At 63.1% G+C, this 55,309-nt stretch carries 57 protein-coding genes and 2 pseudogenes (2 of these 59 cut by a window edge); 34 read left to right on the top strand and 25 right to left on the bottom strand.

From position 1 onward, the window contains the following. Both AB7245_RS19950 and AB7245_RS19945 read right to left on the bottom strand, forming a co-directional pair. Positions 1-90 carry the 5' portion of a PadR family transcriptional regulator gene (locus tag AB7245_RS19950; RefSeq protein ID WP_354179890.1) on the bottom strand. Its footprint begins 537 nt before the window's first position, so only the first 90 of its 627 coding nucleotides appear in the window; its start codon is at positions 88-90; the stop codon falls past the left edge of the window. Positions 91-218: 128 nt separating this feature from the next. Next, entirely contained in the window at positions 219-770 is a 552-nt protein-coding gene (locus AB7245_RS19945; RefSeq protein WP_166095692.1) for a carboxymuconolactone decarboxylase family protein, read from the bottom strand. Between the two features lie 69 nt (positions 771-839). Here AB7245_RS19945 and AB7245_RS19940 point away from each other — a divergent pair, with 69 nt between their 5' ends. Both AB7245_RS19940 and AB7245_RS19935 read left to right on the top strand, forming a co-directional pair. Then, complete coding sequence (locus AB7245_RS19940; RefSeq protein ID WP_439034742.1) at positions 840-1,193, top strand: MmcQ/YjbR family DNA-binding protein; 354 nt, start codon at positions 840-842, stop codon at positions 1,191-1,193. A gap of 100 nt (positions 1,194-1,293) precedes the next feature. Beyond that, on the top strand, positions 1,294-1,449 hold the full coding sequence (locus tag AB7245_RS19935; protein WP_094184234.1) for a hypothetical protein: 156 nt from the start codon (positions 1,294-1,296) through the stop codon (positions 1,447-1,449). 77 nt (positions 1,450-1,526) lie between these two features. Here the strand turns inward: AB7245_RS19935 and AB7245_RS19930 are convergent, their stop codons facing one another. Continuing rightward, positions 1,527-1,997, bottom strand: a complete 471-nt coding sequence (locus tag AB7245_RS19930; RefSeq protein ID WP_166095682.1) for a MarR family winged helix-turn-helix transcriptional regulator — start codon at positions 1,995-1,997, stop codon at positions 1,527-1,529. A gap of 148 nt (positions 1,998-2,145) precedes the next feature. On the opposite strand from AB7245_RS19930, the gene AB7245_RS19925 reads away from it, so the two are divergent. Genes AB7245_RS19925 through AB7245_RS19915 form a run of 3 tightly spaced genes read left to right on the top strand, consistent with a single transcriptional unit; the run spans position 2,146 to position 3,924 of the window. Beyond that, complete coding sequence (locus tag AB7245_RS19925; RefSeq protein ID WP_028149769.1) at positions 2,146-2,547, top strand: Ohr family peroxiredoxin; 402 nt, start codon at positions 2,146-2,148, stop codon at positions 2,545-2,547. A gap of 32 nt (positions 2,548-2,579) precedes the next feature. Next, the gene (locus tag AB7245_RS19920) at positions 2,580-2,993 is read left to right on the top strand and encodes a cupin domain-containing protein (protein WP_439034741.1); all 414 of its coding nucleotides are present in this window, start codon (positions 2,580-2,582) and stop codon (positions 2,991-2,993) included. A 52-nt stretch (positions 2,994-3,045) separates the two neighbouring features. Continuing rightward, positions 3,046-3,924, top strand: a complete 879-nt coding sequence (locus tag AB7245_RS19915; protein ID WP_439034740.1) for a bifunctional helix-turn-helix transcriptional regulator/GNAT family N-acetyltransferase — start codon at positions 3,046-3,048, stop codon at positions 3,922-3,924. A gap of 6 nt (positions 3,925-3,930) precedes the next feature. Here the strand turns inward: AB7245_RS19915 and AB7245_RS19910 are convergent, their stop codons facing one another. After that, entirely contained in the window at positions 3,931-5,151 is a 1,221-nt protein-coding gene (locus AB7245_RS19910; RefSeq protein ID WP_439034739.1) for an MFS transporter, read from the bottom strand. Positions 5,152-5,473: 322 nt separating this feature from the next. On the opposite strand from AB7245_RS19910, the pseudogene AB7245_RS19905 reads away from it, so the two are divergent. Then, positions 5,474-5,936: pseudogene (locus tag AB7245_RS19905) on the top strand (cupin domain-containing protein). Positions 5,937-5,953: 17 nt separating this feature from the next. On the opposite strand, the gene AB7245_RS19900 reads toward AB7245_RS19905, so the two are convergent. Both AB7245_RS19900 and AB7245_RS19895 read right to left on the bottom strand, forming a co-directional pair. Continuing rightward, positions 5,954-6,532 (bottom strand): DUF308 domain-containing protein, encoded by a 579-nt coding sequence (locus AB7245_RS19900; protein WP_439034738.1) that lies wholly within the window; start codon positions 6,530-6,532, stop codon positions 5,954-5,956. 103 nt (positions 6,533-6,635) lie between these two features. Then, a complete protein-coding gene (locus AB7245_RS19895) occupies positions 6,636-7,220 on the bottom strand; it encodes a TetR/AcrR family transcriptional regulator (RefSeq protein WP_439034737.1) in 585 nt (194 codons plus the stop codon). Positions 7,221-7,298: 78 nt separating this feature from the next. On the opposite strand from AB7245_RS19895, the gene AB7245_RS19890 reads away from it, so the two are divergent. From AB7245_RS19890 to AB7245_RS19855, 8 genes are all read left to right on the top strand, one after another. Beyond that, complete coding sequence (locus tag AB7245_RS19890) at positions 7,299-7,796, top strand: peptide deformylase (protein WP_135215227.1); 498 nt, start codon at positions 7,299-7,301, stop codon at positions 7,794-7,796. Between the two features lie 443 nt (positions 7,797-8,239). Continuing rightward, positions 8,240-9,982 carry a tetratricopeptide repeat protein gene (locus tag AB7245_RS19885; protein ID WP_439034736.1) on the top strand — a complete coding sequence of 581 codons (1,743 nt, stop codon included), beginning with the start codon at positions 8,240-8,242 and terminating at the stop codon, positions 9,980-9,982. Between the two features lie 608 nt (positions 9,983-10,590). After that, positions 10,591-11,685, top strand: a complete 1,095-nt coding sequence (locus tag AB7245_RS19880; protein ID WP_439034735.1) for a transglycosylase SLT domain-containing protein — start codon at positions 10,591-10,593, stop codon at positions 11,683-11,685. 397 nt (positions 11,686-12,082) lie between these two features. Then, complete coding sequence (locus AB7245_RS19875) at positions 12,083-13,084, top strand: ABC transporter substrate-binding protein (RefSeq protein WP_439034734.1); 1,002 nt, start codon at positions 12,083-12,085, stop codon at positions 13,082-13,084. Between the two features lie 296 nt (positions 13,085-13,380). Beyond that, entirely contained in the window at positions 13,381-15,054 is a 1,674-nt protein-coding gene (locus AB7245_RS19870; protein ID WP_071914791.1) for an arylsulfatase, read from the top strand. A gap of 360 nt (positions 15,055-15,414) precedes the next feature. After that, complete coding sequence (locus AB7245_RS19865; RefSeq protein WP_028157629.1) at positions 15,415-15,678, top strand: hypothetical protein; 264 nt, start codon at positions 15,415-15,417, stop codon at positions 15,676-15,678. 253 nt (positions 15,679-15,931) lie between these two features. Continuing rightward, positions 15,932-17,260, top strand: a complete 1,329-nt coding sequence (gene clcA, locus AB7245_RS19860) for a H(+)/Cl(-) exchange transporter ClcA (protein WP_439034733.1) — start codon at positions 15,932-15,934, stop codon at positions 17,258-17,260. Between the two features lie 360 nt (positions 17,261-17,620). Continuing rightward, positions 17,621-18,007 carry a hypothetical protein gene (locus AB7245_RS19855; RefSeq protein WP_085402293.1) on the top strand — a complete coding sequence of 129 codons (387 nt, stop codon included), beginning with the start codon at positions 17,621-17,623 and terminating at the stop codon, positions 18,005-18,007. A gap of 147 nt (positions 18,008-18,154) precedes the next feature. On the opposite strand, the gene AB7245_RS19850 is transcribed toward AB7245_RS19855, so the two are convergent. Continuing rightward, the gene (locus AB7245_RS19850; protein ID WP_439034732.1) at positions 18,155-18,673 is read right to left on the bottom strand and encodes a hypothetical protein; all 519 of its coding nucleotides are present in this window, start codon (positions 18,671-18,673) and stop codon (positions 18,155-18,157) included. Between the two features lie 162 nt (positions 18,674-18,835). Then, the gene (locus tag AB7245_RS19845) at positions 18,836-19,261 is read right to left on the bottom strand and encodes a hypothetical protein (protein WP_439034731.1); all 426 of its coding nucleotides are present in this window, start codon (positions 19,259-19,261) and stop codon (positions 18,836-18,838) included. A 150-nt stretch (positions 19,262-19,411) separates the two neighbouring features. Here AB7245_RS19845 and AB7245_RS19840 point away from each other — a divergent pair, with 150 nt between their 5' ends. After that, entirely contained in the window at positions 19,412-20,383 is a 972-nt protein-coding gene (locus AB7245_RS19840; RefSeq protein WP_439034730.1) for a LysR family transcriptional regulator, read from the top strand. A gap of 81 nt (positions 20,384-20,464) precedes the next feature. On the opposite strand, the gene AB7245_RS19835 is transcribed toward AB7245_RS19840, so the two are convergent. The 9 genes from AB7245_RS19835 to AB7245_RS19795 form a co-directional block, all read right to left on the bottom strand. After that, a complete protein-coding gene (locus AB7245_RS19835; RefSeq protein WP_071914801.1) occupies positions 20,465-20,827 on the bottom strand; it encodes an ArsR/SmtB family transcription factor in 363 nt (120 codons plus the stop codon). Beyond that, entirely contained in the window at positions 20,827-21,489 is a 663-nt protein-coding gene (locus AB7245_RS19830) for an SRPBCC family protein (RefSeq protein WP_028150924.1), read from the bottom strand. The genes AB7245_RS19835 and AB7245_RS19830 overlap by 1 nt, the downstream gene beginning before the upstream one ends. Before the next feature lie 157 nt (positions 21,490-21,646). Continuing rightward, positions 21,647-22,525, bottom strand: coding sequence for an AraC family transcriptional regulator (locus tag AB7245_RS19825; protein WP_439034729.1), 879 nt, complete (start codon positions 22,523-22,525; stop codon positions 21,647-21,649). Between the two features lie 205 nt (positions 22,526-22,730). Continuing rightward, positions 22,731-23,990, bottom strand: a complete 1,260-nt coding sequence (locus AB7245_RS19820) for a serine hydrolase domain-containing protein (RefSeq protein ID WP_439034728.1) — start codon at positions 23,988-23,990, stop codon at positions 22,731-22,733. Between the two features lie 103 nt (positions 23,991-24,093). After that, the gene (locus tag AB7245_RS19815; RefSeq protein ID WP_439034727.1) at positions 24,094-26,001 is read right to left on the bottom strand and encodes a Vps62-related protein; all 1,908 of its coding nucleotides are present in this window, start codon (positions 25,999-26,001) and stop codon (positions 24,094-24,096) included. Positions 26,002-26,257: 256 nt separating this feature from the next. Continuing rightward, on the bottom strand, positions 26,258-27,094 hold the full coding sequence (locus AB7245_RS19810; protein ID WP_439035746.1) for an APH(6)-I family aminoglycoside O-phosphotransferase: 837 nt from the start codon (positions 27,092-27,094) through the stop codon (positions 26,258-26,260). Positions 27,095-27,335: 241 nt separating this feature from the next. Next, positions 27,336-29,621 (bottom strand): hypothetical protein, encoded by a 2,286-nt coding sequence (locus tag AB7245_RS19805; protein WP_439034726.1) that lies wholly within the window; start codon positions 29,619-29,621, stop codon positions 27,336-27,338. Between the two features lie 101 nt (positions 29,622-29,722). Further along, positions 29,723-30,019, bottom strand: a complete 297-nt coding sequence (locus AB7245_RS19800) for a hypothetical protein (RefSeq protein ID WP_439034725.1) — start codon at positions 30,017-30,019, stop codon at positions 29,723-29,725. Positions 30,020-30,415: 396 nt separating this feature from the next. After that, a complete protein-coding gene (locus AB7245_RS19795; RefSeq protein ID WP_439035745.1) occupies positions 30,416-31,378 on the bottom strand; it encodes a cupin domain-containing protein in 963 nt (320 codons plus the stop codon). Positions 31,379-31,595: 217 nt separating this feature from the next. Here AB7245_RS19795 and AB7245_RS19790 point away from each other — a divergent pair, with 217 nt between their 5' ends. The 3 genes from AB7245_RS19790 (at position 31,596) to AB7245_RS19780 (ending at position 33,975) form a co-directional block, all read left to right on the top strand. Continuing rightward, positions 31,596-32,366 (top strand): alpha/beta hydrolase, encoded by a 771-nt coding sequence (locus AB7245_RS19790; RefSeq protein ID WP_439034724.1) that lies wholly within the window; start codon positions 31,596-31,598, stop codon positions 32,364-32,366. Positions 32,367-32,541: 175 nt separating this feature from the next. Continuing rightward, complete coding sequence (locus AB7245_RS19785) at positions 32,542-33,417, top strand: alpha/beta fold hydrolase (RefSeq protein ID WP_439034723.1); 876 nt, start codon at positions 32,542-32,544, stop codon at positions 33,415-33,417. A gap of 63 nt (positions 33,418-33,480) precedes the next feature. Continuing rightward, positions 33,481-33,975 (top strand): DUF302 domain-containing protein, encoded by a 495-nt coding sequence (locus AB7245_RS19780; RefSeq protein ID WP_439034722.1) that lies wholly within the window; start codon positions 33,481-33,483, stop codon positions 33,973-33,975. Positions 33,976-34,026: 51 nt separating this feature from the next. On the opposite strand, the pseudogene AB7245_RS19775 reads toward AB7245_RS19780, so the two are convergent. Beyond that, a pseudogene (locus AB7245_RS19775) lies at positions 34,027-34,293 on the bottom strand (MFS transporter); the annotation flags it as partial. Between the two features lie 372 nt (positions 34,294-34,665). Between AB7245_RS19775 and AB7245_RS19770 the strand changes: the two are divergent. After that, positions 34,666-35,736 (top strand): phosphatase PAP2 family protein, encoded by a 1,071-nt coding sequence (locus AB7245_RS19770; RefSeq protein ID WP_439034721.1) that lies wholly within the window; start codon positions 34,666-34,668, stop codon positions 35,734-35,736. Between the two features lie 254 nt (positions 35,737-35,990). Here AB7245_RS19770 and AB7245_RS19765 read toward each other — a convergent pair whose 3' ends face one another. Beyond that, a complete protein-coding gene (locus AB7245_RS19765; RefSeq protein ID WP_439034720.1) occupies positions 35,991-36,887 on the bottom strand; it encodes a LysR family transcriptional regulator in 897 nt (298 codons plus the stop codon). 288 nt (positions 36,888-37,175) lie between these two features. On the opposite strand from AB7245_RS19765, the gene AB7245_RS19760 reads away from it, so the two are divergent. After that, complete coding sequence (locus AB7245_RS19760; RefSeq protein WP_439034719.1) at positions 37,176-37,910, top strand: SDR family NAD(P)-dependent oxidoreductase; 735 nt, start codon at positions 37,176-37,178, stop codon at positions 37,908-37,910. Between the two features lie 16 nt (positions 37,911-37,926). Continuing rightward, a complete protein-coding gene (locus tag AB7245_RS19755) occupies positions 37,927-38,526 on the top strand; it encodes an NADPH-dependent F420 reductase (RefSeq protein WP_439035744.1) in 600 nt (199 codons plus the stop codon). 245 nt (positions 38,527-38,771) lie between these two features. On the opposite strand, the gene AB7245_RS19750 is transcribed toward AB7245_RS19755, so the two are convergent. From AB7245_RS19750 to guaA, 3 genes are all read right to left on the bottom strand, one after another. Continuing rightward, positions 38,772-39,569 carry a hypothetical protein gene (locus AB7245_RS19750; RefSeq protein WP_439034718.1) on the bottom strand — a complete coding sequence of 266 codons (798 nt, stop codon included), beginning with the start codon at positions 39,567-39,569 and terminating at the stop codon, positions 38,772-38,774. 8 nt (positions 39,570-39,577) lie between these two features. Then, positions 39,578-41,194, bottom strand: a complete 1,617-nt coding sequence (locus tag AB7245_RS19745) for a DUF262 domain-containing protein (RefSeq protein ID WP_439034717.1) — start codon at positions 41,192-41,194, stop codon at positions 39,578-39,580. A 173-nt stretch (positions 41,195-41,367) separates the two neighbouring features. Continuing rightward, the gene (guaA, locus tag AB7245_RS19740) at positions 41,368-42,966 is read right to left on the bottom strand and encodes a glutamine-hydrolyzing GMP synthase (RefSeq protein ID WP_028150935.1); all 1,599 of its coding nucleotides are present in this window, start codon (positions 42,964-42,966) and stop codon (positions 41,368-41,370) included. A gap of 148 nt (positions 42,967-43,114) precedes the next feature. Here guaA and AB7245_RS19735 point away from each other — a divergent pair, with 148 nt between their 5' ends. The 3 genes from AB7245_RS19735 to AB7245_RS19725 all read left to right on the top strand — a co-directional run bounded on the left by AB7245_RS19735 (position 43,115) and on the right by AB7245_RS19725 (position 44,544). Continuing rightward, on the top strand, positions 43,115-43,483 hold the full coding sequence (locus AB7245_RS19735) for a nuclear transport factor 2 family protein (protein WP_439034716.1): 369 nt from the start codon (positions 43,115-43,117) through the stop codon (positions 43,481-43,483). A gap of 253 nt (positions 43,484-43,736) precedes the next feature. Continuing rightward, the gene (locus AB7245_RS19730) at positions 43,737-44,069 is read left to right on the top strand and encodes a DHCW motif cupin fold protein (protein WP_439034715.1); all 333 of its coding nucleotides are present in this window, start codon (positions 43,737-43,739) and stop codon (positions 44,067-44,069) included. Between the two features lie 265 nt (positions 44,070-44,334). Beyond that, entirely contained in the window at positions 44,335-44,544 is a 210-nt protein-coding gene (locus AB7245_RS19725; protein ID WP_008141931.1) for a cold-shock protein, read from the top strand. Between the two features lie 226 nt (positions 44,545-44,770). Here the strand turns inward: AB7245_RS19725 and AB7245_RS19720 are convergent, their stop codons facing one another. Next, positions 44,771-46,069 carry an RsmB/NOP family class I SAM-dependent RNA methyltransferase gene (locus AB7245_RS19720; protein ID WP_439034714.1) on the bottom strand — a complete coding sequence of 433 codons (1,299 nt, stop codon included), beginning with the start codon at positions 46,067-46,069 and terminating at the stop codon, positions 44,771-44,773. Between the two features lie 109 nt (positions 46,070-46,178). Next, complete coding sequence (locus tag AB7245_RS19715; protein WP_063986431.1) at positions 46,179-46,553, bottom strand: MAPEG family protein; 375 nt, start codon at positions 46,551-46,553, stop codon at positions 46,179-46,181. A gap of 168 nt (positions 46,554-46,721) precedes the next feature. On the opposite strand from AB7245_RS19715, the gene AB7245_RS19710 reads away from it, so the two are divergent. The 10 genes from AB7245_RS19710 (at position 46,722) to AB7245_RS19665 (ending at position 55,161) form a co-directional block, all read left to right on the top strand. Further along, positions 46,722-47,336 (top strand): acriflavin resistance protein, encoded by a 615-nt coding sequence (locus AB7245_RS19710; protein ID WP_439034713.1) that lies wholly within the window; start codon positions 46,722-46,724, stop codon positions 47,334-47,336. A 70-nt stretch (positions 47,337-47,406) separates the two neighbouring features. After that, on the top strand, positions 47,407-48,249 hold the full coding sequence (locus AB7245_RS19705; protein ID WP_439034712.1) for a metallophosphoesterase family protein: 843 nt from the start codon (positions 47,407-47,409) through the stop codon (positions 48,247-48,249). Positions 48,250-48,390: 141 nt separating this feature from the next. Continuing rightward, positions 48,391-49,686, top strand: coding sequence for an amino acid deaminase (locus AB7245_RS19700; protein ID WP_439034711.1), 1,296 nt, complete (start codon positions 48,391-48,393; stop codon positions 49,684-49,686). Between the two features lie 13 nt (positions 49,687-49,699). Beyond that, entirely contained in the window at positions 49,700-50,359 is a 660-nt protein-coding gene (locus AB7245_RS19695; RefSeq protein ID WP_439034710.1) for an amino acid ABC transporter permease, read from the top strand. A 10-nt stretch (positions 50,360-50,369) separates the two neighbouring features. Then, the gene (locus AB7245_RS19690; protein WP_071914840.1) at positions 50,370-51,020 is read left to right on the top strand and encodes an amino acid ABC transporter permease; all 651 of its coding nucleotides are present in this window, start codon (positions 50,370-50,372) and stop codon (positions 51,018-51,020) included. Beyond that, a complete protein-coding gene (locus tag AB7245_RS19685; protein ID WP_439034709.1) occupies positions 51,007-51,735 on the top strand; it encodes an amino acid ABC transporter ATP-binding protein in 729 nt (242 codons plus the stop codon). The genes AB7245_RS19690 and AB7245_RS19685 overlap by 14 nt, the downstream gene beginning before the upstream one ends. A 31-nt stretch (positions 51,736-51,766) precedes the next feature. Then, positions 51,767-52,564: a transporter substrate-binding domain-containing protein gene (locus AB7245_RS19680; protein ID WP_439034708.1), complete on the top strand. Its 798-nt coding sequence runs from the start codon at positions 51,767-51,769 to the stop codon at positions 52,562-52,564. Between the two features lie 56 nt (positions 52,565-52,620). Then, positions 52,621-52,965 (top strand): RidA family protein, encoded by a 345-nt coding sequence (locus AB7245_RS19675; protein ID WP_018645782.1) that lies wholly within the window; start codon positions 52,621-52,623, stop codon positions 52,963-52,965. 61 nt (positions 52,966-53,026) lie between these two features. Further along, positions 53,027-54,055, top strand: a complete 1,029-nt coding sequence (locus AB7245_RS19670; RefSeq protein WP_439034707.1) for a succinylglutamate desuccinylase/aspartoacylase family protein — start codon at positions 53,027-53,029, stop codon at positions 54,053-54,055. Positions 54,056-54,096: 41 nt separating this feature from the next. Next, on the top strand, positions 54,097-55,161 hold the full coding sequence (locus tag AB7245_RS19665; RefSeq protein ID WP_439034706.1) for a LacI family DNA-binding transcriptional regulator: 1,065 nt from the start codon (positions 54,097-54,099) through the stop codon (positions 55,159-55,161). A gap of 9 nt (positions 55,162-55,170) precedes the next feature. Here AB7245_RS19665 and AB7245_RS19660 read toward each other — a convergent pair whose 3' ends face one another. After that, a protein-coding gene (locus AB7245_RS19660) for a hypothetical protein (RefSeq protein ID WP_085402226.1) crosses the window boundary here: on the bottom strand, positions 55,171-55,309 show its final stretch. It continues 158 nt past the right edge of the window; only the last 139 of its 297 coding nucleotides appear in the window; its start codon lies off the right edge, out of view; its stop codon occupies positions 55,171-55,173.

Genomic DNA, 55,309 nt, shown 5'->3' with positions numbered 1-55,309 from the left:
GCCGAAGCGTCGACCGCCGCCGTGCCGGCCCATGACGAAATGGGCGAAATGCCCGAAGTGGAAGTCTCTTTGGTCTCGTCCGTGGTGCATATCGTACGTCCTTTTGTAAAACATATCTTACGATATAGCTTGCGATAGACAGTCCACAACCCACAAATCTGTGATCGGGCGCCTTGGCGCCGGTCCCGGCTCGGGGGACCAGCACAGCCGGGGGCCGATTACTCCGCGGCTTCGCTGTGGGGAACGCCCTGCTCGACCTCGAGCTGAAGGATGTCGTTGAAGCGGTTGAAGGCACCGCAGAGCGCGATGCGCCAGGTCAGCTCGACGATCTGGGCTTCCGAGAAATGCGCGCGCAGGCGAGCGAAGATCTCGTCGCGGGTCTTGTTCCAGTTGTTGGTGACGGCGATGGAATATTCGACGACGAGCTTGTCGAGCTCATCGAGCTCGGGATGGTCCTTGTAATCGACGAGGCGCGCGGCGCCGTCCTCCGACACGCCCTGCACCGCCAACTTTGGTGCGTGGTGCGAGACACAATAGTCGCATTTGTTGAGCAGCGAGACCGTGACCAGCGCGAGCTCCAGATGGCGCTTCGAGACATTGCCTTCTTCAGCAAGATCGACCAGCAACGACCACATATGCTTGAAGATCGGCAGGCGGTGCGCCATGACACCGGCCTGGTTCTCGAACGCGCCGTAGGTCGTCATCTTGTCCCACAACGGCCTCAGCGCCTCCGGCAAATCGTCCCTGGTCTTGATCGAAACGCGCGACATGGCCATTCATCCCTGGTTGGAAGACGCATGTTGCCATAACGGCGGGCCTTTCGTCTCAAGTGCGAGCGCATGACACCCAAGACATTCGAAGCCCGCTGTTTGCGCCTGCCCGCGGCCACCAAGGTCGTGCAGTGGGAAGGCACCTCCGTGTTCAAGGTCGGCGGCAAGATGTTCGCGCTCGGCGGCGGCTTTGCCGCGGGCTCCGGCGGCTACATGTTCAAGGTCTCGGACATGGCCTATGCGATGCTGATCGAGCATGGCGTGGCACGACCGGCGCCCTATCTGGCGCGCGCCAAATGGGTGCAGCTCACCAGCAACAACGCACTTCCCGATGCGGAACTCGCCGCCTATCTGGCGCAGGCCCATGCCCTGATCGTCGCAAAGCTCGCGCGCAAATCGCGCAAGGCGCTCGGGCTGGACTAAGCACTCTCCACAACGTGATGCGCTGATCAACGTACTCCCATTGGACTTTTGCTGCACCGCACCTAGCTCGAAGCAAAGCCCATTCGAGATGGAGTGCTCCATGAGCAAGCCCAACACCACTGCAGCCAACACTTATCGCTATGAACTCGTGCATGATGATGATGACGCCGACTTCGTCGCTTACCAGCGCCGTCGCGAAGACGGGTTCTGGCAGACTTTTGCGACTTGGATGATTCCGCGCACGGTCTGCAACTAGAGCCGCGCGCTTTTCCTCGTACTTGTATCGGAGGCGGAAGCCGCCTCCGACTTTCCCAGCGGGAAGGCGCTGCCCGCTCAGCGTTTCTTCTCTCCGGCCGCCTGGGTCGCGCGCAACAGGTTGTCGCGCAGCCGGCTCACCGTCTTCTGCACCACCGGAAAATCGTCGCCGAGACCGGTCGCCTCGATCACGGACTCGCCGAGATCCTGTTCGATCAGTTTTCGGCCGCCCGGCGTCAGGCTTACCCGCACCTGCCGCTCGTCGGCGGGATCGCGGTGGCGTTTGATGTAACCGATCTGCTCGAGCTTCTTCAGGATCGGCGTCAGCGTGTTGGATTCCAGAAACAGTTTGTCGCCGAGCGCGCTGACGGTCTGCTCGTCCTCGTCCGACAGCGCCACCATGGCGATGTACTGGGTGTACGTCAGCCCCACCTTGTCGAGCAGGGGCTTGTAAGCGCGGCCGAAGGCCAGATTGGCCGAATAGACGGCAAAGCACAGGAAATTCGACAGTTTTCGGCCTTTGCCGGCGGCTTTGGCGGGACGGGACACGTGAACCTCCGCAATTTGTGATCTCCGGGTCAATATAAATCGCATCCGATTAAATCGGAAGAGCTTGACCGGACAGAGCGGCGGGTTTATTTCAAACCGCATCCGATTAGATCGGATGCGATTTAACTCGAGCCCGAAAGGATCCGCCATGACCACCGCTGCAAAGCTTCTCTTCACCGGCAAGACCCACGTCACCTCCGGCCCCGACGGCGCCGCGCACGCGAACGACGGCTCTCTCGATATCAAGCTGGCCCAGCCGCACCCGGCCGCCGAGAACCTGTTCGCCGCCGCCTGGTCGGCCTGCTACCTCGGCGCGCTCGGCCTCGCCGCCGCCCAGCGCAAGGTCAAGCTGCCGAGCGAACCGTCGGTCGACACCACGATCGACCTGAGCAACGCCAATGGCGCCTTCTTCCTGCGGGCCCGTCTCGACGTCAGCGTTCCCGGCGTCGATCGCACGATCGCCCAGGAGTTGATCGAGGCGGCGCACGGCATCTGCCCCTACTCCAAGGCCGTCCACGGCAACATCGAGGTGACCACCACCCTCGTCTGATCCGCCATCAAACGAATAATCAGGAGCCGACCATGAGCCCCTATCCATTACGAACCCTGCGCATCCTTGCGAGCGCTGCCGTGCTCGCCACCAACCTTCTCACCTTGCCGGCAGCAGCCCAGCCGGCCGGCGTCACGCGCACCGACCTCCAGCGCCATGATCTCAGCGCGCCTGGCCGCGAGGCGGTCCAGGTCCGCGTCGACCTCGCGCCCGGAGTTGCGTTCGGCCGGCACACGCATCCAGGCGAGGAGATTATCTATGTGCTGACAGGCGCCATCGAATACGACGTCGAAGGCAAGCCCCCGGTGACGCTTAGGGCAGGCGACGTGCTGTTCATTCCAGCGGGAGCGGTTCATGCGGCGAAGAACGTCGGCCCGGACACCGCAAGCGAGCTTGCAACCTATATCGTCGCCAAGGACAAGCCGCTGCTGACGCTGGTGAAGTGAGACCGGTCGTCTCGATTGACCCGCACACAATATCTGACTAAAGTCAGGTATCATGCTCGATCCCGTCTCCCGCGTCCGCCGCTTCAATCGCGCCGTGACCTCCGCCGTCGGTGCGCTCGACACCTCGTTCCTCGGGCGCGGCCGGCCGCTCGGGGCGGCGCGCGTGCTCAATGCGATCGGACATGGGCGCTCGGACGTGGCGGAGATTCGCGACTATCTCGGGCTCGATTCCGGATTGATGAGCCGGCTGCTCCGCAGCCTCGAGGACGAAGGGCTGGTCGAGACCACGACGCATGAGGACGATGCGCGCCGCCGTGTCGCGACGTTGACGCGTGCGGGACGGCGCGAGTTCGCAGCCTACGAGGCGCTGTCCAATACGCAGGCCGAAGGCTTCCTGGTGCAACATTCGCAGCGCGAGGCACTGCTGGCGGCGATGGACCTGATCGCCTCCGCATTGACGCGCGAGCGCGTCGCGCTGGAGGAGATGGATCCGCGGAGCGAAGAAGCACGTTATTGCCTGCGCGAGTACTATTCCGAGCTCGGCCGCCGCTTCAAGCAGGGTTTTGACGTCTCGCTGTCGCGCGATCCTGACGCCAAGGACATGCGCCGGCCGCGCGGCACCTTCATCGTGGCGATGTCCGACACGCTCCCGATCGGCTGCGTCGGACTGAAGGGAACGGATCACGGCTATGCCGAGATCAAGCGTCTCTGGGTTGCCCCTGCAGCGCGCGGACTGCGGCTCGGCCGGCGCCTGATGGACGCGGCCGAGAATGCCGCACGCGACCTCGGCGTCACGCTGCTGCGGCTCGACACCAACAGCGCGCTCGCCGAAGCCGGCCAGCTCTACCGCACCACGGGCTGGCGCGAGATCCCCCGCTTCAACGATGATCCCTACCCGGATCTCTTTTTCGAAAAGCAGATCCAGTCATAGACCTCGTCACGCCGCCGCCACCGCGGCCTCGCCTTGCGGCTTCGCGAATGGCCTGAAATTCATCGCCATCAGGAAGGCGCCGAGGCCCATTGCCCAGGAGGCGATATAGAGCCAGGCGTAGCTGGAGAACGCGTCGTAGATCAGGCCGCCGGCGAGCGGGCCGGTCGCCATGCCGAGGCTGCCGGCCATCGCCGTGCCGCCGATCACCGTGCCCATCATGCGCAGCGGAAAGTTTTCGCGCACCAGCACGGCATAGAGCGGCATGGTGCCGGCATAGATGAAGCCGAAGACGGCGCCGACCGCGTAGAACGTCGCGAGCTGCTGCGCGAAGACATAGGCGAGCGCGCCGAACGCCTGCAACAGCAGGCCCGTCACCAGCACGCGCTTGGCGCCGAAACGATCGCCGAGCAGCCCGAAGGCGATACGGCCGCCCATGCCGGCAAAGCCCTCGATGCTGTAGATCGTCACAGCCGCGATCAGCGGGATGCCGCAGCTCACGGCATAGCTGACGGTGTGAATGATCGGGCCCGAATGGGTGGCGCAGCAGAAGAAGTTGGTGGCGAGCAGGATCATGAATTGCGGCGAGCGCAGCGCCTCGCCCAGCGACATCTCCCCTTGCGGCGCGCTCTCGCCCGCAGGCGCGGCCACGAGATGCGCGAGCGCGGGCGGGCGTCGCACCAGGAACGAGACCGGGATCATGATGGCGCCGACCACCAGCGCCACGATCTGCATCGAGGTGCGCCAGTCGTGGCCGGAGACGAGCCAGGCCGCGAGCGGCGCCATCGTCATCGGCGCCATGCCCATGCCGGCCGACACCAGCGAGACCGCGAGGCTGCGATGGGTGTCGAACCAGCCGGTGACGGTCGCCATCATCGGCGCGAAGATCGCCGCGCAGGAGGCGCCGACCAGAAGGCCGAACATGACCTGGAACGCCAGCAGCGAGGTCGCATGGCTTGCCGCGAACAGGCTGAGCGACAGCACTATCGATCCCGTCAGCACCACCGGCAGCGGCCCGAACCGGTCGGTCGCCGTGCCCCAGGCCATGCTGGTGAAGGCCATCGCCAGGAACCCGATCGTCATCGCGCTGGAAATGCCGGTCACCGACCAGCCGGTGTCCTTGGCGATCGGCTGGAGGAACACCGGCAGCGAGAACATGCCGCCGATCGCGACGCAGCCGAGCAAGCCGCCGGCGGCGACGATCACCCAGCGATAGGAAGAAGCGTTCATTTGGGTCTCCCGTCAGGTCTGTCTGGGTGGAAGACGAATGGGAACTGCGCCTGCCGACAACGGCATCGAGGACACCAGATTTTTTTGGCGCCGCCAAACAAAAATCCCGAAAACAACCCCATGCACAGTAGCCGGCCGCTGCCGGATCAAGGACTTACCAACGACCCGCAACGTCAGGGCCGCGTTTGACACGTCGGGCAAAACACCGGCACAATGTCATCATCCCGCCAACGCGATCTCATCATGCTCGGACGCTGCCGATCTGGCGCACGCCACCGATCCGGTGCGCTGTCAATGCTCCGATTTCGGAGGGAATGCTTGCATGCCGAAGATTGATATAGCCACCGTGCCGGGCCGGAAAGGCTCCGGTTATCCCGCGCCGCTCGACGCGCCCTGCGCCGAGCGCATCCGCCAACGGCTGGGCAATGCCGGAAAGCTTAAGGATTTCGGCGTCAACCTGATGCGTCTGCCACCGGGCAGCTGGTCGAGCCAGCGACACTGGCATTCGCATGAGGACGAGTTCGTCTATGTGCTCGAAGGCGAGCTGACGCTTGTCGAGGACGAGGGCGAAACCGTGCTGAGCGCCGGCGACTGCGCCGCCTTCCCGAAGGGAAGCGGCAACGGCCATCACATGATCAACCGGTCCGATGCAACGGCCGTCTACCTCGAAGTCGGCTCGCGCTCGCCCCGATGACCTCATCACCTGCTCCGACGTCGACATGATGAGCCCGGCTTCCAGCGGCCGATTCCTGCACAAGGACGGCACGCCCTATCCGCACGAATGAACGGCAACAGCGACGCCTCACATGGCTGCGCCACGCCGCCACTCGGTCACGGTCAGCCATACCGCCGAGACCAGGAAGTAGATCGCGCCGACCGCAGCGTAGCCCGCGACATTTGCGATCGTTGGAGACATCGGCGTCGTGGCCTGAAAGATGAAGAAGCCACCGGCCAGAGCCGACTGACCGCCGCTGAGCACCATCGCCCACTGCGCGCCAAAACTTCTCCAGCGGCGAATCGCGGTCCCCAGCTGGAGCAATCCGGACAGGATCGCCCAGGCCCCGAAGACGCCGAGCACCCCGTTCATGCTCGTCTGCAAGGCGACGAGGACCGCGACAGCGGTCACGAGGCTGACCAGAACGTTCAGCGCCTGCGTGCGATTTTGAGCGAGCCCGCCACTGCGCAACGCGTCGACCAAGTTCGCCGCCGCATCCCATGCCGGATAGAGCACGAGCAAGGCTCCGGCAATCGCCGCGGATGACGGCCCGACGGCAAAGGCGGCAACGACCCAGGCGACGGAGAACGCCGCCCGGATGAAGTAGTAGAGCTTCAGCCATTGCTCGCGGTCGGCCCGAACGAGATCCAATTGATGATGCGTCACTGCACTCTCTCCTTTACCTACTAGTTGGTGGTCTTACGCGCAACAAAACGCGTCCGCCCCCAGCGTGTCTGCGGGCGTGTCGTTGTCGTCTCGTCGATATGTTTCAGTGCCTGGCGGACAACCGATCCAGCAGCGGCCCGGTGATCACACCGAACATCTTTGGATCGCCATAGGCACGCGCCGACAGCATCGCGCCGTGAACGGTCGCCATGAAGCCTTCAGCCTCGATCTTCGCTGCGCTGGAGAGATGCAGCTGCCCCTTCCGCTTGCCGCGCTCCATCACCGAGGTCAGCCACGACGCCAGCGAACGGAAATGCGCGCGGACTTCAAGCGCCACCTCCTCCGGCAGGATCGGAAGCTCGCAGGCAAGCAGCGCACACACACAGAAAGGCGCCGTCGCATCATTGATGCACGCCTCCCAATACCCGACATAGCTTTTGAGCTGGTCGCGGGGGTCCGCGACATTGCGTTCGAGCGCGGACAGTCCCGCCTCGGCTTCCGCGCGATAGCGCGACACGAGGGTTCGGACCAGATCGACCTTGCTGGCGAAATGGTGGTGGATGCTCGGCTTGCGGATGCCGACGACGTCCGCCACATCGGCGTAGCTGAAGCCGTTATAGCCGCCCGCGATGATCAGGGTGCGCGCGCAGGCCAGGATGTCGTCGGCCGTCGAGGAAACGTTGGTCATGGCGGATTGACTACCTTCCAGTTGGTAGGCAGTCAAGAACGGGATGCTTCAACCATCCGTGAGTGGTAGGGAGCCTGCATGACCATTCGTCCCCTCCTCCGCTATCCCGATCGCCGGCTCGCGACGCCGGCCCATCCCGTCACCGCATTCGACGGCGCGTTGCGCGAGCTTGCAGCCGACCTGCTCGACACCATGCGCGCCGCGCCCGGCATCGGCATCACGGCGCCGCATATCGGCGTGCCCTTGCGCGTCGTCGTGCTCGAGCTCGACGCCAAGGCGGGCCCGCAAACCTACGTCAATCCGGAGATCGAGTGGGCTTCGCCCGAGATGATCCTGCACAAGGAAGGCAGCGTCTCGATGCCCGGCGTCAACGACGAGGTCCAGCGCCACGCACGGGTGCGGATCAGCTATCAGGATGTTGACGGCAACACGCACAGCGAGGAGTCGGACGACTTGCGCGCCGTCTGTCACCAGCACGAGATCGACCAGCTCGACGGCATGTTCTGGATTCAGCGGCTGTCGCGGCTGAAGCGGGAACGGCTGGTGAAAAAGTATGAGAAGATGTCGCGGGATTGAGCGCATCGCCAGTGCAGGCTCCCCGACAGCCGGGGTTGTGGCCGCGTGTCGCAATTCGGCGATGCTCATGGATTTCGATAGAGGTCGGCACTGGGTCTCGGCATACAGAGCGAGATTTCAGAGAGAACTCCCGCCACTGCAGCTCCAGGTTTGCACGAAATTCAAGCCGATTGGCGTTGTGCTTCCAGAGGGCGTGTACTCATTGAGGCGAGATGTCCGCTTTCGGATGCGAAGCAGAACTCACGTGCTCGATCCAAGCCTTACCGGTCGTGACCCAACTCGGACCATCCGAGTTGCCGCACGCTTACTGCCACCGTGCAACAGCAAATGCCGCCTCGGGGCAACAGGGCCCTCCCGCGATTACCGCTCACAGGTCCGCAACAAAGTGCTAGGCTCCTCCTGGCCCCAGCGACGAATTTTTGGCTGGCCGTTCGGAGAGCGCTGTGACGGAGCAGCGGGTTCAAAGGCGATTAGCGGCGATTTTGGCTGCCGACGTGGTCGGTTACTCTGCGTTGATGCAACGCGCTGAGGAAGCTACCTATGCCGAGTTCGAGCGGCTCAAGCGAGAACTGATCGAGCCGAGCCTCTCCCGCCACGAAGGCCGTCTAATCAAGACAACGGGTGATGGCGCACTCGCCGAGTTCGCCAGTCCCCTCGCCGCCATGAGATGCGCGGTTGAGATACAGGATCATCTCGCCGAGGGTAGCGGTCCATTCAAGCTACGCATCGGGCTCAACCTTGGTGACGTGATCGTTGGACAGGACGACGACCTTTACGGCGACGGGATCAACATTGCTGTTCGGCTGGAGGGGATCGCCGATCCGGGCGGTATCCTGATTTCCGACAAGGTCTACAACGAAGTCGAGGGCAAGCTAGACGCTGGCTTCGAGGATCGTGGCGAGCAGCAGCTCAAGAACATCTCCAAGCCGGTCCGCGCCTACGCTGTCCGCGCCGGAGCGCCAGGGGCGCTGACAGAGGGGCTGAGTGCGGCCCCGCCACACCCGGACAAGCCTTCCATCGCCGTACTGCCGTTCGAGAACATGAGCGGCGATCCCGAACAGGAATACTTTGCGGACGGAATGGTCGAGGAGATCATCACCGCGCTGTCGCGCTTCAAGTCGCTGTTCGTGATCGCGCGCAATTCGAGCTTCACCTTCAAGGGGCGAGCGGTCGATATCAAGGAAGTCGGGCGAAGGCTCGGCGTGCGCTATGTCCTCGAGGGGTCTGTGCGGAAGGCGTCGGGGAAAGTTCGCATCACAGGGCAGTTGATCGATGCGGTTACAGGCGCACACATCTGGGTGGACAGGTTTGAGCGTGACCTGACCGACGTTTTTGCTCTTCAGGACGAAGTAACGCTCGCCGTTGTGTCGGCCATTGAGCCAAAGATGCTTCAAACAGAAATTGAATTGGCGACGCGGCGGCGGCCAGAGAACCTCACCGCGTATGATTTTTATCTCCGTGCCATGCCGCAGTTCTACCTAAGGACCCGCGAAGGGTTGGCCGAGGCAATCCGACTGTTCCACCGCGCCTTGGAGCTCGACCCTCGGTTCGGCGCTGTCGCGGCTCTGGCAGGTGTCTGCCACATGCTCAACGTCCTTTTGGGCTATGCCAACGATCCTCAGTTCGACCGCAAGGAAGCGGTTCGGCTTGCTCGTTTGGCATTGAGCATCGACGATGGCGATCCGGACACGTTAGCAAGGGCTGCCGTAATCTCGGCGTTCATGGTCGGCGATTGTGAAGCCGAGATCGAAATGGCTGACCGGGCGGTCGGGCTCAACCCAAATTCATGGCTCACATGGAGCTGCAGAGGCCATGTCTATAGAATTGCGGGGCTGCCGGAGGAAGCGATCTGGAGCTTTGAACGTGCCGTTCGCATGAGCCCAGTAGACCCGCTACTATACATGACGCTTACTGGCATTGGGCAGGCCCTTATCGAGCTTCGCCGCTTTGACGAAGCCATCGTCGTATTGAAGAAAGCCCTTCGTCAGAACCTTTATTTGGCAACTTACCAATGGCTCGCGTCCGCCTTCGCCCATCTCGGACGTGACGCTGAGGCGCACGACGCGGCGGCGCGTGTGCTTGAGATCGATCCCGCCTTTACAATATCGGCGCTTATCGCCCGGGCCGGACTATCAAACGCAAAGCTGTTTATTGAGGGTCTTCGGAAAGCGGGGTTGCCCGATTAGCTCTCCATCCCATGAGGCGATTGAATAGCGGCACTCTGCTGCGACGCATGAGTCCGGTTATGGCCCATCGCTTCAGTTTGCGACATGTCCGGAGCGGGGAGTAGACCGGAAGTCGTCGAGCTACGGGCCAAGCGACGCGATTGACCCAACTGAGACATTGGCGCACTAGTTTACTGTTGCGCAAGAATGCGGCAGGCGCTGTGGTGAGCTGCAACGCTCCGGCCCGAGCGGAGACAACGGTCACGGCAGACCTGAGCTTGGCTAGACCGGCTCCGCTGAGACCGACGCTAGCAGCCATAAAGCGGATCGCGATTGTCCATTCCCAGCGAACCGTCCTCGGGTCTTGCGACGTCGCGGCCTCGAGATGCTTGGGAGCGGCGTGCGCGCGGGCGCCGGTCTCGATGCGCTAACGCACGAAGATGCCTTGTTTAGCGATGGTTGCGCGATATGGCGCCCGTCCTGTTCCTCGGCGGGAGGCGCATCACGACCGCAACTTTCAATTTAGGCAATCTTGGCGACGCGGCCGAGACTGGCCGCACCTGCGCCACAGGTGCGCCCCATTGTCATCCCCTCACCTCCTTAATCTGCGTGCCAAGTCGGGGACGTGAATGGGGGGGACCGCGGCCGCGCGGCTGGCGACATTGAAGATTTGGCAAACAAGCTGTATTGCCGGCGCGCTGACAGCGACTTCGCTTGTCGCGATTGGTCAGATCGCGGTACCGCGCCCAAGCATCGCAACGCCGAATGCAAGAGTGGCTGATGCATTCAGCGGCATCCCGCTGAATGTGACGACGGTTCTGACAAATGCTGGCGCCGCGTTTCCGGCCCCGGCCATCGAGACGAAATTCGATACAGGATTATCGGCTAATGCGATCGTTGCGGCGGGATTCGGCGCCGCGGCGCCGGACTCGGTGCCGCCGTCCGATGTAACCACTTCGCAAGAGCCAATGTTGCAGGTCGCCAGCCTTGAGGCAGCGTCGCCCGAGAACTCGGCAACGCTACAGCAGGACCGTCCGCCCGTTGCTTCGCCCAATCCGGGCGAAGGCAAACCGTCGTATCTCAAATACTACGTCTACTCGGAAATTCCGCCGCCGGAAAAACCCGCAAAGATCGCCTTGTCGGCGTTGAGCGACGTTCCGCTCGGAACGCCCGTCCAGGAGATCGAACGTGCAGCCGAAGCGTTCGGTGTCGATGTCAACTTCATGAAGGCGGTCGCCAAAATCGAATCCGATTTCAATCCCAGGCAACGCACCGGCTCCTATGTCGGCCTGTTCCAGCTGAGCAAGTATGAGTTCAGCAAATACGGATCGGGCGACATCCTCAATCCTCGCGACAACGCTGTAGGTGCCGCCTACAAGTTTCTCAGCGAGGCTGCGCTATTCGAAATATTGACGCAGAAAAAGCCGACCCTTTCCGACCTCTACCTGATCCACCAGCAGGGCTGGGAAGGAGCCGCCCAACACATCAGCCGTCCGCAGCGGATTGCCTGGAAGTCGATGTGCGCAACCCGGGAGGGCTCGGCAAAGGGCGAGCGATGGTGCAAGCGCGCTATCTGGGGCAATACGCTGCCTGCGGTCAAACGCGAATGGAAGTCGGTCGATGATCTCACCTCGGGTGCGTTCGTGGCGATGTGGCGGGACCGCGTCGACACGCTCTATGCCCGCTATCCTGTGCTAACGGCGGCGGCCGAACGCTCGAGATAGAACAGCTTGCGACTGCGCACACGCACACCTCTGGGTCGACATTCGTTTCGTCGAGAAGCTGTGTCGGCAATCTAGTTTCCGGCGCCAGGTAAGTTTGCGTTCCGCTCAGAGACTGGGTGGTTGTTCGGCTCCCGCGGCCGGATTGACCCAATACCTCGACCAGTGCCGCTCCGCGGCCCGGACTCCTAGATTATTCACAGGCAATCACGTCGGCTGATAACCCATCAGCGAAGTGACGACACTCCTCGTTGAGGTCCGCTTAGTGGGGTGAAGCGGACTGGATTTGCTCACTCTGAGTTCTTCGCATTTTGACCCAAAGCAGACTTTCACCGGCCTGATTACACTTCCAAGGCGCCACCTTTTGTCTGTACGATAGTTCGGCTTGGCTGAGGGCCGCATGAAACGGCGCAAGTTCATCACGGTTGTTGGGGGTATGGCTGCAACGTGGCCGTTCGCAGGTCATGCTCAGCAATCGACCAAGCTTCATCAGATCGGTGTGCTTTCACTCGGCCGCGGTGACAAGTCCGACGCAAGTCTAAAGACTCTCGATGCGTTTGTGCCGGCATTGCGTGTGCTCGGCTATACTGAAGGAAGGAATGTCGCGTTTTACCGTAAATTCGCAGACGGCGATGAGGACAAGCTCAACGAGTACGCGCAGGAATTCGTGACGCACCGCGTCGACGCAATTGTTGCTTTGGCTACCCCGGCCGTCCGCGCAGCCAAGAAAGCGACTTCCACCATTCCGATTGTCGGCATAGGCATGGCAGATCCCGTCGACGACGAACTCGCTTCCAGCCTGGCGCGGCCGGGCGGCAATGTCACCGGGACGGCATTTCTCGGCCCGGAGTTGGTGTCCAAACGGCTTCAACTGCTTAAGGAGATCGTTCCCGGTCTCTCTCACGTTGTCGTTTTGTGGCACCCTCGTGCATACGGTGAGCGCACAATGAAGGGGATGCTGAACGAGATTGAGAGCGCCGCCCGATCTCTCGGAGCAAGCCTTAAACTTGTGCCGGCGGATAGCCCCGCCGATCTCGAAAGAGCGTTTGCGGAGTTGGCCAAAGCGCGAGCGGATGGTCTCGTCGTGTTTCCTAGTCCGATGCTGTACAGCCAGTACTCTCGGATTGTACCCTTTGCCGAGAAGAACCGCCTCCCGACGATCTACGCCGCCAGAGAGGGCGTGGAGCTCGGTGGCCTTGTCTCTTACGGGGTCAACCTGCCTGACCTGTCACGCGCGACCGCTATCTATCTGGACAGAATACTCAAAGGCGCAACGCCGGCCGAGTTGCCGATACAGCAGCCAACCAAGTTCGAGCTGGTTGTAAACCTTAAAGCGGCCAAGGCGCTTGGTTTGGCGGCTGGTCGAGACTCTCTCCTGACCGCCGACGAAGTGTTCGAGTGAGCAGGCAGAATGTCTGCGATTGGCCCCGTTGAGAAATGCCGCCCCTCACGATGAATGTCGGTTTTCGGGGGTAAAGCGGAAGTAGCGCGGACATCGCCAAACCGTCGCTTTTGACCCGCAGCGGACATCGCGGAGCGACGCCTAGCAAGCGGCATAGACCCGTCACAATCGGTGTCTTGATCTAAATCAAACAATCGCACATTGAACACGCTGTGGCGCAGAGCTAAAAAGCACGACTGCGACATATCCATTCGTTTGGCACAAGTGACCGACCTTTGAAATCGGAGGAAGCAGTCATGAGTATCCGAAAGAGTGTTGCGCACGGCATGTTCGCACTGTTCGGCGCGATGTTGGTTGCGGTACCTCAAGCGACCGCACAGCAGCAGAAGCGGCCAAATGTCGTCATGCTAATGACGGATGACACTGGATGGAACGATTTCGGCGCCTATAGCGGGGGTGGCGCCGCGCTCGGCCATCCAACACCAAACATCGACCGGATCGCTAAGGAAGGCGCGACGTTCACGAACTGGTACGGGCAAGCAAGCTGCACGGCAGGCCGCGCCTCGTTTATAACCGGACGTATTCCGATCCGTTCGGCGCTCTCCATCGTGGTCGCTCCGGGCGATGAGAATGCGCTCAAAAAGGAGACGCCGACCATAGCCGAATTTTTTCAAAAGAACGGCTACTCCACCTACTTTTCTGGCAAGTGGCATCTCGGTGATAAGCCGGAGTCCTATCCGATCGAGCACGGGTTCGACGAGATGAAGGCGTTCGCCGCATACTATCCGGGCGTCTACACCTATGCCGATACGTCCAAGTGGTTTCATCCATGGTTTCCCTCGTACAACCCAGAGATCGCGAAAGCCTATTTTGATGTCGTAAACATGTACGAGTGGGAGGGAGTTGCTGGACAACCGGCGAAGAGAGGCGAGTACATTACGTACGATTACCTCGCCAACTTTGACGTCCGGCAGGCTGATTACGCAATCGATTACATCAAGAAGCACGCCAAGGACGCCAAGCCATTCTTCATGGACGTCAATTTCATGAAGATGCACAACCCGACCAACGCATCATCAAAATTCGCCGGGAAGTCGCGGTTGGGCGATTACTCGGACTCGGTGATAGAGCTCGATGACGACATCGGCCGGATCATGGACGCGATCCGTGCCGAAGCGCCGAATACGATTGTGATCGTAACGGCAGACAACGGGGCGTGGCAGGATGCTTATCCTGATGCGGGCACCACGCCTTTCCGCGGCGAAAAGGGTTCAGCATTTGAAGGAGGCTGGCGCGTACCCGGGTTAATGTGGTGGCCCGAACACATTCCCGCCGGTGCAAATTACCATGAAATGATGTCCCATATCGACTGCTGGGCAACGCTCGCCAAGATGGTCGGCCTGAGCCCGCCGCCGCACGGCGCATGGACCGACGATAATGGCAGGCCAATCTACTTCGACAGCATCGACAACAGCGAGTACATCCTCGGCCGCGCGAAGCACTCGGCACGAAGGTCGTGGATTTACATCGACGGCGAAAGCTTCATGGGAGCGCGGGCGGATGTCGGCGGTGATCCAACCAACCCCGATCTCAGCATCGCATGGAAGTATCTCTGGACGGCCAAGGACACTTGGCTCGGTCCGGAGCAAAATCTCGGCGCGATTGGCTCGGTCTACAACCTGACGATGGACCCATTCGAGAAATACGACATGGTTTTCAACGGCGCGATGTCGGCACGTATGCCATTGCAGTCGCCGGGCAAGTACACCGGACAGGACAACGGCTGGGTCTTGGCACTAATCTTCCCGGTCGTGATGGAATTCAACAAATCGATTGCCGACTATCCAAGCATCAAGCGTAAGCCGGGCGGAGCCTCGAACGATTGGAGACCGGATCTGCAGCGCCCGGAAAACCCGGTCCCGATGCTCGACATGAAAAACCTGCCGAATATCAAGGGGAGCGGTGGGTAATATCGCGACGTCCCGTGAAGCCATTGGCTGACGGGCTGCATCAAGCGGCATACGGCGGGTCGGCTTTCACGAGCGGCTCGCCGTCGCGCATCGAGTGCTTGCCCGGCGGGAGCCAACGTCGCCTTTTGGCCCATCAGCGAAGTGACGACACCTTTCATTGAGGTCCGCTTGGTGGGGTAGAGCGGACTGACTTTGCTCACTCTGTGTTCTTCGCATTTTGACCCGAAGGCGACATCCGAGGAGGTCGCCAGGCAATAGCCTTGCTGAGATCACTCTCCTTGACATTTCAGCTTGTCGACGCTGACGCTGCATTGCTCGGCGATCGTCTTGCAGCCTTCGCAGCGTTGGAAAGGTATCACCATGAGGAAGACGTTGTTGGCTCTCGCTGCCGTCGCGACTTTGGTCGTTTCAGCAGCCTCGCCCGCTTATGCTGGTCCGCGCTATGATTACGGCCCCGGCGGCAATCCGTATCCGCGCACTTATCCCGGACCCGGCGGCTATCCGTACTGGTCGGGCTATGTCGATGCCCCGGTTGGAGAGCCGATCCCGCCCTGCCACTGGATAACCCAGCGCTTCTGGGACGGGCATGGCTGGCGCGAGCGCCGCGTGCGCATCTGCGGCTGATCAGGTCGCGGCTGTTTCAGGGCTGCAATGTCTGCTTTCAGGAGATAAGCGAACCAGGTCAAGCAGGTTGTCGAAGTCAGCCTGTGACCCAAAGCGAGGCCTTGGTTCGGCGCACCTTTTCGTTGGGACGTGCGGTGAGGTCCCTCGGAGAGGCAGTTGTTCGGTCAAGTTGGAAGCATTCTTTTCCGGGACATTCGCCAGTGATTTTGGCAAAGATTAGCCCTTGCGAAGGCCTCGGGATCATCGACCAGCCGTGGACCATAACCCTAACGACGACCGGCAAGTCGTAGACGAACGTCGCAGCCTGTTGGGGCTCGCGGCGATGGCGCTCATCATAGGAGCGGCGACTGGATGCGTTGGGGCGATCTTCCGGCTTTTGCTCGCGCATGCCGATCGTCTGCGCGATGCGATGATCGTCTGGGCCCATGGCCACGCAATCTGGGGGTTCTTGACTGTCGTCGGCGCGTGCGCTGTCGCGACCCTGGTTGCCGCGTGGATGGTGCGGCAATTCTCGCCACACGCTTCGGGCAGCGGCATTCCGCATGTCGAAGCTGTTCTGCGCGAAGAGATCCCGCCGGCTCCGTTTGGCCTGGTGCCAGTGAAATTCTTCGGCGGAATACTGGCGATCGGCTCCGGGCTGGCGCTGGGCCGTGAGGGGCCGACCGTCCAGATGGGCGCCGGTATCGCGGTTTTCGCTGCGCGCGTCTGCCGGTTGTGTTGGGCGGACTCGCGAGTGCTTCTGGCGGCCGGCGCCGGCGCCGGCCTTGCAACGGCCTTCAATGCGCCGATTGCCGGGCTCGTGTTCGTGCTGGAGGAACTGGTGCAGAGGTTCGAACACCGTGTTGCCATCGCCGCCCTTGCAGCACTGGCGACGGCGATCCCGGTCGCAAGGCTGCTTCTCGGTGACGCGCCCGACTTTCACATCGGGCCGCTGAGCTATCCCAGCGCTGAGTCCGCCCCGCTGTTCCTTACTCTGGGTGGCATCGCAGGCCTGCTGGCCGTCGCATACAATCGCACCCTGCTCGCGACCATCGCAGTTCGCGACCGATTTGGAGGGCTACCGATCGAGCTACGCGCCGGATTGATCGGCGCAAGCGTCGGCATGTTGGCCTGGTTCGCGCCCGAACTGGTCGGCGGCGGAGATCAGATCACGCAGCGGGCGCTGATCGGCCACGAGAGTGTGGGGATCCTGGGGGGCGCATTCCTGATCCGATTCGGACTCGGCGCTCTCTCATACGCTGCCGGCACGCCCGGCGGCCTGTTCGCACCCTTGCTCGTGCTGGGAGCCCAGTCTGGGTTGCTGTTCGGGGCGGCTTGCCGTCTTGCATTCCCGGCGCTCTCTATCCAGCCGGAAGCATTTGCTTTGGTGGGCATGGCCGCTCTCTTCACCGGCGTTGTGCGCGCGCCGGTGACCGGCATCGTTCTCGTCGCTGAAATGACAGGTAACGTGACGATGCTGCTGCCGATGCTGGGAGCTTGCTTCATGGCGATGCTGCTGCCCACGCTGTTGGGTAATGCGCCGATTTACGATTCCCTGCGTGAGCATACGCTGCGCTTGGAGCGGCAAATCAGACAGAGATGAGATCGGTGTCACCCACCCCAACGACGCCGATGCGTTGCAACGTTTTGAGCCTTCGACTTCCCCATCGGAAATTCTGTTCTTGAGCAGCGTTCATTTCCGCTTGTGGGCCCCTGGCGGACGCTTTGTGGTCTTTGCTCAGATGTCGGCTTGTGACCCAACGCGGACGTAACCGCTGTGCGAACGCGGGAACCAAGACCTCCTTCAATGCGACGAAACAAAACCTGCCGGGATGAAACCATTTTCCGGCGTTCACGAAGGCATGGTGAAACCGCCGGCCATTAGAAAGCGACCACAGGAAGCGATGGGCCGAGGGGGCGCTGCGTAAGGAACGACAATCGCCATGGGGCGAGGAGCGAAGCCATGTCACAGATTCGCAAAGCTCTTCTAGGCGCTGTCGCGACCGCGTTGACGCTCGGTGCAGTGCAATACGCTTCAGGTCACGACCTCGTAAACCGCTGGCAGGCGGTCTCCGAACAGCCAAGCCACATCGTCAATCGCGCCGGCAAGGCAGATCATCTTGCCGACCGCAAGCCTTTCGCAGTTCCGACGAAAACGGTTTCGCTGCGCTTGAACGATCTCGCCGATACCTCGGTCTTGCTGCGTATTCCGGCTGCGCAGGCCCGCACCACCAAGCCGCCGACGCTGCTGCGGAATCAGAGCCGTAAGCCGACACTTGCCTGCGAGCCCGTGGTCAGCGCGCTCACGGAAGTCGCAAGGCTTCTGCAGCCCGGCCGTTGCGTGACCTGATCGGCTCAATCCTCACCGTTCATACGCCGACCGGAACGCAAACGGCCGCGCCTTGCCTTCATGCGCCAACGGCTGCTCGAGGCAGCCGCCGATTGGTAGGGAGGGCGAGGCCTCTGTCGGAGGGAACTCCTACTTTAGCGGTTCGTCTCAGGCCGCGCCGGCCAGTGCCGCGGCATCGGCGCCGAGCCGAGGGCGTGCCAGAAAATAGAACGCGGTGACGTGCGTGATCATCAGCAGCGGCACGTAGATGATCGGGATCGCGTAGGTTGAGCCAAGCCACTCCGCATGCGCGGGAAGGCCGACCTGGATGGCGTCATAGTAGTCGACGACGAGATCGACCGTGCCCGCGAGATTGAAGGCGACGACGAACAGCCAGAAGAGCGTGCGTATCCTCACCGTGAGAAGCGCCAGCATGGCCAGCACCCCGGTCGCGAAGTCGCCCCAGGCGGCGAACATGGCGAAGCGAGCCGGCAGGTCCGGGCTCACGATGCCGGGAAGGATGAAGACGAGCCCGAAGAAGCGGAAGCTGTGCAGAGTGGCGATGGCACGGTGCGCGTCGCGCCCGTCCATCGACCTGAGCCAGGGCCAGACATACGTGCCGAAGCAGAGCAGCCACGCGACATAACCGAGGACAAGATGTATCTGGAAGAGAGTTTCTGTCGTCATTTTGGCCTCCGATCAGATCGCGACTAGCGCGTAGAGCAACGAGGTCCACAGTGCCGTGAATGGGACGGTCCAAAGCAGGCTATGCCAGGCCCGAAGCGGCGGGGCGATCGCAGCGGGAGCAGCATCGGTGGTCATCGGCCGCCCTCCATCCGAGTCTCGCCCTTATTGCCGACGCTCGGGATTGGCCATGAGCAAGCGGAGCGGCAAAAGCGGACCGATTGCGATATACTCGTGGTCCATCAGATCTTGCCTGGCCAATGGGAGATCCTCCATGATCGCCTGCGCCCCGGCGACATCCCCGGCATCGACGAGGAAGACCGCTCCGCGCCCATCGCCACGTGAATACCACTCGCGAATTTTCCCATTGAGATAGAGCTGCACCGTCTGCTGGATTTCAGCGGGCATGACGGCCATGACCTGCTCGCGCGTGACGCCCGCCTTCACGGTCAGGATGACCATCACCCCGGTGGTTGTGGGCGACATGGCTTGTGAGATGGCTTGTGTTTGGGCAACGGATGGATCGGTCATGGAAGTCGCTCCCATCAGGGTTAGGGTGAGCATGACGACAAATTTACGGATGACTTTCATCGGTCTCGTTTTCCGGAGCACGGCGGCCCCCTTGGTTCTCTGAGATCGCGCTGACGTCGCAGATGTCCGCCATCAGCGATGGTTCCGATCTGCGAGCGAGACATACGATCGATTGGCGCGAGCGACTATTCGGGATAATGTTGATGGGCTATGAAGCAGAACTTCACAGTCAGACAAGGCGCGCTCGATGGCGTGGAAGCGTTCCTGCGCGTCGCCCAGTACCGCAGTTTCCGCCGCGCAGCCGCGGAGCTCGGCGTCACGCCATCGGCCATCAGCCAGGCGGTCCGCGCGCTCGAGGCACGTGTCGGCGCAGCCTTGTTCATACGCACGACACGCAGTGTCGGCCTGACCGAGGCCGGCGCGCGGTTCCTCTCGCGCGCAAAACCCGCTTTCGAGGAGCTTGTCGCCGCAAGCGAGGTTGCGCGCGATCTTGGGCAGCGGCCGACTGGACTGTTGCGCCTCACCGTGCCGCGCGCGGTGATACCGATCCTGCTGGAGCCGCTGATCGCATCCTTCTGCCAGGCCTATCCCGAGGTCGAAGTGGAAATCGCCGCCGGCGAGGAATTGGTCGACCTCGCGGCCAAGGGGTTTGATGCCGGCGTCCGGATGGGCCAGTTCATCGCCACCGACATGGTCGCGGTCCGGCTGACGCCCCCCTTCCCGTTCGTGGTCGTCGGCAGCCCCGACTATCTAAGCCGGCACGGGCGGCCCGAGCGTATCGACGACCTGCGTCGGCACGCATGCCTGCGCATTCGCCGCAGCAACGGATCGATCGCGCCCTGGTCTCTTGTCGATGGCAACAAGACAGTCGAAGCGATCGTCTCGGGGCCGCTGATTGCCCACGACTTTCCCACCATGCTTGGCGCCGCCGTGGAAGGCATGGGACTTGCGCAAGTGCCCGCGCCGATCGCCACCAGCCTGGTGAAGACGGGAAAGCTCGCACAGGTCCTGAAGTCTTTCGCGCCAATGGCGCCGGGCGTGTTTCTCTACTATCCGAGCCGTCATCAAACGATGCCGAAACTGAGAGCCTTCATCGATCACGTGAAGGGCCGCCCGGTCGCTGCCGGCAAAACGCGCGTTCACGCTGATGACAAGCGAACGCGCGGGACGAAAACGCGCTGATATCGAAAGCGCGGATGGCGCTGGGGAGATGAGCGCGCAGGATGGATAGAGCGAAGCGAAACCCATCCTACATTATGGAGCTCACGCCCTCTTCCCGCTCCGCTTGGTCATTGGCGCGTTACGGCGCTCCCGTTTGCCGCGCGCGATCTCCGTCGCCAGCGCGTCCAGCTTCGGCTCCCAGAAATTCCTGAACTGACCGATCCACGCATCCACCGACCGAAGCCCCGCACCGTCGACCGAATAGAGCCGTCTTTGCGCCTCCGCCCGAACCGTCGCAAAGCCGCTCTCGCGCAGCACCTTGAGATGCTGCGACACGGCCGCCTGCGTGATCCCGAACTCGGCCCCGATCGCTTCAACGACCTCACCGGACGCCATCTCCCCCGGGGCAAGCAGCTCGAGGATACGACGGCGCACGGGATCGGCGAGGACCTCGAAGACGTGCATCAGCTTCCTGTGCCCGGATGTGCGACGTCAGGCGGCATCTCGCCGCGGTAGAAGGCGATGGTGCGGTCGGAGCGCTGCTTCGCCGTATCAGGATCGACCCCGCTTGCGACATGCGCCGCGCACCAATATTCACCGCTCGTCGTCATGAATTCCTTGCCGGCAGGAGAGCCCATCCAAGCCTCGGCCGTCTCATGGTCGACCGATGCGCCGGTCGCAACATATCGCTCCAATCCCGCGATGGCGAGATCCCAACCGATACCCACCGCACCAGGACCGAACTGATTCCAATGGTCCTCGATAATTGCGGTGTGCTCCAGCGTCAGACGCGCCTGCTCCCGTTCTGCTGCCAGCTTGACGTCGATCCAGCTCATCCCGCCGCCGAATTCCCACGTCGCTGCAAAATGCGTCGGCGGCGTACATGCCGTGATGGTGCCGCCCGCGTTCCCCTTCAGCTGGTACCTTCCGCCCAGCTGGAGGTCTCCCTCGACCGGCAGGAACCAGCGCGGAATGCGTTGCCGGCTGGTCACTGCGTCCCAGAGATCGTCGACGCTGGTCTCGTAAAGCCGCGTCAGCGTCACCGTGCTCGCTGCTTTTCCATCCTTCTCGAAATTCTTCACCGAACGCGTGACAAGCCCCAAGACCCTGGCGACGTCGATTTCCATTGCATCCCTCCGTATCGTTTCGCGCAATGGCGAGTATCGGCCTTCACTAATATAAGTCAACTCTTATATTAGTGAGACCGTGCCGCTGTGCCTGGCGCTCCGGGCAGACGGAGCGCGCGATATTGATTGATGCCAGTTCGTCCGCCGTCGGAGGGCGCTATTTCAGCGGCAGAAACACGTCCGCAACCGTCTCATGCTCCGGCACCTCCGGGAAGAAGCTCAGCCGCTGGCAATAGATCGGGAAGTCGCGTGCTTCCTCGCCGCTGGCCGGAAGCCAGTCGCGATAAAGGTAGAGCGCGGCGGGCTCCAGATTGTCGGTGTAGCCGACGACCCGCAGCACCGCGCAGCGTCCGCCGGGGATCTCGCCGGCCTTGATCTCTTCGCCGTTCGCCTCGATCGGCTGGTCGGTCCCGACACAGTGGTCCGTGCTGTAAGTGGCGGGCGAGGAAGGACGGCGTTCGGACCGCCAGACATTGAAGGTCGGACTTGTCCTGGGGTGCAGACCGGCTTTCTTTCGCCACGCGATGAACCGCCGGATGGTGTCGCCGAGCGTCGCCGGGTCGCCCCGATGCTCCATGATCGCCACCCTCGTGGAGGGCACATCGCGTATCGTCACGTCGTCAGTGGTAAAGGTCTTCATGAGCTTGCTCCTCGCGTTGTCGAGAGGCCCGAAGGCCACAAGCCACGGCTCCCAGTCGGGAGAGTTGCGGAACGACGACGGCGATTGCCCGAACCGCTGCCGAAAGGCGCGGGCAAAGGCGTCCGGTGCATCGTAACCGGCGTCCATCGCGATGTCAGTGACACCAAGGGCATCACTGTAGGCCAGCATGTAGGAAGCGCGCTTCATACGGGCCAGCTGGACATAGCGATGCACTGACAACCCGAAGGTCGCCGTAAACTGCCGGTGGAAATGAAATTTCGAGAAGGCCGCAACGCTGCTCAGCGTTTCCAGGTCCAGATCGCTGTCGAGATGCCGGTCGATATGGTCCAGCACCCGCCGCATCCGGTCCTGATAGTTTTGCAGCGCCGCCTTCATCGTCCCTCCTCCGTGGCGGCTCCAGATAGCCGCTGACGGCGATCATTTGCTCGACCGATCTTGCGGTTTGGAAGTTGTCGCGAATTCGTCGGCCCCGTAGGGCGGATTAGCGAAGCGTAATCCGCCATCTTCAACGCGGCTCGATGAAAGGTGGTGGATTACGCCTTCGGCTAATCCACCCTACGCCATCAGCCCCCGCCACGCCCTACCCGCCGGCCATCAGTTCCTTCGCCAGCGCCATATAGGCCGGCAGCGTCACGGGGTCGTTGGCGGCGTTGCCCGCGACGGGGTGCGATGCGTAGCGCGCGATCACCATCTCGGCTTTGGGATCGACGTAGATGCCCTGGCCGTGAACGCCCCGCGCCATATAGGCGCCGTGGGCATTGTGCATGACCCACCATTGGTTGCGATAGGACGCGCCGGGCAGCGTGGTGTAGCCGGCCGGCTTGAACTTCTCGGGATCGCCGCCGCGCGCGATATCCTCGACCACCTGTGACGGGACGATCTGGCGGCCGTTGAATCGGCCATGATTGCGCATGGTCTCGCCGAAGCGGGCGAGATCGCGCAACGTGGTCGAGAGGCCGCCACCACCGCTCTCGGTGCCGATGCGATCGACGTGATAATGCGCGTCCTCCTCCGCGCCCATTGGCGTCCAGACGCGTTCGGAGAGAAGGTCGGACAACGTCGTGCCGCTGACGCGCCGGCAGATCCAGGCGAGCACATCGGTGTTGACGGTCTTGTAGGCAAAGGCCTTGCCGTGCTCGCCCTGCTTCTTCTGCGCGGCAAGGAAATCGAAGATATTGGTCGCACCGTCATAGTCAGGCGGAATCGGCGCCATGCCGTTGGCACGCCGCAAGCCCCACACGTGGGAGTTCTTGTCGGTATAGACTTCGGTGTATTCGAGCCCCGTGGTCATATCCATGACCTCGTGCACGCGCGCATCGCCGAACGCGCTCGCCTTCAGCTCCGGCACATAATCCGTGACCTGTGCCTGCGGATCGACCTTGCCCTCGGTGACGAGAATGCCCGCCAGCACGCCGGTGAACGACTTCGTCACCGACATCGCGATATGCGGCTTGTGCGGCTTCAGCGCGCCGAAATAGCGCTCATAGATCAGCTTGCCCCGATGCAGCACCGCGATGCCGTCGGTATAAGTCTCCTCCAGCATCTTCGCGAACGTCATGGGCCGGCCGTCCATGGTGGTCGAGGCGACCGCGCCAATGTCGTGGTCTTCCCGCGGCAGAGGCGATGCCGGCCCTGCCCCGCGCCAGACATTCACGGTCGGCACCAGCTGGCGGACGTTGCTCCAGGCCCAGCGCAACTCGGGAAAATTGCGGAACGAGCCGTTCTGGAAGGTGATGGTGCGGTCGGGAGATGGCGGGAAGCCCTTCATCCAGCCGAGCGCTTCGGGGTCGGTCTCGGTGGCGGTCGCGGGCTGTTGGTTGGGGGCGGTTGCAGCGGGCATGAAGGCGGGCTCCGGAGGCGACGATGTAGTCGGCGTACCATGGGACAGCGCCGTCTACATCCCGCGTTCGCGCCGGGGGGCCGTGCAGTGATCCCGCCGCGCTTTACTCGAAGGTCGCGCTGTTCCAGTACACTGTCGGTGACTCCTTGCCGAGATGCACGACGAGAAAGCCTCCTTGCCAGGGGATCACGCTGGGCGTCCGCGAGGTGAACGCGCCGACGATCGTGCCTGAATCGCTCCAGTCCGCGCCGTCGCTGGTGACCGAGTAGCGCACCTTCTTGTTGCTGTCGGCATAGAAGCAATAGAGCGTCCCGTTCGGCCCTGCGGCGAGCGCGCCGCTGGTGTCCGAATAGAGCGACATGCTCGGCAGCAGATTGGGGCCGGTCCAGTTCGATCCGTCGGACGACACGTAGGCGCCGAGCACCGTCGGCATTCCCTTTTCGAGACCCGCGATCGGCGCCACGATCACCAGCGCGCCCCCGCAGCTCCCCACCGCAGGTGCCACCAGCGCGCCGCCTGCAATCGTCGCAGGCACCGGGCCGTCGACGCTGGGGAGCATCACGCGTTGCGGAGTCCCGAAGTGCACCCAGTCGGTCGTGCTGAGATACTGGATGCTTCCGTCGGCGCCGCCCCATGCAATATACCAGGCGCCGTTGAACTGGCCGATGCTGGCCCCGGTCGTGGCCTGCGGTGCGGGCCAGAGCCCCGCCGCGCTCCACGGCCCTTCGGACCCACCAGAGGAGGTGAAGGCGACAAGGCTGCTCTTGCCGACACCGAGCAGCGCCAGTCCGCCCGAGGGCGTCGCGCAGGCGGCCAGTCCGGCGAGCGTGCCCACCTTCAGCGACGACGCACTGGACCATTTGCCCTGATTGAAGCTCCACGCAACCATCATCGGCGGCAAGGGACCCGTTCCGACGCACAGGATCTGCGATCCCGGCATCGCCGCCAGCGCCACCGGAAGGAGGCTCGTCGCGAAGGGCGTGTCGGTGCCGAACGGCAGGAACGTCGGCGTCACGGCCCAGGAGCCCTTCTGCGATGGTCCCGTTGGGCCGGTCAGATCGCCCTTCGCGATCGGCAGGATCACTTCCGAGAGCCAGGCCTGGAGCGTCGTCGAGTTTGCGACGTACTGCACGGCCCCCTCGACCAGTGAGTTCAACCCCATGCCGTTGGCGGCGGCGGCGACCAATGAGCCGATCTCCGCGTCGGTCAGCGTGGGCTCGATCGGCTGTCCCCAGCGGCCCTTGAAAGCGAGCCAGGGTGGCGAGGTGACGGGCGTGGGAAGGATCGCCTGCGCATCGTTCTGAATCACGACCGGCGGATTAGGGGTGACCAGATTGACGGTCGGACCGCGGCCGCGCGCGTAGTCGGCGACCGCGAAGCGCACGTCCCACACATCGACGCCGCCGATCTCGTAGGTGCTGTTACTCGAGGCCGGATAGTTGGCATGCGACCCGCTCGCGACATAGACGTTCGGGTGCGTACCGCTGAACGACAGGAAGCCGTCGTTCGGCGAGCACCATTGTCCGCCCGAATGCTGCGAGAAGAATACGCCGACGACCTGCTGGTCGATATTGACGCGCACCGTGACGCATTCCCAGTCGCCCCAATGGATCGAGAGCGGCATCAGCGCCTGACCGGTACTGCCGGTCCAACCGGTGACCTCGAAGGTCTCCTGTCCGTTATAGGGATAAAACAACCAGTACTGGAGATCGACCATGTCGGTGCGGTCGTCGACAGGCAGGACGTGAACATAGCTGGTGGCGGTGGGGATATAGCCCTTCATCAGCGAGGCCCATATGGCCTGCGGCGCGACCAGATAGTCGTCGGGGCTGCTCTGCTCGGCCGTCCCCCAATTCCACTGACCGGGACCGGAATAGATGCCGCCGGCGGCCTGATAGCCGACCTGGCCGACGTACCAGTCGGTCGACGAGGGCAGATTGACCTCGTCCTTGTCGAGATGAAGGATCGGCGCGAAGTTCGAGACGAGTTCGGCAAGCGTAGGCCAGGCCATGATTTGCTCCCTGCTGGTCGTAGATCGACGGTCGGGAGCTTCGAACAACCGATATTGGACGCGAGCCAGCCCCTGCGCGATAGTCTACGACAATACACGCTTAAAGCGAGATCACATCATGCTGAAACTGAGCGCAGATGAAACAGCGCGGCAGCGATGGAGAATTTCACACTGCTGTCATTTGTCTGTGAAGTTTGTGCCTTGGCGCAGCCGCTCGCGCGGGTCCACGTCATGAGCGAGCACTCGCGCGCCGAGGCTAAGCGAGCAAGCGGCGAGCTGTTGTATTGATGGTCAGGTCGATGGCGGCGCCCTGCTCGTCGCCGTCGCCGATGAACCAGGCTGCCGACAACCCCGTCCACGCAACGATCCAGCGAAGCAGCCGCTCGGGCTGAAGTCCCGTCACGGCGACCACGATATCCAGCCGGGTCTCCAGTCGACCCGGCAGGGTCGCAAGCGGACGGCAGGGATCGCTGAGGTCGGGGTTCGTGAAGATGTTGGCATAGTCGAATGTTCGTTCGCCGACGAGCCCATGCGGGTCGATCGCCAGCCATCCCCGCTCACCGAAGTCGAGCACATTCTCGTGGTGCAGGTCGCCGTGCAGCGGACCGATGGCGCGTGGCGCGGCCAGGAGTTGGCGGGCGATGTCGGCGGCGGGCGCGAGTGCCGCGTGGTCCGGGGCGAGCTGGAAGAGCGGCTGAAACCAGTCTTCCAGCGGGTGCAGGTCGGGAAGCGGGCCAGACCGCGTCGCGTGCAGCCGCGCCGCCGTGTCGCAGAGGATCCGGCATGCCTCCTCGTCCCGGCCCGACCAGGCCATCTGCGCGAGATCACCGGCTCCCGAGGCCCGTTCCATCAGCAGAGCGTCCGCACTCGAGGCAAAGACCCTCGCAGCGCCCTGACCGTCCCACCAAGTGAGAAGGCGATAGCCTGCCCCCTCATCGGGAATACGGGCGATCTTGAGCATTGCAGGCCGGCCCTCGTGTCGGACCGGCAGGACCCAGCTGGAATGGGTGGTCAGCACTGCCCCGTCCGGAACCAGACGCCATCGTTCAAGCCACGTTGCGACTGGCGCTGGAATATGGGGATGCGAGTCCATGGGGTCATCACCTGAGATCATGTCCGGCGCTCTGTCTGCCGAGACTTGATCAATCATGCGGCCGGCCGCCACCGTTTCGTTGCAGCGATACCCTTTCCACGTTTTCGTTTTCCTTTCCCGTGGCCAAAGAGTCGCGCTTTCGCGTCGCCGTCGGTGGAGGTGACGGCGCACCTGCGACAACACAGTCGCAGGTGCGCTCGCCCATGACACCGATGGTCTTCACCGGACTCTGGCGAAACCGTTACCGCTTCCGTCCAGCGCGCCCCTTTGCCTTCGCCGCGCGTTTGCGCCCTGGGGCGGCTGCTCGCGCCGGTCCGCGTGGCGTACGGCCGCTGGTCTCAGTGGACAGTTCGGGACGCAACCTGGCGAGCTTGGCGCGGTCCGGCAGCATGTCGGCAAAACCGTCGATCGCGCGCGGCGCGGTCGTATCGTCGCCGGCCGCAGCCGTTGCGGCGCGCGCGCCTGACGGCACTGCGGTCTGGCTGAGCGCCTGCAACCGCCGACACGCTTCACCGAGGTGATAGGCATCGCCGCCGAGCGCCACCCATTTGCCGACCTCGGGATGCAGCACGAGATTGGCCGAATGGTTGTCGCTGGCGCTGGTCGGATAGTCGACGAACACGTCGATGCCCGACTGCACGCCCACCATCACGCCCTGCGCCGACCACGACACCGCGACGTCGACGCGGTATCGGCCCGGCTTCTCGAAGGCGAAGCCCGCCGTGCTCCAGAACACTTTCGCCGAAGCCGTGACGCTCTTGCCGGGCTCGAGCTCGCCCAGCTTCGCGTGCTCGCACAGGATCACGAAGGGCCTGACCGGACGCTCGTGCCCCTCGCCGTCGGTGACGGTGATCGATGCGAACAGGGCCTCGGTGCTGACGTCGTTCGGCGCCCGCAGCGATACGCCGCTCGTGTTCGTCATCGTCCAGGTCAGATCCAGCGGCTGGCCGAGCGCGACGCGGTCGGTTGTGGCCGTCACCGTCAGCGCCAGCTCGGAAGGTTCGAAGTCGTGCCGGTCGGCGGCTTGCGGCGCACCGGTCGGGAACCAGCTTGCGAACGGCCATCCGCCCGGACGAATGACCGGATCGGGCATGTGGTTGAGGTGATGACGGACGTTGGTGTTGTGCGCGAGCGCGATCTGGTCCGGGAACACGCCGGGTGCGCCGGACGCGGGACCGCCGAGCACGTCCGCGACACTCGGCGTCGTGGTCATGATCGAGTTGTCGGCCGCCGTCTCCTGCTCCTGATGGATCTGGTTCAGCGTATGCGTCAGCTCGTGGGTCGCGCTGCGCAGGAACGCTCGCGGCACGTCGCGTTGCTTCTTGTTCGCGGCGAGACCGAAGTTCGAGGAGTCCGAGACGGGATAGCCGTCATCGGAGAAGCTGGCGCAGCCTTCGCGGGGGACGCCGATCTGGTCGTACATGATGCCGCGCGAGCAGCCGAGCTTGGCGGGCACCACGATCATGTGCACGCGCCATTCGGTGTCCAGATTCGTCGCGGGATTGCGTACGGTCGTCATCAGCGCATGCAGATCCGCTGAGCTCCAGCAATTGGTCGCCACCACGCCTGATGGCACCGGAACGTTGAGCTGGTCCTGCACCACCGACAGCTGCCAGCCGGTCTTCGCAAAGACCGTGTCGAAGAACTCGGTGCCACCGGCACCGTCAGGCACCGGCGCGGGCCGGACGGCTCCGACCAGCGTGTCGATCTCCAGCGTGGCGCGGCGGAAGAACTTCGACACCCAGGCGAGCGTGATGCTGCCCTTGTCCACGCCGCCCTCGAACAGCCGGCCCTGGTAGAACGGGCCGCCGGTCAGGGAGAACGGAAACGGCGCCGGCACCTTTGAAAGCTTCATCGTCACGGTGCGCGACGGCGAAGCCGGGAACGTGCCTTTGAACTGGCCGGCCGGCGGCTGTGTGTAATTGAACTGCTCGGCTGTGATCGTCAGCTCGCACTTCTTCGGCGGCGGGACCGCGACAGGCGCGGACACGCTGGTCACCCTGAGATAGGAATGATAGCGCGCGCGGGGGAAGATGGGGATCCGCGGCCTGCGGATCGGAAACGGAATCAGGGGGTCATCGAGCGCACTGAGCGAACCGGCCAGGCTCGTCAATCCCGAGCCCGCCGCCGCTTCATCTTCGTCCGCGTCGCCCACCGGCACCACGGGCCCCACCGGCGGGATCGGACCGATCACCGGCCGGCGCGAGTAGAGATCGCCGCTGACGATCAGATGGTCGGCGCCGCCGTCGGGTGCCGAGCGATCGACGCGCAGCGTGCCTTCAAAGGTCACGAAGCCCGCGGTCGGCCTGAAGTTGATCTGGTAGCAGCCTTCGCGGAAGTCGAGCCTGCACAGCCTGAACGGCGGAAACGGCTGCAGATCGGTCGAGGCCGGCTGATCGCCGGACTCCTCGTCGCTGAAGCTGATCTGGCGCGACAGGGGGACCTGCGGCTTCATCGCGGGCTCGACCGATGCCGCGGTCATCTTGGAAAGGCTGCCACTCGATTCATGCTCTGAGCAATTGCACATGTCGTCTTCTCCTCGTTGAAAGGGTGAGACGATCGACGTGAGCATCGGGCTCGTTCGCGGGTACAGCCGCGTTATTTCGGTCAGCTGTGGCGTGCGCAGTCCTACGCGCGCCGATAGGTCACGACACAGCCCTCTGAATCCGTAAACTCAAATCGGTCGGCCTTGAGTGAAATGCGATAGGTCACAAGTTCGTCAGTCGCCGTCCCGACGACGAGTGTGTTGGAATCTTCGAGACGGTAGATTCCTGCGTCCCACCACACCACGCCCTGCCCTGGTCCGCGCATGCCGCGGTAGGTGCCGGTCGAGAATGTGAGAGTGGCGGGATATTTGTCCGCACACGCAGCCGACGTGGATTTGGTCCACGTACCAACCATGCTCTGTTCGTGTTTGTCAGCCATAGTGTCTCCATAGCTCTCATCGGCCGAGCGGCCGATTGGAGGCTATTTCAACATGCCGTTCTGGCGTGTGCAGCTCATTTGAGGCTGATGTGATGGCGGGTGTGTCAAATCGACTAAATTCACCACGTTCAATCACAACAGGTACTCTATCGCAGCATTGACGCAAGCGTGCGTGTGAGATGCTTCACACCGAAGGTGCGACAATTGAGCACCGGCGATGAGAGCGAGATGAAAGCGCGGCGGAGAAGCAGCTCAGTCTGCATCTTGCGAGAGCGGGCTCAAGTCACAGCCGGCGTTCGTGAACCGGACATTGGATGGCGCGGTTCGCAGAGGCGTGGTCGCGTTGCAGGTTGGCAGCAGGCCTGACATTCACCGTGGGCACCAACTGACGCAAATTCAATCGGAGACGTTCGCTTCCGAGCCGTGCGGTTGACCTTGGTGTCCATCAAGGCGCTGAGAGGTCCGGTAGCGGCCGGGCGACATGCCATGATGTCGATGAAAGAGTTTTGAAAACGCCGCCGCTGTCTCGTAACCGACCTGGCTCGCGATCCGTGCGATAGGCTCATCGCTGGTTTCGAGCAGGAACGCCGCTTCCGCCATCCGGCGTTCGATCACATAACGATGCATCGACTGGCCGACGAGCTTGGTGAAGCGGGCCGAAAATACCGAGCGGCCGAGCCCCACGCGATGGCCGAGGTCGCTCAGGGTCCAGGGCCGCTCCGGGTTTTCGTGGATCAATTTGAGCGCCGGTCCGATATGCGGGTCCGATATGGCCCCGAGCCAGCCGCCTTGTCCGGGACTGAGAGACGCGATCCAGCTTCGGAGCACCTCGACAAACAGCACTTCCGTCAGTCGCGAGAGCGCGACGCGCTGGCCGGGACGCTCGAGCGCAGACTCGCTGACCATGCGCCGCAGGATGGCTTCGAGCCAGCCACCGTCCGCCGTCGGCTTCAGCAGAAGCACGGGCGGAAGCATCTCCAGCACGCTGCTGAACGAGGGCCGCGACACGGTGAAATTGCCGCAGATCATGGTCGAGAGCGGCTTTGCACGGCCGCCGTGACGAACGACGCCCAGACGTGCCGACGATCGATCGAGGTCCACAATCTGCAAAGGCTTGGCCCGGCGATCCGAATAAAACACATGGGGCTCGCCGCGTGTGATGACGACGAAATCGCCCTCGGTCATCTGGATTTCCTGTCCGAGTTCGAGCGCGAGGGTCGCGGAGCCCCGACTGAGATAGTGAAACAGCGCGTAGGGGCGCGCCGGCAGCGCCAGATTCCAGGGATGACCGAGCTCGAAGTGGAACAGCAGCGTCCCGCCGAGACGAACGCGATCGAGCACTTGGGCAAGGATGTCCATGCCGCCGAAGTTAGTCCGGTGGACGGTCGGACACAACATCCGGACGATTGATCCCTACCGTCCGAAAAGCCCGCGAACTAGGTCATGTCGCGGCGGGCCGACGTCATGTGCGGCAACCATTTCGCCAACGGCGGATGGAAGAAACCGCGACCAGGCAGGAAACGCCTGTCCATTCCCCCGGACCTTATTCCGTCCGACATATCAACAGGAACGATCAATGCTAAATATCCTTCTCTCAGCCGCCACCGTACTCCTGGCCGGAACGGCATGGGTCGGCCCCGCCCATTCCACTGAGTTGCCCAAGGGAGCAGCCCACAACATCGTGCTCGTGCACGGCGCTTTCGTGGACCAGACGAGCTGGCAGCCCGTTGCCGATATTCTCTCGAAGAAGGGCTACAACGTCACGCTCGTGGAAAATCCGCTCACTTCGCTCGCCGCCGACGTCGATGCCACCAAGCAGGCGCTCGCGAAACAGGACGGCAAGACTGTTCTGGTCGGCCATTCATGGGGCGGCGTGGTGATCACGCAAGCCGGCAACGATCCCAAGGTTTCGGCGCTGGTCTACGTCTCCGCCTTCGCGCCCGAGGTCGGTCAATCCCTGGCGGTGCTGGCCAAAGACGGCCCGCAGACCGAAGGCGTCAAGGCGATCCACCCAGACGCGAAGGGCAATCTGTATATCGATCCCAAGTTGTTTCCGTCAGCCGTCGCGGCTGACCTTCCTCCGGAGATCGCCGAGCACCTGGCCAACTCGCAGCTTCCGCTGAGCCTCGCTGCGTTCGAGGCGCCTGTCAGCATTGCGGCCTGGCGCGACAAGCCGACGTTCTACGTCATCACCACGAAGGACAAAGTCATCGCGCCCGAGGTCCAGAAGTTGTTCGCAGCCAGGATGAAGGCTCAGACGACGGAAGTCGCTGGCAGCCATGCCTCGCTCGTGGTCCATGCGAAGGAAGTCGCTGAGGTCATCGAAAAGGCGGCACTCGCGAAGTGACGAACCTGCTCCCGGCGCTGTCGCGCCGGGAGCGCACACGCTCGCTCGGAGGAATGCGGAACGCCTCGGACCGCGATGGCGCGAAGCACCAGCGACATCCTGGAGGAAGGTTTCGGTCGCCGCGCTACGTGCGTCACCCGCTCGATCGTTTCATGCCAAGCATCCGGAGTACGATATGACTCAACTCGACATCGCGAACCAGGACGCCCTCACACTCGAAACGGCGCCAACCCGTTACATCGAAGGCCACGGAATCCGCTTCGCCTATCGCCGTCTCGGCCCCGCGACTGGAACTCCGCTGGTTCTTCTGCAGCACTTCTCGGGAAACATCGACGGATGGGATCCCGCCGTCGTCAACGCTCTGGCCGCTGATCGCCCCGTGATCGCCTTTGACAACGCAGGGGTCGGCCGGTCGACCGGTCAAACGCCCGACAACGTCGCGACGATGGCACGAGACGCCGTGGATTTCATCGACTCGCTCGGCCTCCTCGAAGTGGACCTGCTTGGCTTTTCTCTCGGCGGCTGCGTCGCTCAGCAGATCGCCGCCGAACACGGACAGTTGGTCCGCAAGCTCATACTCGTCGGTACCGCGCCGAAAGGCGGAGAGGAACACCTGTTGGCGGTTCTGCAGGAAGCGTTTTCCCAAACCGATGCGCCGGACCCCCGCCTGCCGCTGTTCTTCACGAATTCATCCGCCAGTCGGTCGTCCGGCTTGGCCTTCCTGAAGAGGACCAAGGTGCGCAAGGATGATCGGGACACCGATAACGGCAACGCGGTAACCGATCCACAGGCCAAGGCGCTGATCACCTGGTGCGCCACACCTGATCCCGGGCACGCCATTCTGCGCGCTATCCGCCAGCCCGTTCTTGTGGTCAGCGGCAGCCACGACACCATGCTGCCTGCGAACAACGCTTACGCAATGTCTAGGGAACTGAGTAACGCTCAGCTGGTCCTCTATCCCGATTCAGGGCACGGCGCGCTGTTTCAGCACCACGACATCTTCGTCAGCCACGTCCGGACTTTCCTGGATGCCCAACCCGCGGCCGCATGACACAAGGCGCGTTCTGACGGGATCAGGCGCACTTTATCCATGAGAATTGTTACAGAGGACAAAATGACAATCGCTAAAATCGAAGTAGAGCGCTTCAGCCTCACGAGCTTAAAATCATTCGACACTATTGTGGCGGCGCTCAAGTCGGCGGTCGGGCAGCCCAACATGGTCGAATTTTTCAAGGAAACGAGGGCGACAAATTCCTTCCCGGATTTGGAGCGCGTTGTACGAAGCGGCCTCGGCCGAACGGACCTTATGCTCTTCGCGGAATTTGACCTGGGCGACATTCTGCGTCGCGAAGCCGGATCCAAGACGCCTAAAATCATACGGCTTGTGATCGGCAATCCACTCATCATGAAAGAAATGGTCAAGCACGTGCCCGATGCTGGATCTTACGCTCCGGTCACAGTGCTCATTGATGAGCGTTCCGATGGTGTGCACGTCTCTTATGACAAAATGGAGAGTTTTCTGCTGCCCTATGGCAACTCGGAAGCCCTCACCGTTGCCCGAAATCTCGATGCGAAAATCACAACCTTGCTACGCGAATGTGCAAGCTAAAACTCCTGATGACGTCTTCGACCAATGGAAGTGCGATGTCCGGCTCGCCAGCTACGCCGTCCGCAGCACCGGCGCGGGCGGCTGCCACGGCCGGATCAGCGCGAACGCGACCTGGATGATGCCGCCGGCCAAGCCCAGCGCCACGCCGGTGCGCCAGGCCATGGTGTAGGAGCCGAGCGCGTCGTAGGGCACCCCTCCTCGGTAGGCGCCGAGGAAGCTGCCGATCTGGTGGCTCATGAAGGCGAGGCCCATCGCCTGCCAGCGCAGGCCGAACATCTCGGCGACCGCGCCCGCGACCAGCGGGCCGACGCCCGTCCACGCGCAAGGAGCGGATAGCCTCGCACATTGAGTGCACTGTCACCGTAATCGCGAGTTCGGTCGAGAGGCCGGCGGCGTCGCCCGTCATGATGGCCCGCACAGCACGCGCGAAGGCAAATCCCGGCGCGGCGCACCAGCAGTGCCGGTTCGCTTTGCGCCCAGAATCCGCCCTCCTCGTCGGTTCGCTTTGTGAATGGTCCTGATGGGCGCTCGACAAACGAGGATAATGGCTCTCGTTCACCCGCCGTTAACCTGGAACTTCTTTCGATTGTGCGACACGTCTTGCGCAACCCCTGATTATAATCGACTTTAGGTTGATCACGACGCTCATGCGAACCCATCGGTTCGTTTTGATTGCAAGGTTCGCTGGGAATGAAATCCGACGCAAGAATGACGGCGGTCAAGGAGAGCGCCGAGCCGCCGAGAAACTCTCCTAAAATCGACGAGGATCCTCAAGCCGCCTGGCAGCTGTTCAACGCAAACTGGTTGATCATTGCCGTTATGGGGAGTCTGCTCGCGTTAGGGCTGACGTCCACCAATCTTCGTCTCGAACCGATCGCGTTTGGCACAACGCTGGCGATCGCGGCGGCACTGCTCGCTGTCTCTTATCATCATCGGCTGACCAAGGGTGATCGCACCGATCCGAAGCTCTTTTTCTCGCTCGGAACGATTGGACAGGTCATTCTCACCTGCGCCATCGTAGGACCGCTTAGTTATGTCGCGGGAGCAATAGGGTATCCTCTCCAGGATCAGGCGCTGCTCTCTGTGGATCGCGCACTTGGTTTGGATCCCGAGCCTATCGTTCGGTACGTCAACGACCACCCATGGCTTGCGATCATCTTGTCGCGCGCATATGGGCTGATCAAATGGCCACTGCTCGGCATTCCCATTGTACTCGTCCTCACGGCGCAGTACGCACGGCTGCAATTGTTTGTGCTCGCAATGAGTGTTGCGCTCGCGGTCGCAATTGCCATCTCTGTTTTCGTGCCTGCCATCGGCACCTACTACGGATTGCAGCTGCCACCGGCTCGGTACCCGAACATCGACACATCGGTCTATGCTGGACAATTGCGGGACATCCTGGCCTTGCGTGACGGCAGCCTGCGCGAACTCGGACTTTTCAAGCTGGCCGGTATCGTTTCATTCCCGAGCTTCCATGCCGCGTCAGCCGTGCTCTACATGTGGGCGTTGTGGCCGGTACGCGCCGTGGGAGGCATCGCGGCAACTATCAATATCCTGATGATCGCGGCGACCCCCGTGATCGGCGCACATTATTTGATCGATCTTGTTGGCGGCATTCTGCTCGCAGTAGCATCAATCCTGGCGGCGACGCGTTATCTCAAATGGCTCAAGCGGACCCAGAGGACATCCGCCGCGTCGGCACCCGACTGGCCGCAAAAGCTCGTCAATTGTGCGAACGGCAGCCAGACACTGTCGCCTTAAGTTGGAAGTTGGCGGTGTATTTCTTCAAGGCCTGGCTTGCCAACATGTCGGCAGCGACGGCTTCATCACAGAAATATCGAAATGCAGCTGACCTGTCGACGGTCTCGGCAAGGACCGCTTCTGACCGTTCTGCGACATTCGCATCCGGTTGCGATACGGCGCAACATTTCGCGGATTGAACGACGCCGCTTCAAGCGATCGCAGCTCGGCTTCCGACCGGATTGCGGCAAGCGTCGCCGGCGGCCTGACGCACATCAGTCGCCCGATATGGACAGCCCCGCGAGAAGCGGAGCGTACGCGGCGAGCCTGCGGGACACGAACTCGGTGAAGATCCGCACGCGCTTCGTCTTGCGTGTCTCCCCCTGCGTGAGAAGCCAGAGCGTTCCGTACATGTGCAGGTCGGTGCCCGGCACCCTCACCAGCAGGGGGTCGGCATCTCCGACGAAGCACGGCAGCGTCGTGATCCCGAGCCCCTGCCGTACAGCAACGATCTGCGCCCCGGCATCTGTGACCCTGAACGGAACCTCGGCGGTGCAAACCTCACCCTCGCTGGCCCAATCCGGAATTCCATGAATGCTGATGACGATCCACCGGATGGGATCAGGCACGCCCGCACGCCACGCGGCTAGTCGATCCCTGGACATGTAGACGCCGCCAAACAGCTCCGGTCCCTTCACGCCGTGAAGATTGAGCGGCAGGGTTTTGCGGTCGTAGACGACGCGGATCGCGACGTCGGCCTCTCGGTTGGTCAGATTTGCCAGCTCACCGAACGACAGGATGTCCATCTCGATGTCCGGATGCAGACGCGCGAAATCGGCGAAATCAGGCATGAGCAGGTGTGTCGCCAGCGGCGGTGCCAGCGTCACCCGCAGAAGCCCGCGCACGCCCTGGTCGCGGCCGAAGACGCGCGTCTCCAGCTGGTGCGACGACGCTTCCATCTGGTCCGCGAGCTCGAGGACCTCCTCGCCCGCAGCCGTCAGGCGGTAACCCGAAGGCAGCTTCTCGAACATGAGCGCCCCGAGCCGCTCCTCCAGTTGGGCGACGCGTCGCAGCACGGTCGAATGGTTCACCCCGAGGCGCTCGGCGGCGGCTCGCACCGAGCCTCCACGCGCGACGGCAAGAAAATAGCGAACGTCATCCCAGTCGATCATGGTGCAATCCGGCACCGCCGGGGTGCGCCTTCCAAAGCCCGTGTCCAACACTCGAACAGATCTCGTATGTAGGTAGCACGGGCGGTGATCATAGCCCATGCCGACAAGCGCGGCCCAATTCCGAACGGCGGACAGCGATCGTCGCGGCTGACGTCAATCGTCCAGCCGGATCGATTTCGCACCACCGATGTGCGCGCTTCCGCACTCAACGCCTGACGCCGCCGGACCTATGTCGAGGTCCACGGGGAACCTCTCCGATCGGTCAAGACGGAGTCTGAAGGAAAAATCATGGGTAAGCTGGACGGTAAGGTTGCAGTCGTCACGGGTGGATCGAGCGGCATGGCGCTGGCGAGCGCCAAGCGGTTCGTTGAAGAAGGCGCGTATGTCTTCATCACGGGCCGGAGGCAGGAGGTGCTCGACGAGGCCGTCAGGCTGATCGGCCGGAACGTGACCGGCGTGCGCGGCGACGCGGCCAATCTCGACGACCTCGACCGTCTGTTCGACACGGTCAAGCGGGACAAGGGCAGGATCGACGTCCTGTACGCGAGCGCCGGCATGGGCGAAGCCGTCTCACTGGGCGAGATTACCGAGCAGCATTTCGATGCGGCCTTCGGCCTGAATACGCGCGGCACGCTGTTCACGGTTCAGAAGGCGTTGCCGCTGTTTCGCGATGGCGGATCGATCTTCATGACCGGCTCAGTCGCGTCGGTGAAAGGTTTTCCTGGTTACGGCGTGTATGCGGCGAGCAAGGCGGCGCTGCGCTCATTCGCACGCACCTGGCTCAACGAACTGAAGGGCAGGAATATCCGGGTGAACGTGCTGAGCCCGGGGCCGATCGCCACACCGATGCAGGACCAGGTTCTCACCGAGGAGGCGAAGCGGATGTTCGAATCCCTGATCCCGCGGGGAAAGATGGGTCGTCCTGAGGAAATTGCGGCGGTCGCGCTGTTTCTTGCTTCGGACGATTCGAGCTTCGTGAACGGGGTGGAGTTGTCCGTCGACGGCGGCTTCTCGGCCATCTGAAAATCGGAGAAACATGATGAGCTACGCAATTATAGGATTCGGCAAGGTAGGCCAGGCCCTCGCCCGCGCCTTCGCCCGCAAGAACATCGAGGTAACAGTCGCAAGCCGCCGGCCGCCCGAGGCGTTGGCGCCGCAGGCTCGGGCGATTGGCCCCACGGTCGTCGCCAAGTCGCTGCAGGATGCGCTCGAGTCCGACACGATCATCCTGGCGGTCCCGTTCGGGGAGCATCGCGAGGTTGCGAAGGCCCTGCCGAGTTGGAAAGGCAAGACGATCATCGACGCGATGAACGTGTTGGTTCCCGTCGAGGAGCTGGACGGTCTCCCCTCCTCCGCCTTCGTCGCGAAGGCGTTCACCGGCGCCAGGCTCGTGAAAGCTTTCAATCATTTGGTTGCGGCCACCCTGGCGGCCGATCCGGTCGTCGAGGGCGGCCACCGCGTCGTCTTTCTGTCTGGTGACGACGACGACGCGACCGCTCCCGTGGCGGCCTTGGCCAAACAACTCGGGTTCGCACCCGTCAAGCTGGGAAAGCTCAACGAGGGTGGCGCACTGGTGCACGCACGCGGCCGCGTCTGGGGCCAGCTGATCTTCCAGGATTTGTTCAGGACGGAGCAGTGATCGGTCTAGGACCGTGTGATTTGGCCCGAGAGGTAGAATTCTAAAAACGGCGAATTGCGGTGCATTCAACTCGCAAATCTTTTTTGGCGAGCGATAGTTGAATGCATTGTCACCGTAACCCGATACCAATGACAAACAGTGAGAACTCCATCGGCTAAAGAGTTCGCACGATCCGTCCCCAGCGGGCTGATCAACGCGACGGAGAAATCCATTTGGGGCGGAGCGCGAGGGGGAAATCGCGCTGCTTAGGCAACCAGCGCAATTTCCCTGGCCAATCTGTCAATCGTCCAAATTTCAAAAGGAACCTGTAGTAAGGCGCGAACCTCCGCTACTAAAATCGGATGCGCTATACCGGCGCGACTCCAATCCACCTTTTTATCAAGCGAGACCAAAACGGCTCGCTGATAGTCGCCTCCGTCAAGCTGAGCCTGGAGAAGACCGATCAGCAGGTCGACCCAGATGTAGAAGTCGCCATCTCCGTCATCTCGGAACCCCGGAGGAGTCTTGGTCTTCTTCCTAAGAATACCGATGTCATGAAATGGCGCCCGCGGCGCGTATGACACCGACGCCTTTCTGGTCAGAGCCTCCAAGAGCGACAGAGTTCTTCGAACTGTCGCTTCGTCATAGACATGACCATGCTCGACGCTAAATTGATCAAGAAGACCGTCAATCTGCTCGACGTAATTCCCAAAATTCGAATCAACCCTTGCGAGCGAGGATTTGAAGCTATCGAATTGCCTGCGCAATGTCGCAGCAACGGTGTCAACAACCTGCAACTGGTTATTCCAGAACTCTTGTATGGCCTGCCCAGGAAGAATCAGAGGAGCAGCGTGTCGAGACCCCAAATAGTCGATTATGTCAGCACTTTTGGCATGGCTCGCCAGGCGCAGAAACACGTTTGCGTCCAGCCCAATAGCGGTTTTCTCTAGAGCGACCGTCGCTGGATCAGGCTTCATCGCCGATACAAGTGCATTGAGCGAATCGCATGCAACTTGTCGATCTAGTACGCTTATTAGACGCTGCTGGAGGTCTGCTTGATCCATAGATCGCTCTACGGGTACCAAATCTTGCCGGCCGATCGAGCCAATTCTTTACCTAAAGCCTCGACTGCTGCGGCGTCCCAATCCTCTATGCGCTTAAGGCGAGCCCGCCATTCAGTGGGCACCGCATGTGGAAGCATGTGTTGCTTGAATCCCTCCCAATCTGCAGCACCCTTCGGCCGTCGCTCTAAATCAGAGACAAAGGTGTTACCGATCGTCGCCCCCCAAAACGCGCCGTCCTCCTCACTCATTCCGTCCCACTCGGCACTCGATCTTGGTCTTACAAAATGCAACACACCGAACTCGTCCGGCGTAATGGTCTCTGCAAGCACTGAACGCCTAAGGAAACCCAGAACGCCTTTGTTGAATGAGCGCCGCTCCACCTGATTGACAAAGTCTTCCTTCGAAGGATTGAGGTCCTTGAGGTCATCCACAAGAACTGTCCAGGTCTTTGCCTCATAGACCTTTCGCGCCGCTTCGCCGAAACGCCTCTCGACGTTACCAGTACCTAGGTTTCCAACGACTATTCTCCTCACCACCAGTCGGAGGACATACTCCATACCCTTTAGCGGATCCTTTGTGCTCGCTATCGCGAGCAAGATTGGTCGAACCGCAATCACGCTTAGCGCGTTCAATGCAGAGAATACCTTAAGCGCTTCCAGATCAGCAGGTCCGGCCGAGGTAGGGTCAACCATCTGCAAATAGATCGGCAAATATCGCTTGAGCAAGCGCACAAGCTCGTCAGGGGTCGGCGGCTTCTTTCCCTGATGCCTCACTCGATTGGCGAGAAAGCCAAACAGGTCTTTGGGGAGTATGTGACCACTTTGAACCGTAACAGAGTGACGTATGTATTGAACAAACGTGCTCGACGATTCTTGCGAGAATTGCCCTGAAATCCGTTGCCACTCACGATAACGAGATCTTCTTTGCGGCGGAGGCGTTTGGCTCAAAATATAGTTCTTGAGAAGATCTGCTGTCGTTAATTCCTTGCCCCGAGTATTGATCACTTCGTAAACCTGATAGGCTGACGTGGGATCAGGATGAATAAAGACGGCGAAATATACTCTGTGGGTCAGAAACTCTGTCCACTTACCGAGCCGCTTAAAGGGATCGCTCGTTAGATCTTCCTGCAGCTTCGTCTTCAAGAAATTGTAGGATTGCGCGAGGCGCCGCGAGACAGACCCCTCGTCCCCTTCCTGATCAGAGACTTCTCCGCTCTCTAAAATCGCTTGGAAGGTTTTGTTGTCGGACTCATCTGAGAGCACAACGCGAGGATTCGTTTCGTCAGAATCGTAGTCTATAGATTTAAGAAAGTCCGCGCGAATGCGGTCGGCAAGCGCTATTCGCCCGCGGGCATGAGCCTCAAAATAGATCGCATTTGCAAGCAAGCTCAAGGTAATCAGACGCTGCTGACCATCAACAACGTGCTTTCTCCCAACCTCTTCCGTCAGAATCACAAGGCCAAGGAAATAAGAATCTGAGTCAAGACCGTTACTCAGGTCATTCCAGAACTCCTCAACCTCATCTTCCTCCCAAGAGTACTCCCGCTGAAACTGCGGTACTTCAAAGATCGAGCCTGAGAGTAACGCTCCGGCAGTGCTTGCGGAAGCGTTGAGGGGGGTCTGCAATGGCTTGGTTCCCAGCTAAGCAAATGCGAATTGTCTAGGGACAAGGTCCGCCCTGATCTACTTTGACCACCGAAGTCTGGGACACTATAGCGCTCGGCGCAAGCCAAAGTTAGCACTGGCAAAAACTTCTCGCGCTGCGCGTACTTTGTCTCGGCTGACGATCTTGTCTGGAGCTACTCCCACTCAATCGTCCCAGGCGGCTTGCTGGTCACGTCGTACACCACCCGGTTCACGCCCTTCACCTCGTTGATGATGCGCGTCGCCGTCTCGCCCAAAAACTTCATGTCGAACTGATAGAAGTCCGCGGTCATGCCGTCGGTGGAGGTGACGGCGCGGAGGCCGACGACGTAGTCGTAGGTGCGGCCGTCGCCCATGACGCCCACCGTCTTGACGGGAAGCAGCACCGCAAAAGCCTGCCAGATGTCGTCGTAGAGGCCGTGCTTGCGGATCTGGTCGATGTAGACGGCATCGGCCTTGCGCAGGATGTCGAGCTTGTCGCGGGTGATGTCGCCGGGGCAGCGGATGGCGAGGCCGGGGCCCGGGAACGGGTGGCGGCCGACGAAGATTTCGGGCAGGCCGAGCTCGCGGCCGAGCTTGCGCACCTCGTCCTTGAACAGCTCGCGCAGGGGCTCGACGAGCTTCATGTTCATGCGCTCAGGCAGACCGCCGACATTGTGGTGCGACTTGATCGTCACCGAGGGGCCGCCGGTGAAGGAGACGCTCTCGATCACGTCGGGGTAGAGCGTGCCTTGCGCGAGGAAGTCGGCGCCGCCGATCTTCTTGGCTTCCGCTTCGAACACCTCGATGAAGAGGCGTCCGATGGTCTTGCGCTTGGTTTCGGGATCGGTGACGCCTTCGAGCTCGCCGAGGAACTGCTTGGAGGCATCCACGTGCACGAGCGGGATGTTGTAGTGGTGGCGGAACAAATCGACCACGGTCTTGGCTTCGTCGAGGCGCAGCATGCCGTGATCGACGAACACGCAGGTGAGCTGGTCGCCGATGGCTTCGTGGATCAGCACGGCCGCGACGGCCGAATCGACACCGCCGGAGAGGCCGCAGAGCACCTTGCCCTTGCCGACCTGGGCGCGGATCTTCGCGATCTCCTCCTCGCGGAAGGCGCGCATGGTCCAGTCGCCGGAGAGGCCGGCGATCTTGCGGACGAAATTGCGGATCAGTTTTGCGCCGTCGGGCGTGTGCACCACTTCGGGGTGGAACATCAGGCCGTAGTACTTGCGCGTCTCGTCCTGGATGATCGCGAACGGCGCGTTCGGCGAGGTACCGGCCACCGAGAAGCCCGGCGGCATTTTTGTGATGCGATCGCCATGGCTCATCCAGACCTGGTTCTTGCCGCCCGGCGACCAGACGTCCTCGAACAGCTTGCTCGGCGCCTTCACTTCGACATCGGCGCGGCCGAATTCGCGGTGATGGCCGCCCTCGACGGTGCCGCCGAGCTGCTCCGCCATGGTCATCTGGCCGTAGCAGATGCCGAGCACCGGCACGCCGGAGGCGAAGATCAGTTGCGGAGCGCGGGGCGAGCCGGCCTCATGCACCGACTCGGGGCCGCCGGAGAGGATCACCGCTTTCGGCTTCATCTCCTTGAAGGCTTCTTCGGCCTTGTTGAACGGGACGATCTCGCAATAGACGCCGTCCTCGCGCACGCGACGCGCGATCAGCTGCGTCACCTGGCTGCCGAAGTCGACGATGAGAATCTTGTCGTGCGCCGAGGCCACGGAGGGCGTCGACGCGGAGCGGTCGTTCTGTGCTGCTGTCATGGCCAGCAAATACGCGACCGTGCCCCTGCCCGCAACCGCGCGATGCGCGCGCCCACATTCTTCTTTGGGCATGGACAAATGGATATAGGTAAGTACTATTAACCTAATATGCCCTCACGCCAAACAGGGGGCAATCAGGGAGAACGCCATGCCACAGCACCATCAGCCATCGACGCTTGCCGCGCTCGGCCGGACCTGGCTCGAGGCCTGGAACGCGCGCGATCTCGAGCGCGTGCTGACGCTCTACGCCGAGGACACCGTGATGACCTCGGACCGCATCCCCGCGATGAGGTTCGATGCCAGCGGCACCGTGCGCGGCAAGGACGCGTTGCGGGCGTATTGGGGCAAGGCGCTCGCCCTGCTGCCGGAGCTGCATTTTGCGCTGATCGACCTGTTCGTCAGCCCTGATAGCGTCGTGGTGTTTTACGAGAACGAGCGGGGGAAGAAGATCTGCGAGTATCTGCGGGTGAATGCAGCGGGGCTGATTGTGCAGGGGTCGGCGAACCATTTGGCGTAGTGACGCTTGCGCGCATTGCTGTCGGCCACGCGCTTATCGTGTGCAGACGGTGCCGCCTCGCCCACCGCTGTCATTCCCCGCGCAAGCGGGGAATCCAGTACGCCGCGGCTTCTCCGCATCACAGCGCGGCCTCTGGAATACTGGATCGCCCGATCAAGTCGGGCGATGACACCGAGTATCGCTCACGATGACGGAGACTGCCGGACGGGCGTGCGCTAACACTGCGCCCGCCGGCTCTGACATAGGATTCCCCATGAAACTCCCCGCCTCCCCCTTCACCGTCACAGACTGGAGCAAGGTCGAGGCCACCACGCATCCCGGCGAGACCGGGCAGGCCAAGTGGCGGACGCTCAACATCGGCGATCTCCGGGTGCGGATGGTCGAGTATTCGCCGGGCTATCTCGCCGACCATTGGTGCGACCGCGGCCACGTGCTCTACGTGCTCGAAGGCGAGCTCGACAGCGAGCTGCGCGACGGGCGGAAATTCAAGCTCATCGCGGGGATGAGCTACCAGGTCTCGGACTTCGGCGACGCCGCGCACCGGTCCTCGACGGCCACGGGGGCGACGCTTTTCATCGTGGATTGAGGGCTGTCGGGCGGCTCATTTGCACCGCAAAATAGCAAAGCCGCGCCACATGCCGGCCCACGGGTGGTGCCTTGAAGTAGCCCCAAATTCTCGCTATATTGTGATCATCGATACTTGGCCGAACGACTGGGCCGCTTCGCTTCGTTGCAGACGGGCGCGCACGCTTCAGATGACTTCCCCAAACATCGACTGAACAGGATCATGGGCGCAATTTCGCGTACCGGTCCACGTGCGTATCCTCTCTAACTAACTAAAGGAAATTCCCATGGCTATGGGCACCGTGAAGTGGTTCAACACCCAAAAGGGTTATGGTTTCATCCAGCCGGATGACGGCCAGAAGGACGTGTTCGTTCACATCAGCGCCGTCGAGCGCGCTGGCCTCTCCTCCCTCAACGAGGGTCAGAAGGTCTCGTTCGACATCGTCGCCGACCGCCGCAGCGGCAAGTCGTCGGCTGACAATCTCCGCGTCGGCTAACGCCCACGCACCGTTCTGACCACGGACGTACCGGCAGAACGTCGAGTTAGAAAGCCCCGCGAGCTTCGGTTCGCGGGGTTTTTGTTTTGGGGGAACTGCGGCGCGGCACACGCGGTGCCGTAGGGTGGGCAAAGGCGCGCTCTTCGCGCGCCGTGCCCACCATCTTTCACACTGCGAATGGTGGGCACGCTTCGCTTTGCCCACCCTACGAGGGTCACTACGAGAGCTACGTCTTCTTCAACACCGAGACGAAGAACCCGTCCGTCCCCGTTCGCCGCGGCGTCATCAGCCAGCCTTCATCCGACTGCAGCGCGGCCTTTGCGAAATCCTCCGCCTTGTCCCAGAGCACGCTTGCGGTCTGCTCGGGCGGCACGACGGCGAACTCGGGATGGCGCCCCACGAACGCCCTCACCTGCTCGCCGTTCTCTTCCGCCAGCACCGAGCAGGTGATGTAGGCGATGCGCCCGCCGACCTTGACCAGCGGCACGGCGCGCTCCAGCACCTCGGCCTGGTCGCGCAGGCGGATCTCCAGCGCGCCGGGGCGCATGCGCCATTTGGCGTCGGGGTTGCGGCGCCAGGTGCCGGTTCCCGTGCAGGGCGCATCGATCACGACGAGGTCGGCGGTGCCGCTGATGTCGGCCAGTGGATCGGCCTCGCCCTTGGGCGTGCGGACATCGGCATTGTGGACGCCGGCGCGCGACAGGCGCTCGTGGATCGGGGCAAGCTGGCGCTTGTCGCTGTCGGTGGCGATCAGCCGGCCCTTGCCCTGCATCATGGCCGCGAGCGCCAGCGTCTTGCCGCCGGCGCCGGCGCAGAGATCGATCACCTGCTCGCCGGGTTTTGCCGCGGTGAAGCTGGCCGCAAGCTGCGATCCCTCATCCTGAACTTCAACCGCGCCCTTGATGAAATCCTCCTCGGCCTGGAGGCCGGGGTTGCGTGCATCGGCCGAAAGCTCGATGCGCAGGCCGTTTGCGGACCATGGCGTCGGTTCCGCATGAAGATGAGCAAGCCCGCGCAGCACCTTGTCGCGATTGGATTTTAGCGTGTTGACGCGCAAATCGAGCGGCGCCCGGCTCGCCATCGCAGCCGCCTCCGCGGCGCGCTCCTCGCCAAACACTTTCGCAAAGTACGGGTCGAGCCAGTCCGGATAGTCGCCGGCGATCGCAGCCGGCGCGTCCTTGAGGGAACGCGAGGCCAGCGCGGCCTGCTCGGCCTCGGTCAGCGGCGCCGGTGCAAACCGGCTGCCGTCGAACAGCGCGCCCATGGTGGCCGCGTCCATGTTGCGCTCGAGGCGGAGCATGCCGATCAGCCGGGCGCGCGCGGTATCGGCGTCCATCAGGAAGGCGCTCGAGGCATAGCGGCGCAGCACGTCCCAGACGAGGCCCGCGATGGCGGCGCGGTCGCCGGAGCCGGCGAAGCGGTGCGCGGTGCCCCACTCCTTCAGCGCCTTGGCGGCGGGCACGCGGTCCTTCTCGATGGTGTCGATCAGTTCGATGGCTGCGGACAGCCGGGCAGCGGGAGTCATTTGAATCTTTCAGGTCAGGAATGGCAATTTTTGTTTTGCGCTGATCTTGTCGGAAAACCGGTATCCACTTTGCGCTAACGCGGCCCTCCGGGTCCGGATCATGCGTGCATCAGATCAACAACAGCATCTTCAGCGCGAAGTAGATCCACATCGCGAGCAGCACAAGCACGCCCGCGAGCCAGATCGTGGAGCGCCGGCCGGGATCGTTGGAGGAGACGAACACGCCGGCATGGGCAAAGCGCGTCACCACGAACACCCAGGACATCAGCACGATGAAGAGATCGGCATGGCGCAAGGGCAGCGCCAGGGCGATCAGCGCGTAGAACAGCACCGGCAATTCGAACTGCTCGCCCAGCGCAATGTCGCGGCTCTTGGTCTCGCCGGAGACCAGCGAGCGCCGGCGCGCCAGTACCATTCCGATCAGGAGTGCGAAGGTGAGACCGACCTGCACGAAGACAGGCAGCAAAACCATTTGGATGGACATCGGAACTTTCCCGTAAGGCGGAACACCGCGGACCGTCATTAGCCGCGACTGCTGGCGCTGACAATCAACGAGTTGAACCGGTGTTCCCGGTCCCGCGACCAAAGGCCGATAGTTAAAGCGATTTCGGCCCCTTGAGGCCGCAAGGCGAGCTAGCGCCAAGAGACTGACATGAACACCCTCTCCAGCCTTTTGACCGAATCCGCGGACGGCCGGCTCGGCATCCTGATGTCCGCGCTATCAGGCATGGCGGCGGCGCTCGCGGTGGCGCTGGCGATGACGGTGTACTTCCGCCTGGGCTACCGGAGCTGGCGCGACGTCGTCAGGCATGGCCTCACCACTCTGGCCGCCCTCGCCCTGTTCGGCTTCGCCGCCTACGACATGCGCCACGCCGCGCTGGCCTATCTTGGCCTCAATCCCTCCAAGCCGGCGGTCGAGTTCGAGATCCGGATGCCCAGGGAAACGCTCACGGCGGTGACCGACAGCCAGATCGAGCTGCACACCGACCGCAACCAGACGCTGGCGCTGGTCGACGGCGTGCGCGAACTCGGCGATGGCCGCTCCGTGCTGCGCGGCGCCGTGGCGCTCAACCACCGCACCGCCGACCGCGTGCTGGTCGTGAACCTGCCCGGCAAGGGCACCTTTGAATTCCGCCTCCGCCTGCCCGCCGAACCGCACCGGTCCGAGCAGTTCGGACCCTGGCACCTCGCCGACCGCATCGCCTCGCCGGCCACCGGCAGCGTCGCTCCGCAGGACGCCTACACGATCCGATATCGCGTGCTTTAAACTTTGTTTCATGGCGATGCATGCGCGCGCCGTCATCGTTCCGACGTGCGACAACGCGTATGCTGACCCCATGTCCGAATTTCGCCTCACGCAGATTTCCGACACCCATCTCGGCCGGCGCTTCCCCGGCCTGATCGCCAATTTCGATCGCGTCAGCGAACACATCGACGCTGATAGGCCCGACCTCGTCGTCAACACCGGCGACGTCTCCTTCGACGGGCCGACAAGTCGCGACGATGTCGAATTCGCCAAGAGCCGGCACGCCGCCCTTCCCGTCGCCTGCCGCTACCTCCCCGGCAATCACGACATCGGCGACAATCCGACCGCGATCGGGCCTGCGCCCAAGCCGCCGGTTGAGGAAAAGCACCGCCAACAATTCCGCGACATCATCGGCGAGGACCATTGGTCGTTCGAAGCGGCCGGCTGGCACTTCATCGGCCTCAACTCGCTGGTGATGAATTCCGGGCTCGCCTTCGAGGCCGAGCAGTTCGACTGGTTGTCCCGGGAAATGGCGCGCATCAACGGCAGGCCGATCGCGCTGTTCGTGCACAAGCCGATGTTTCTCAACCTGCCCGACGACCCCGAGACGCCGGAGACCTCGATCCGCTACGTGCCGCAGCCGGCACGCGCGCGCCTGATCGAGATGTTCTCGACAGTGGACCTGCGCCTCATCGCCAGCGGGCATGTGCACCAGCGGCGCGACTTCACCTACCGCCACACCCGCCACGTCTGGGCGCCGTCGGCCGGCTTCAGGATCAACGACGCGCGCCAGGACCGCATCGCGATCAAGGAAGTCGGGCTCGTCGAGTACCGCTTCCGGCCGAACAGTCTTGAAGTCCGCCACGTCAGGGCCGCGGGCCAGGTCGATGTCGATATCGAGGAGCTGCTCGCCCAGATGGGCGGCGAGCACTAGCCCAATTCACGGGCACAACACCTTACCAAATTACCTCCCTGCATCGAATTCGCGCCAAGATTGGCTAGAATCCGCTAATGACAACGTTGTCATTTCGACCTATCGTTCCCTGGCGGTCGAGGGGCCGCTGAGGGAGCGACGATGCAGTTCTTGTCCCGGTGGGAGAGCCAACGTCTTTCAACGACCACGCGGGGCATCCCCCTGGTCGATGGCCTGCCGATCGAGGAGATCGCCCGCCAGAATTGGCAGCCCTCCCGCGGCGATCTCGCTCTGCCCGCCCTCACCCTCGATGAAGCCGCCTTCGCAGCCAATCGCGACCTATTCCTGCGCTGGTGCAATAGCGCCGGCGTTGCCGTTGCGCCCCACGCCAAGACGCCGATGTCGCCGGAGCTCGCGCGGTCGCTGCGCGAGGCCGGCGGCTGGGGCACGACGGTTGCCAACATCCAGCAGGCCGCCGTGCTGCTCGCGAGCGGCGAGCGGCGCCTGCTGCTGGCCAACGAAATCGGCGGCCTCGCGGCCGGCCGGCGGCTCGGCGCGCTGCTCGGCGCCTATCCCGACGTCGAATTTCACGCCTTCGCGGATTCACCGGCGGCGGTCGCAGCGCTCGCTGAAGCGGCCCGGATTGCGGACCGCCGCGAATTGTCCGTGCTGGTCGAGCTCGGTGCGGGCCGCGCCGGCGCGCGCGATCGCGCCGCGGTCGAAGCGACGATGGCCGCGGTGCTTGCGGCCGACGGCCTCCGGCTCGGCGGCGTCGCCACTTACGAAGGCGCGGTCGCAACGCCCGATGCCGGCGAGACGATGCGCGCGATCGCGGCGCTGATGGAGCACACCATCGCGGCCTTCGCGCTGGTACGTCATGCTGTCCCGGACCGGCCACTGATCATCAGCGCCGGCGGCTCGGCCTATTTCGACGTCGTCGCCCGCGCGCTCGCACCGAGCGCGCAGGCGGACGGCAACGCCAGCGTCCTCCTGCGCTCAGGCGCCGTGTTCTTCGCCGATCACGGCATCTATGCGCGAGCCTTCGCGGAAGTAGACCGGCGCGGCGGTCTCGTCATGGACGGCGCGCGGCACTCGGCGGCCGAGGGTTTCCGGCCTGCGTTGACACTTTGGGCCGAGGTGTTGTCGCGGCCGGAGACAAGCCTCGCGATAGCGGGCTTCGGTATGCGCGATGCCTCCTTCGATCAGGGATTGCCGGTGCCGCTACGCGTCTTCCGCGACGGCGTCGCGCAGCAAGGGCTCGCCGAGACCTTGTCGGTCACCCGTCTCAATGACCAGCACGCGTTCCTGTCCGTTGCGCCCGATGGAACGCTTGCGGTCGGCGACGTCATCGCCTTCGGCATCTCGCATCCCTGCACCTGCCTCGACCGCTGGCGCGTCATCCTCGGCCTCGACGCCGACGGCGTCGTGACGCGCGCCCTCCCCACCCAGTTCGGCTGAGGCGGCTCGCGCGATGAATTTCCTGCCGCTGTGGCGCTATCAGAACCAGCTCATCGACGGGGCCATCGTCACGCTCGAGCTGACGGTGATCGCGGCGCTGGCCGGGCTTCTGATCGGCGTTGCCGGCGCGGTCGCGCTGAACGGCCGCATCATGCCGCTGCGGTGGCTGGTGCGCGGCTACATCGAGCTGTTCCGCAACACGCCGTCGCTGATCCAGATCTTCATCGTCTTCTTCGTGCTGCCGAACTTCGGCCTGAAGCTGCCGGCGTTCGAAGCCGCTGCCGTCGCGCTGTCGCTCTATTTCGGGGCCTATTCGGTCGAGATCATCCGTGCCGGCCTCGACTCCGTGCCGAAGAACCAGATCGAGGCCGGCCAGTGCCTTGGCCTGTCGGGCTGGCAGGTGTTCCGTCACATCCTGCTGCCGCCGGCGCTGCGCAACGCCTATCCGGCCGTGACCAGCCAGTTCGTCCTGCTGCTGCTCGGCACCTCGCTCGCTTCGCAGGTCGCGGCCGACGAGCTGTTTCACGTCGCGGGCTTCATCGAGAGCCGCACCTATCGCAGCTTCGAGGTCTATGCGGTGATCTGCGTGGTCTATTTCGCGATGGCGATGTCGTTCAAGGCGCTGTTCGCCATCATCGGTCTGGCGGCCTTCCGCTGGCCGCGGCGGCGCTGAGGGGACAGCGATGCGATCCTTCACCCTCATCGATTTCGTCTCGCTGTTCGCGGCGCTGCGCTGGACAGTTGCGCTCGTCGTGCTCGCGCTCGCCTTCGGTGCGCCGCTGGCGCTAGCGCTCGCCACGGGCCGCATCAGCCGCTTCGCCGGCCTGCGCTGGACGATGGCGGCGTGCATCCAGATCGTCCAAAGCGTGCCGCTGCTCGGGCTGCTGTTCTTCTTCTATTTCGGCATGCCGATGTTCCTGGGCATCCAGGTGCCGGCCCTCGTTGCCGTGACCGTCGCCTACACGCTCTACACCGCCGCCTTCCTCGGCGAGATCTGGCGCGGCGGGCTGGAAGCCGTGAAGCAGGCGCAATGGGAGGCAGGCAGCTGTCTCGGCCTCTCCGCCTGGCAGCAATTCCGTCACATCATCGCGCCGCAGGCGCTGCGGCTGTCGCTGCCGCCGACCGTCGGCTTCCTGGTGCAGCTGATCAAGGGCACCTCGCTCGCCTCGATCCTCGGCTTCGTCGAGCTCGCCCGCGCCGGGCAAGTCGTGAGCGCGGCGACGTTCCAGCCGCTACTCACCTACGCGCTGGTCGCCGCGATCTATTTCGCGCTGTGCCTGCCGCTCACGCTCTGGTCCCGCTCTCTGGAGGCCCGCCTCGATGGCTCTCGTTGAAATCCGCGACGTGCACAAGACATTCGGCAAGGTCGAGGTGCTCAAGGGCGTCTCGCTCGACGTCGAGGAAGGCGAGATCGTCACGATCATCGGCCGCTCCGGCTCCGGCAAGTCGACGCTGCTCCGCTGCATCAATGCACTGGAGAGCGTCGATTCCGGCGAGATCCGCGTCGAGGGCGAGAAGGTCCACGCCAGGATGCCTGACCTGAAGGCATTCCGTCAACGCGTCGGCATCGTGTTCCAGGCTTTCAACTTGTTTCCGCACCTGAAGGTCGAGCGCAACATTACGCTGGCTCCGCTCCTCACCGGCCGCATCGACAAAGCGAAAGCGCGTGCACTGGCGGAAGATGTGCTGACCCGCGTCGGCCTCGCCGACAAGATCGACGCCTGGCCCGAGCAGCTCTCCGGCGGCCAGCAGCAGCGCGTCGCCATCGCGCGCTGCCTCGCCATGGCCCCTCACCTCATGCTGTTCGACGAGGTGACCTCTGCGCTCGACCCCGAGCTCGTCGGCGAAGTCCTGAAGGTGATGGAGGCGATGGCGAAGCAGGGCATGACCATGATCCTGGTCACCCACGAGATGGGCTTTGCCCGCAACGTCGCCAACCGCATCGTCTTCATGCATCAGGGCCGCGTCTGGGAACAGGGACCGCCGGCAAAGCTGTTCGCCAATCCTGAAACCCCCGAGCTCGCCAGCTTCATCGCGTCCGCCAAATAGCCATCCACCAATCCCCGATCAGGAGAGAGCCATGACACCACTAAAATCCCTCTTTGCGATCGCAGCCACGGCGCTCGCCGTGCTCGCTGCCCCCACCCTCGCGCAAGCCGACAAGCTCCAGGACGTTCTCGGCGCGGGCAAGCTGCGCGTCGGCCTGCTGACCGATGCCGCGCCGTGGGGCTTCAAGGACGACAAGGGCGAGATCGCAGGCCTCGACGCCGATCTCGCCCGGCTGATCGCCGCCGACATGGGCGTGAAGCTCGAGCTCGTGCCGGTGACGGGCGCAGCGCGCATCCCGAGCCTGCTCTCCGACAAGATCGATATCCTGATCGCGGGCCTCGGCGCGACGCCCGAGCGCGCCCAGCAGGTGATGTTCTCGCAGCCTTATGCCGTGGTGAATCTCGGCGTCTATGGCGCCAAGGCAATTCCGGCCGCGACCGGCAAGAGGCCCGACAATCTCGACGGCCGCAGCGTTGCGGTGGCCAAGGGCTCGACGCTCGACGTCTGGCTCACCGACAACGCGCCAAAGGTGAAGCTGGTGCGCTTCGAGGACACGCCGGCCGCGCTCGCCGCGTTTCTCGCGGGACAGGCCGATACCTTCGCCGAGAACAGCGCCATCGCGCTGAAGGTGCAGGATCAGAACCCGACCAAGGAGGTCGAGCTGAAGTTCCTGATCCGCCAGTCGCCGGCTCATGTCGGCGTGCGCCAGGGCGAGCAGAACCTGCTCAACTGGATCAACACCGACATCTTCTTCAACAAGCTCAACGGCAAGCTCGGCGCGTTGCAACTGAAGTGGTTCAAGGAAGAGCAGACGCTGCCGACGCTGTAAGCTTGCGCACGGCTCCCGCATCATGCGGGAGCCAATCTTCATGAGGAGAATTCGAGATGATCAAACGTTACGTCGTCGGCTCGCGCATGAGCCAGGCCGTCGCCGCCGGCGGCATGGTGCACATCGCCGGCCAGGTCGCAGATGACCGCAAGGCCGGCATCGTGTCGCAGACCCAGCAGGTGCTCGCCAAGATCGACGCGTTGCTGAAGGAAGCCGGCTCCGACCGCTCCAAGCTGATCGCGGTCAACGTCTTCCTGCCTCATATCACCGACTTCGACACCATGAACTCGGTCTACGATGCCTGGATCGATCCGGCCAACCCGCCGGCGCGCGCCTGCGTCGAAGCCCGCCTCGCCGATCCCGACCTGCGCGTCGAGATGACCGCGGTCGCCTTGCTCTAGGGCGCCGCCATCCTTTCAACCTTTGGCCGGCGCCGGCGACGGCGCGGCCGCGAGGCAAGCCATGCATACCGGACTTTTCCACGAGATCGATTTCGAGAAGGACCAGAAATGGTCGGGCCATCTCGGCATTCCCTTCTCGATCGATCGCTCCCCCTACTACCAGCTCAAGATCCCGATCTTCCGGATCAAGAACGGCGCCGGGCCAAAACTGCTCTTGATGGCCGGCAATCACGGCGACGAATATGAGGGCGAGATCGCGCTGACGCGGCTGTATCGCCGGCTCGATGCAAAGGACGTCAAAGGCGAGATCACCATCCTGCCCTTCGCCAATTGGCCAGCCGTGATGGCTGCGCGGCGACGCTCGCCGCTCGACGAGGGCAACCTCAACCGCGCCTTCCCCGGCGATGCCGCGGGCACGCCGACGTTCCGGCTTGCGCACTTCCTCGAGCACGAGCTGTTTCCGCGGCACGAAGTCGTCTTCGATATCCATTCCGGCGGCACCTCGATGGCGCATGTGCCTTGCGCGCTGATCGAGCGGCAGGGCACGCCCGAGATGTTCAGCCACGCGCTGCGCCTGATGGAGGGGCTGGGGATGCCTTTCGCCTTCGTCGCCGAAAACGGCGCGACCGCTCCGACCTCGATGGCCGCGGCCGCACGCGCCGGCGCGATCGGGCTCTCCGGTGAATTCGGCGGCGGCGGCACCGTCACGCCGCAGACGATGGCATTCACGGCGCGCGCGATCGACCGGCTGTTGCTCGCGCTCGGCATCGTCCAGGCGCCGGTGCTGGGGCCACATGCGCCGGTCGAGCGCGCCACCGAATTGCTGGCGCTGCAAAGCCATGCGCAGGCGGTGTTCGCGACGCGGCGCGGCTGGTTCGAGCCCGCCGTCATGGTCGGCACGCGCGTGGCGGCCGGCGACGTCGCCGGCTGGTATCATGACTTCGAGCGCCCGGAGTTGCCGGAAGAGGTGCTGCGCTTCCCCGCCGACGGCATCGTGATCTCGCAGCGCCTGCACACCGACAGCCAGAGCGGCGACTGCCTGGTCCAGGTCGGCCGCGCGCTGTCACGCGACGAGCTGCCGGCGCGCTGAGTTTTGGAGACGATACCGACTGCGATTACACTCGGGATTCGATGACCGATCCGGCAAAGCCGACCTATGACGACGTTGTGCGCATTCCAGCGCCGCCCGGCCGCGCCAGCGCGAGCGGGCGGCCGCCGCGCATCGAGGAGGTCGCGGAGCGTGCGGGCGTCGCGCCGATCACGGTGTCGCGGGTGCTACGCCACCCCGAGAAGGTCAATCGCGAGACTCGCGAGCGCATCCTCGAAGTGATCGAGGCGACCGGTTACGCGTCCAACCCGCATGCGCGCGCGCTGCGCTCGGGGCGCTCGAACGTGGTGATGGCCTTCGTCTCGAACATCCTCAGTCAGCAGTTCGGGCTTGCGGTGCGCAGCTTTGCCGCCACGCTGGAGCCGGAAGGCTTCGAGGTGCTGGTCGGCCAGACCTCCTACTCCTATGCCAAGGAAGTCGCGATGATCCAGTCGCTGCGCGGCATTCGCCCCGCAGCAGTGATGTTCACCGGCGTGATCGAGCTCGAGGAGAATCGCGCCGCGCTGCTCGAGCTCGGCATTCCCGTGATCGAGACCTGCGCGTTTCCGCGCGACCCCATCGACATGCTGGTCGGCCTGCCCAATGCGGATGCCGGCGCGATGGCGGCGCGCAGGCTGGCTGAAGCCGGACATCGCCGCGTCGCCTTCATCGGACGCGGCAGCGGCCGTGGCGCGCTGCGCCGCGACGGTTTTCGGAGCGCAGCGGCACAGCTGGGCCTCGAGATCGTCCACGAGATCGGCGTCGGTGAGATCACGGGACTGGCCGACGGCCGCGCCGCCTTCACCGCCCTGCTCGAACGCGGCGGCGACGTCGATGCGGTGTTCTGCGCCAACGATCTGCTTGCGACCGGCGCGCTGATCGAGGCCCGCGCCCGCGGCCTCTCGGTGCCGCGCGATCTGGCGCTGCTCGGCTTCGGCGACAACGACGTCGCCGATCAGATCACGCCCGGTCTCACCACCATCTCGTTCGATGCGGCGGCCGTGGGACGGATCGCGGGCGAACTGCTTCTGGCGCGGCTATCAGGCACGCCGCGCGCCGAGCAGCGGCTCGCGGTCGAGCTGTTCCTGGTCGAGCGCGGCAGCGTCTGAGGTTGCGGATCAGGCGATGGTCTTGAGATCCTGCTGGATCGCAGCCAGCAGCGATTGCAGCGCATCGCTGTTCACCGGCCTCGCCTCCGCCTTCGCAGGCTGGACCTTGTCAGGCTGCGCAGCTTTGCCCGGACGTTTCGGGAATGGC

The sequence above is a fragment of the Bradyrhizobium sp. 604_D8_N2_3 genome, assembly GCF_051810765.1.
Classification (GTDB): Bacteria; Pseudomonadota; Alphaproteobacteria; order Rhizobiales; family Xanthobacteraceae; genus Bradyrhizobium; species Bradyrhizobium barranii.
Note: the sequence above shows the minus strand (reverse complement) of the source record. Positions and strands in the feature narration are given on the sequence as shown.

Bases quoted from the DNA above. Each gene is read 5' to 3' on its own strand.
- AB7245_RS19780 (WP_439034722.1), top strand. From the start codon at position 33,481: ATGACAATCGCTAAAATCGAAGTAGAGCGCTTCAGCCTCACGAGCTTA.
- AB7245_RS19920 (WP_439034741.1), top strand. From the start codon at position 2,580: ATGAGCCCCTATCCATTACGAACCCTGCGCATCCTTGCGAGCGCTGCC.
- AB7245_RS19840 (WP_439034730.1), top strand. From the start codon at position 19,412: ATGAAGCAGAACTTCACAGTCAGACAAGGCGCGCTCGATGGCGTGGAA.
- AB7245_RS19690 (WP_071914840.1), top strand. From the start codon at position 50,370: ATGCGATCCTTCACCCTCATCGATTTCGTCTCGCTGTTCGCGGCGCTG.
- AB7245_RS19735 (WP_439034716.1), top strand. From the start codon at position 43,115: ATGCCACAGCACCATCAGCCATCGACGCTTGCCGCGCTCGGCCGGACC.
- guaA (WP_028150935.1), bottom strand. From the start codon at position 42,966: ATGACAGCAGCACAGAACGACCGCTCCGCGTCGACGCCCTCCGTGGCC.
- AB7245_RS19720 (WP_439034714.1), bottom strand. From the start codon at position 46,069: ATGACTCCCGCTGCCCGGCTGTCCGCAGCCATCGAACTGATCGACACC.
- AB7245_RS19760 (WP_439034719.1), top strand. From the start codon at position 37,176: ATGGGTAAGCTGGACGGTAAGGTTGCAGTCGTCACGGGTGGATCGAGC.
- AB7245_RS19865 (WP_028157629.1), top strand. From the start codon at position 15,415: ATGAGGAAGACGTTGTTGGCTCTCGCTGCCGTCGCGACTTTGGTCGTT.
- AB7245_RS19695 (WP_439034710.1), top strand. From the start codon at position 49,700: ATGAATTTCCTGCCGCTGTGGCGCTATCAGAACCAGCTCATCGACGGG.
- AB7245_RS19945 (WP_166095692.1), bottom strand. From the start codon at position 770: ATGTCGCGCGTTTCGATCAAGACCAGGGACGATTTGCCGGAGGCGCTG.
- AB7245_RS19835 (WP_071914801.1), bottom strand. From the start codon at position 20,827: ATGCACGTCTTCGAGGTCCTCGCCGATCCCGTGCGCCGTCGTATCCTC.
- AB7245_RS19810 (WP_439035746.1), bottom strand. From the start codon at position 27,094: ATGGACTCGCATCCCCATATTCCAGCGCCAGTCGCAACGTGGCTTGAA.
- AB7245_RS19875 (WP_439034734.1), top strand. From the start codon at position 12,083: ATGAAACGGCGCAAGTTCATCACGGTTGTTGGGGGTATGGCTGCAACG.
- AB7245_RS19870 (WP_071914791.1), top strand. From the start codon at position 13,381: ATGAGTATCCGAAAGAGTGTTGCGCACGGCATGTTCGCACTGTTCGGC.
- AB7245_RS19710 (WP_439034713.1), top strand. From the start codon at position 46,722: ATGAACACCCTCTCCAGCCTTTTGACCGAATCCGCGGACGGCCGGCTC.
- AB7245_RS19725 (WP_008141931.1), top strand. From the start codon at position 44,335: ATGGCTATGGGCACCGTGAAGTGGTTCAACACCCAAAAGGGTTATGGT.
- AB7245_RS19700 (WP_439034711.1), top strand. From the start codon at position 48,391: ATGCAGTTCTTGTCCCGGTGGGAGAGCCAACGTCTTTCAACGACCACG.
- AB7245_RS19850 (WP_439034732.1), bottom strand. From the start codon at position 18,673: ATGACGACAGAAACTCTCTTCCAGATACATCTTGTCCTCGGTTATGTC.
- AB7245_RS19770 (WP_439034721.1), top strand. From the start codon at position 34,666: ATGAAATCCGACGCAAGAATGACGGCGGTCAAGGAGAGCGCCGAGCCG.
- AB7245_RS19750 (WP_439034718.1), bottom strand. From the start codon at position 39,569: ATGGATCAAGCAGACCTCCAGCAGCGTCTAATAAGCGTACTAGATCGA.
- AB7245_RS19675 (WP_018645782.1), top strand. From the start codon at position 52,621: ATGATCAAACGTTACGTCGTCGGCTCGCGCATGAGCCAGGCCGTCGCC.
- AB7245_RS19915 (WP_439034740.1), top strand. From the start codon at position 3,046: ATGCTCGATCCCGTCTCCCGCGTCCGCCGCTTCAATCGCGCCGTGACC.
- AB7245_RS19890 (WP_135215227.1), top strand. From the start codon at position 7,299: ATGACCATTCGTCCCCTCCTCCGCTATCCCGATCGCCGGCTCGCGACG.
- AB7245_RS19795 (WP_439035745.1), bottom strand. From the start codon at position 31,378: ATGGACATCCTTGCCCAAGTGCTCGATCGCGTTCGTCTCGGCGGGACG.
- AB7245_RS19855 (WP_085402293.1), top strand. From the start codon at position 17,621: ATGTCACAGATTCGCAAAGCTCTTCTAGGCGCTGTCGCGACCGCGTTG.
- AB7245_RS19670 (WP_439034707.1), top strand. From the start codon at position 53,027: ATGCATACCGGACTTTTCCACGAGATCGATTTCGAGAAGGACCAGAAA.
- AB7245_RS19800 (WP_439034725.1), bottom strand. From the start codon at position 30,019: ATGGCTGACAAACACGAACAGAGCATGGTTGGTACGTGGACCAAATCC.
- AB7245_RS19805 (WP_439034726.1), bottom strand. From the start codon at position 29,621: ATGTGCAATTGCTCAGAGCATGAATCGAGTGGCAGCCTTTCCAAGATG.
- AB7245_RS19880 (WP_439034735.1), top strand. From the start codon at position 10,591: ATGGGGGGGACCGCGGCCGCGCGGCTGGCGACATTGAAGATTTGGCAA.
- AB7245_RS19820 (WP_439034728.1), bottom strand. From the start codon at position 23,990: ATGCCCGCTGCAACCGCCCCCAACCAACAGCCCGCGACCGCCACCGAG.
- AB7245_RS19680 (WP_439034708.1), top strand. From the start codon at position 51,767: ATGACACCACTAAAATCCCTCTTTGCGATCGCAGCCACGGCGCTCGCC.
- AB7245_RS19730 (WP_439034715.1), top strand. From the start codon at position 43,737: ATGAAACTCCCCGCCTCCCCCTTCACCGTCACAGACTGGAGCAAGGTC.
- AB7245_RS19895 (WP_439034737.1), bottom strand. From the start codon at position 7,220: ATGACCAACGTTTCCTCGACGGCCGACGACATCCTGGCCTGCGCGCGC.
- AB7245_RS19785 (WP_439034723.1), top strand. From the start codon at position 32,542: ATGACTCAACTCGACATCGCGAACCAGGACGCCCTCACACTCGAAACG.
- AB7245_RS19925 (WP_028149769.1), top strand. From the start codon at position 2,146: ATGACCACCGCTGCAAAGCTTCTCTTCACCGGCAAGACCCACGTCACC.
- AB7245_RS19935 (WP_094184234.1), top strand. From the start codon at position 1,294: ATGAGCAAGCCCAACACCACTGCAGCCAACACTTATCGCTATGAACTC.
- AB7245_RS19825 (WP_439034729.1), bottom strand. From the start codon at position 22,525: ATGAAGGCGGCGCTGCAAAACTATCAGGACCGGATGCGGCGGGTGCTG.
- AB7245_RS19685 (WP_439034709.1), top strand. From the start codon at position 51,007: ATGGCTCTCGTTGAAATCCGCGACGTGCACAAGACATTCGGCAAGGTC.
- AB7245_RS19790 (WP_439034724.1), top strand. From the start codon at position 31,596: ATGCTAAATATCCTTCTCTCAGCCGCCACCGTACTCCTGGCCGGAACG.
- AB7245_RS19705 (WP_439034712.1), top strand. From the start codon at position 47,407: ATGTCCGAATTTCGCCTCACGCAGATTTCCGACACCCATCTCGGCCGG.
- AB7245_RS19910 (WP_439034739.1), bottom strand. From the start codon at position 5,151: ATGAACGCTTCTTCCTATCGCTGGGTGATCGTCGCCGCCGGCGGCTTG.
- AB7245_RS19830 (WP_028150924.1), bottom strand. From the start codon at position 21,489: ATGGAAATCGACGTCGCCAGGGTCTTGGGGCTTGTCACGCGTTCGGTG.
- AB7245_RS19815 (WP_439034727.1), bottom strand. From the start codon at position 26,001: ATGGCCTGGCCTACGCTTGCCGAACTCGTCTCGAACTTCGCGCCGATC.
- AB7245_RS19940 (WP_439034742.1), top strand. From the start codon at position 840: ATGACACCCAAGACATTCGAAGCCCGCTGTTTGCGCCTGCCCGCGGCC.
- AB7245_RS19665 (WP_439034706.1), top strand. From the start codon at position 54,097: ATGACCGATCCGGCAAAGCCGACCTATGACGACGTTGTGCGCATTCCA.
- AB7245_RS19765 (WP_439034720.1), bottom strand. From the start codon at position 36,887: ATGATCGACTGGGATGACGTTCGCTATTTTCTTGCCGTCGCGCGTGGA.
- AB7245_RS19715 (WP_063986431.1), bottom strand. From the start codon at position 46,553: ATGTCCATCCAAATGGTTTTGCTGCCTGTCTTCGTGCAGGTCGGTCTC.
- AB7245_RS19845 (WP_439034731.1), bottom strand. From the start codon at position 19,261: ATGAAAGTCATCCGTAAATTTGTCGTCATGCTCACCCTAACCCTGATG.
- AB7245_RS19755 (WP_439035744.1), top strand. From the start codon at position 37,927: ATGAGCTACGCAATTATAGGATTCGGCAAGGTAGGCCAGGCCCTCGCC.